Raw genomic sequence first — 57,671 nt, 5'->3', positions numbered from 1 at the left:
CGGTGGGGTTCCTCTGGTGCTGGAGGAGTCGGTTCGCCTCATGTGCGACCGTGCCGACCTCGTCTTCCGCGACGGACAGTGGGTCCGGCTGAAGCTGCGCAAGCTACAGGTGCCGCCAACGGTGCGCGACTCCACCCGGGAGCGGGTGGGCCGTCTGTCGCCGGCGGCGCAGCAGGTGCTGCGGGCCACGGCCACGCTGGCCGAGCGGTCATCGGTGGCCACGATCGCGATGACCGCCGGTCTGTCACCGGCTGCGTGCCGAGGCGCCATCGCGGAGGCGGCCGACGTCGGCCTCCTGGACGGAGACGACCGCGGCCAGTGGCGATTCCGGCACGTGCTGGCCGCCACGGCTGTCTACGAAGCGGTCCCGTTGACCGACCGCAGACACTTCCACCTGCTGGCCGGCCAGGCTTTGGAGGACATCCATCCGCCGCCTGTCGCACGCCTTGCCCACCACTTCCGTGAGGCGGGCGAGACACGGTCCTGGGCGCGGTACGCCGAGCAGGGTGCCGAGCTGGCCATGGCCTCAGGTGATCACACCAAGGCGGTCGACCTGCTGGTCGATCTGGTTTCGTGGTCCGAGCTGCCGCCGGCGGATCGGGCACGGGTCGCGCGCATCGCCGGAGTAGCCGCGCTGGGCCGTCGCGAACCGCTCGACGAGGTCTACCACCGCGTGATCCGTACCTTGCGCTCGGTGCTGGAGACCCCCGGTCTCTCCGCCCGCCAGCAGGCCGAGATCCGTAATCCCTTGGGCCGGCTCCTGATCATCGGGGGTGAGGCGCAGGCCGCGCTCAGCGAGCTCGAGCAAGCGGTGACCAACCTCGACCATGACCCGGTCGAGGCGGCCCGGGCCATGACCTATTTAGGATGGGCCTACGCGGGACCGTGGCCGGCGTCGACCCATCGGCGTTGGCTGGATCGCGCCGCTGAGCTCGCCGCCGAAGTCGATTCCCCCGCGGAGCGGCTGAACCTGGCCGGCAACCGAGCCGCCGCGTTGCTCATGCTCGGCGAGGAGGAGGCCTGGGACGTCGTCGCCGGCCTGCCCATCGACGGCGCGACCTCGGCGGAGCGTCTTGACGTGGCCCGCATCCACACGAATGTCGGGACCGGCGCACTGATCTGGGGCCGGTACGCCGACGCGGAAAAGCACCTCGCCGTGGCCATGCGCCTTGCCGAGGCCGAGCAGGCGTCCCGGCTGCAGCACAACGTCCGGCTCGAACAGGCCAACCTGGCGTGGTTCACCGGCCGGTGGGAGGGTCTGGCGGAGGCAAGCGCGGCGCTCGCCGATGCCGACCGGGACCGGCCGGCGCACTACCTCGGCAGCATTCGCCTCGCGGCCCGGCTGGCGGCCGCGGCCGGACGGCGGCGCGCCGCGGGGGAGCAGTTCCGGCTGGTCCTTGAGGAGTCCGCCCGTCTCGGTGCGGCCGACGACACGATGGAGGCCGCCGCTGCGCTGGCCAGACTGTGGCTGACGGACGGAAACAGCGGCCGGGCGCTGCAGATCACGAACGAGCCGATGGACACAGTCCAGAGAAAGGGCATCTGGGTCTGGGCGGCGGACCTCGTCCCCGCCCGGATCGAGGCGCTCCTCGTCGCGGGCGACCTGAAGGCCGCGACCCGCCTGGGCGACCAGTTCGCCAGAGGACTGCGTGGCCGTACGGCGCCTGCGCCTCGCGCCGCCCTCACCGTATGCCGTGCTCTGCTGGCCGCCGCAGCCGGAGACCACGCCCGCGCGGCGAGGGCGTACGACCGGGCGGCGCGCGCCTGGAACGCGTTGCCGCGCCCCTACGACGCCATGCTCGCCCGCGAGCGTCAAGCCGAGGCGCTCATGGCACTGGGCCGGATCGAACAGGGCCGGGAGCTGCTGGCCGCACAGTACGAGCAACTGTTCAGGCTCGGAGCCCGCGGCGATGCGGACCGTGTCGCACAGCGGCTTCGCGAACACGGCGCCGAGGTTCCGCGATTGTGGCGCGGCGGTCGACGGGGGTACGGCGACCGGCTCTCACCTCGTGAGCTCGACGTGGTCCGACTGGTCGTCGCCGGCAAGACGAACCGGGAGATCAGCCGGATCCTGGCCAAGTCGCCGGCCACGGTGGATCAACAGCTGCGCGCGGCGATGCGCAAGTTGAAGGTGAGTTCCCGAACCGCGCTCGCGGTCAAGGCGGTAGAGGCCGGAGTGTTCGCAGAAGAGGATTCCCTCGGCGACCTGTCGTGAAAATTGACGTATCCGCCGGATAGCGAAGGTCGCTCGTCAGCCCGAGCATGACTCCATGATCCATGGCCCTAGGGCAGTGCATGCCTGAGCGACCTACCGCACGTGACGACTCCCTCATCGAGCACCAGCAACCCCTTGAGCTGTGGCGCGAGCCAGGCGTCAACACCCCTGACGCCCCCGATGCCCCTGACACCCGGGATATCGGCGATGACGGCGATGACGAGAGCCACGACCCCTACCAACCCCTGTAGGCCGGAGGACCCCCCACGTGAGACTGAAAGCCTTCGTCGCTTCGCTGACCGTAGCGGTCGGCCTGAGCATGATCACGCCATTACCGGCGTCGGCCGCTGAGCCGGACCCCGGTGCGCCCGCCGACAAGATCGCGTCGGACCTGAAGGGCCGCTTCCGCACGGAGCCGGTCTCCGACTTCTGGATCACGTTCGACACCAAGGCCGACCTCGCGCCGGCGAAGAAGATCGCCGACTGGACCGCTCGCGGTCAGTTCGTCTACGACGCGCTGAAGGCCGCGGCCAAGGCCTCCGCGGCGTCCGTCTCCGCCGAACTCGACGCGGCGGGCGTGAAGTACACGTCCTACCCGCTCGTCAACGCCGTGCTCGTCAAGGGCGGCACGCAGAAGCTCGCGCTCGACGTCGCCTCGGTCGGGCAGGTCGCCGAGATCCATGCGTCGCCACAGGTCGCGCTGGTCGAGCCCGTGGACGAGAAGACGCCGGCCGACCAGGCCGTCCGTCCCAAGGCCACCGCCGAGGACGGCACCGTCTCGTGGGGTCTGGACGCCATTCACGCCCCCAAAGCCTGGGCCATGGGGGCCACCGGTGCGGGCATCACCGTGTCCAACCTCGACTCGGGCGTTCAGTTCGACCACCCCGCCCTGATGCGGCAGTATCGCGGCACGAAGCCCGACGGCACCGTCGACCACAACTACAACTGGATGGCCACCCGCGGTACGTGCGCCGGCGCACCGTGCGACGACGACGGACACGGCACGCACACCATGGGCACCATGGTCGGCGACGACGGCACCAACCACGTCGGCGTCGCCCCGGACGCGCAGTGGATCGCGACGAACGGCTGCTGCGACAGCACCGGCGTCGAGTCGTTGCTCAAGTCCGGCTGGTGGTTGCTCGCCCCGACCGACGTCCACGGGAACAACCCCGACCCGTCCAAGCGCCCCCACGTCATCAACAACTCGTGGGGCCAGACCGTCGAGCACAACTTCGACGACTTCTTCAAGGCCATCGACGAGGCATGGAGCGCCGCAGGCATTTTCAGCGTCTGGTCGTCGGGCAATACCACGCCGTACGCGGCGTGCGACACCGTCTCCTCGCCCGGCTCCGCCGAGAGTGCCTACTCGGTCGGCGCCTACGCCTCGGACGGCACGCTCGCGTTGTTCTCCCGCAAGGGCGAGGGTGAAGCCGGCCGGATCAAGCCCGAGATCTCCGCTCCGGGCGTCGCCGTCCGTTCGTCCTACCTGAACGGCAGTTACACCGAGATGTCCGGCACATCGATGGCGGCTCCCCACGTCGCCGGCGCCGTCGCCGACCTGTGGAGCTACGACCCCACCCTCATCGGGCAGGTCGAGGAGACCCGCCGCCTGCTGGCCGAGTCGGCCGTCGACGTCGACGACACCGAGTGCGGCGGCACCGCCGACTTCAACAACAAGTACGGCGAAGGCCGGCTCGACCTCGTCCGCCTGCTCGAGCTCGCCCCTCGGCAGGGCGGTACCCTCACCGGTGTCGTCACCGCCGACGGCGCCCCGGTTCCCGCCGTCGACGTGACGATCAGCGGACCGTTCAGCCGGTCCGTCGGGACCGACAAGGACGGCCGGTTCACGATCAATCTCCCGGTCGGCGACTACCAGATCAGCACCAAGGCCTTCGGGTACCTGACCGCGACCGCGAGCGCCACGGTCGCTCGCGGGCAGAACACCTCGGTCGAGGTTCCCCTCACCGCCGCCGCGCGCCACGACATCAGCGGCAGGGTCATCGACGACAAGAAGCAGCCCGTCCCGAACGCCGACGTCTCCGTCAAGGACACGCCGCTGGACGCCATGCGCACGGACGCCAACGGCGCGTTCACGATCGCCGGTGTGCCGGAGGGCCAGTACGGGCTCGCCGTCACGCCCAACGCCTGCTTCTCGCCGGCATCCGTCCCGCTGACCGTCGGCGCCGAGAACAAGCCGCTGGAGATCCCGATCGGGCTCGTCGTCGACAAGGGCGGCTACAGCTGCTCCCTCTCCGAGGGGGAGTACCTGCGCGGCACCGACCCGGTCGCGTTCAAGAGCGGCGTGTGGGCGACGGTGAGCCTGCCGTTCCCGATCGCGCTCTACAACGGCAGCCACGACACCCTCGGAATCAGCCTGCGCGGCGTGATCTCCCCGACCACCTCCACCGGACCCGGCACCGGCGGTGCGGGCGTCTTCCCGTTCTACGTCTCGTCCCCCGTCGAGTTCGCCCCCGGCGGGGGAGTCTTCACGACGGCCACCAAGGTCGATGGCGAGGACGCGTTCGTCATCGAGTTCCGCGACGCCAAGATCTGGGCCTACCCGATCCGGTCCGAGTACACGGAGCCGGTCAGCTTCTCGGCCACGCTCACCCGCTCGGGCAAGGTGATCTTCGGGTACGGCGACGGCATCGGCACCGACGACCCGGTGACCGGCGGCGCCCGCACCATCACCGGCATCCAGGGCTGGGCCGGTGTGGACGGCATCCGGTTCTCCGACAACGTCCCGGTGCTGCACGACGGGATGATCGTCACCTACGACCTTCCGGACTGGGGCTACCTCGACGCGACCGTCGTCGACAAGAACGACGGGCTGCCGGTGTCCGGGGCCAAGGTCTCGTTCACCGGCAAGAACGGCCTGGTCGAGAGCGTCACGACCGGCGGGACGGGCGTCGTGCGTCGCCAGCTGCCGGTCGCCGGCTACACGATGACCGTCGAGGCGCCGAACTACGTGACGGCGTCGTACGACTTCACGCTCGACAAGCTCTACGCGAAGGCGACGATCGACGCGCGCCTCGCCACGGGCGCCGCCGGCGTGAAGGCGAGCGGCCTCGACGCCGTGATGGGAACCGACCAGAATGGTGTGGGCTCGCTGACGCTGACCAACAACGGTTCCGCCCCGCTCACGTACGACCTGGGCGAGGCCGCGCGCCACCCCGAGCTCGACGCCGCCGGCACCACCACCCGCACCGGTACTGGTGCGGACAGCACGATCGACCTCACCGCGTGGCAGTCCGGTGCGAGCGGCATGAAGCCGTCGAACGTCGACGGCAAGGCTGCGACGGCGAGCGCCGCGGAAGCACGGGCGGCCGGCAAGGTCGGCACGACCTCCGGCGGCGACGTCATCACCCGCATCGACATCCCGGGCACGATCGCGGAGAAGGAGCCCTCCGGCATCGGGTACGACGGCGACGTCTGGGTCCACGACTACAATGCGCGGACCAACACCGCCTACACCGTGACGGGCAAGCCGACCGGCAAGGTCTTCGACGCCTCGTGGAACCCCAAGTACCGGGCGTTCGACATGGCGCTCGACACCAAGACCGGTGACATGTGCCAGATGGAGGACAGCCCGGCCAGCTACATCCACTGCTTCGACCGGGAGACCGGAAAGGAGACCCGGCAGATCAAGGGTGACTGGTCCACGCTGCAGCTGACCGGACTCGCCTACAACCCCGCCGAGGACGTGTTCTACGTCGGCGGCCGGGCGAACGGCATGATCGGAACCGTCGCCGGGACGTCGCACGACAACGCGGGTGCGCTGCTGTCCTTCTGCGCCCCGCCGCTGCCCGAGGTGATGGGCCTGGCCTACAACCAGGCCTCCGACACCATCTGGTACACCGACCTCACCTCGAACCGGCCCACCCGCCTGCTGCAGGTCGACCCCGACGACTGCTCGCTCGTCAACGCGTGGTGGTTCCCGGGCCAGAAGGCAGGCCAGGGGGGCGGCCTCGAGACCGACTCGACCGGGGCGCTGTGGGCGGCGGACCAGATCGCCGATGACGTCGTGCTGGTCGACGTCGAGGACGACCTGCTCACCGACCTGCCCTGGCTGTCGCTCTCCTCGACCGGCGGCACCCTCGCACCGGGCGAGTCGACGACGGTCAAGGTCTCGATCTCCTCGAAGGACGCCGCCCCGGGCATTCTCGGCGCGAACATCGTCGTGTGGTCCGACTCCGGACGGCAGCCCAAGACCTACGTCCCGGTGACGCTCACGACCACGAAGTACCAGGTCGGCGTCAACGCCGGCGGCTCCTCGTTGACCGACGCCTCCGGCTACACCTGGTCCGGCGACCAGGCGGCCGGTGACGAGGTGTGGGGCTACACCGGGAAGGGCAGGACGATCTCCGCGAGGGCCGCGATCAAGGGCACCGAGGACGACGCCCTGTTCCAGTCCCAGCGCACCACGCCGGGCAAGGACCTGATCTACACCTTCCCCGACGCGCCGAAGGGCACCTACGCCATCGACCTCGGGTTCGCCGAGATCGAGCAGGTGAAGCAGGGCAAGCGGGTGTTCGACGTCCTCGTCGACGGCGAGCTGACGCAGTACGCCTACGACCCCGTGAGAGCCGTCGGCCCGAATGCCGCCGACTGGCACACCGCCGTCGTGCGGCACGACGGCGGTCCGCTGACCGTGGAGCTGCGAGGCTCGAAGGGCCTGCGGGCTCCGAGCATCGCGGCGCTGCGCGTGACGCTCGATCCGCGCGCAGACAAGGCGGAGCCGGAGCCCCGGCCCGAGGAGCCGGAGCCGGGCCCCGTGCCGGTGGCCCCCGCCGGTCGCTCGTACTCGATGAAGGTGACCGACGGGCTCTACCGCCAGGGTACGGAGGAGTCCGGGTGGCACGGCGATGACGTCTGCGGCGTGCTGTGGTTCGAATCCGGCTTCCTGTTCCCGTTCTACGACACGGCCTGGGACGGCGTATGTGTGACGACGAACGGCGCGCTGGTCTTCGACCGGGCCAGCGCCCTGGGGAACAACACGGCGCTGCCGTCGCCATACGCGTTCGATGCGATCTTTCCGCTCTGGGATGACCTGGTCGTCGACGACCAGGCGGACATCTACTTCGGCACCACCGAGGTGGACGGCCTGGCCGCTGAGGTCATCGAGTGGCGCAACGCCGCCTTCGACAGCGACAGGGCGGCCCGGGTGAGCTTCTCGGTCACCCTGATCGCCGACGGCCGCATCCAGATCGGATACGGCGACGGCATCGGCGGCGACAACCCCGTCACCCGCGGATCGTCGGCGACGGTCGGCCTGGAGAGCCTGACGCGCAACCCCGCGAGCCAGTACTCCTTCAACCAGCCCATCCTGACAGCCGGTCTGGGGCTGGAGTACACCCTCCCGGCTGCGGGCACGATCGAGGGCACGGTCACCGACGCGAACGACGGCAAACCGATCGGGGGCGCGATCGTCACGCTCAAGGGGCCGAACGGTGAGCGGGTCATCACCGCCGACAAGAAGGGCCGGTGGAAGGCCCAGGCGCTGGTCGGCCAGAACACCGTGCAGGTCTGGGCGCCGAACTACGTCACGGCCGGCCACTCCGTGACCATCGCCAAGAAGGATCAGGCCGAGGTGGTCGACGCGGCCTTGACCACGGGCGTCACCACCATCACGGGAGGTGACCTCGACTGGCTCCTCGGCCCGGACCAGAAGGCGAGCGCCGACGTGACCGTGACCAACACCGGCTCCGCCCCGCTCGAGGTGCGGCTCAGCGAGCAGAAACGCACCAGCGACGGCGGGCACGAGGCCGCCGACCTTCCGTGGCTGACCCTCACGGGCCCGGCCGCGACCGGCACGGTCAAGCTCGCGGTCGGCGAGTCCACCACGGTCACGGCAACGGCCGACAACGCCGCCGTCGAGCCCGGCGTGCTCGTCGGGGACGTGCTCGTGGCGTCGAACGCCGGCAAGGGCGAAGCCCAGCTCAGGCCGGTCCGCCTGGCGACCTCGGCCTACTGGAAGGGCGTCGACGCGGGCGGGTCCGGGCACGTCGGTGCCGACGGCTTCGTCTGGTCGCCCGACCAGAAACTCGGCTCGCGGCCGTGGGGCTACGTCGGCGGCAGGGCACATGCCACCAAGGCCGACATCGGTGGCACGGAGGACGACGACCTGTTCCGCACCCAGCGGACCGGCGAGACGTTCGCCTACGTGTTCAAGAACGCGCCCGCCGGGACGTACCGGATCGGCCTCGACTTCGCGGAGCTCGAGAAGGTCAAGGCCGGCAAGCGTACCTTCGATGTCGTGGTCGCCGGCAAAGCCGTGCTGTACGACCACGACGTGCAGGCGAAGGTGGGCGCGCTGACCGCGGACGTGAACACGGTCACCGTCGAGCACGCCGGTGGCGATCTGAGGGTCGAGTTTCGCCGCGATATCGGCGAGCGCGACCCGATCCTCAACGCCCTGAAGGTCCAGCAGGACCCGCGCCTATGAGATAGCCAACCAGTCCGCCAGCAGTGGTCAGAGCCTCCCCGGAAAGGATCGCCGTGGGGGCTCTGACCATGCCTGCCGAGTTTGCGGCTTCCGGCCTGCGCTTGCCGAAACTCCATCCATGCGGTTCAAGTCGCATGTGAGTACTCGTGGCACTCGTCATGATCCATTCGCCATCCTCCCAGTCGGCCCGAGAGCGGCGGCCCCGCCTCGCCGCGAGCAGGCGGCGAACGCGGGGCCGGACGCTCTCTCCGAGCGTCAGCTTCTCAACGAGACGACTCTCCCCCTCTCGCCCTGCTCTTCCTTACCGAACAGCAGGGCCGCGGTCTTCTCAGCGGCGGCGGTGGGCCACCTGCGGGTAGACAGAGGTGTAGGTGTCAGCGGTGAACGCGCTGGAGGTGTGTCCCAGCGTTTCCCGCACCACCTTCATCTCCACCCCAGCCGCCAACATCAGCGACGCTGCCGCCATGCCGCAGGCCGTGCAGCCGGATGTCGGCAGGCCGGCCAGGTAGGCCAGCCACAGGAACTGGTCGGAGACGTGCTGGGGTGCAGGCGGTTACGGTCGCGATGCTGACCGGCCGCCGGAATCTGACGCTCTGGCGCACCTGTGGGTCGGGGCCGGTGCGGCGTTCAGCCACCGCTCGACAGTGATCTCCTGGGTCAGATGCCGCCCGGCCTTGATCGTCCGGCGGACCGTCAGCTCCTCCTGCGGCATCGCCATCACCAGCTGCCCGCTTGGTCGCGAACGGCGCATCCTGGCGCGCTCCGGCGTCTGTGCGGCGGGCCGGATCGCCGGCCCACCCTTCGGGGCAGGTACAACCGGCGGTTGACGATGGTGTGACCGGCTGCCGAGGCGTAGGTGAGCACCGGCATGACCTGACAGTTCTGGACCTGCCCGGTCAGCCCGCCGTACTGCGGTGAGACCTCCACCGATTCATCGCCCTTCTTGCGGGCCTGCGCATCGTCGGCGATAGGTCCCCCCAATCACTCGAATACAGGTGCTTGATTACGTACGTCCGGACCTCATCACGCAGCGCGTCAGTATCCCACTTGGCGCCGTTCGACAGCCATTCTGGCCGATAGGCCGTGCCATGCTCGACATGGTCGGCCAGCGGCCAGAAATTGTGCGCGGCACATCGGCCAAAAGACCGCGAACCAGGTCAGCGAACGTCGCCCGCGGCTCGGGCCGGGTGAACAACGGACCGGCGATCCGCTCGGTCAACGCAGATAACTGGGGATCCCAGGACGCGACCAGATTGTAGGTGAGGGCAAAGGCCACCCGAAGACTTTGCGCCGCTTTCCACGCCCGATCAGAAATTTTCTGGCAACATGTACGAATGTAGTAGATGGACGGTGTCGTGCGGCTCGCTTGCCGGCCGTTCTGGTCCGGGATGGACGTGCACGCTCTCCTTTGTTACATTCGGGATCATGAGTGTAAGCAGGGGAACCTCGGGGTGGATAATGCCCGATCGTGGCGCATCGCGGCAGACTCTCGCCGATCCTTATTGACGTACCACGCGGTGAGGTGCCTGCATCTGCCGCCTTCTGGTCGAAGTCCTCGGTGTGTCTGCACGTACGGTTCCCGATGAGCAGCAGCAACTTTCCTGAACGGCCCGCTGCCTGGGCCGGAATCAGGGAACCGCGATCCACGCCCCGGCACGAGATGCCATCCGGCCGGGACCTCACCCCAGCCCGCAAGTCCTGTAATACCCCACTGAACCGCATCCGGGCCGTCGTCGAGCGGGCCACTGCCCATCTGAAATCAAAAAGGGCTTCCGGCGTTGGCTGAAGAAATTCCGCAGCGCTACGCACCGTCACCAAACTCCTGGAAGTCTTCCGAGTGACGGCCCGTACTGAAACACAATCCAAACAGATTTCGGGAAGTTCGCCAACTGTCGGTGAACCATCGAGAGCGGAGAGACCTGTGTCGGAAACAGTGGTATCGTCCCCCATCAACGGAAATGCCTCCCTTAGTGTCGCGCTCCACATCGGAAGCGATGTCATCGCGCATGGTCTTGAGGCCGTGCTGCAGCAGATCGCGGGTGTCCGCTCCGTGCAGCGTGTGGATCTTCCCTCGCTGCCCGGCCTCATCGCGGACGACGAGGTAGATGTCCTGGTCGTCTCCTTCGATTTGTGGTCCGACCTCGAGGGCATCTGGGACCCGACCGCCCACCGCACCAAGATTCTTGTCACCGGCAGCGATCTGCACACCCAGGACATAGAGTCCTTCAGCTCTCTCCCCGTGGACGGATTCCTCGCTCTCGAGCACATCTCAGCAGAACGTCTCAACGACACGCTCAGCCGACTGGTGAACGGGGAAGTCCCCCTGCCCTCCGAATTGGCCTACAGGTTATTGAACGAGGCGTATCCGGTCGTGACCCGCCGGAGGCGCCCTCATGTGGAACTCACCGCCCGGGAGAAGCAGACGCTGGCGCTGCTCGTGAAAGGGATGAGCAATAAACAGATCGCCCGGGGTCTCGGCATTTCCACACACGGCGCGAAGCGGCTGGTCACTGCGATACTGCTAAAAATGGGTGTACCGAACAGGACCGCGGCCGCGGTGCAGGCGATCGACTCCGGCCTCGTCCCGGAGCGGGCGACCGGGGATTTGGGATAGCCGGCACCAATGAAGTGACGGTCCGGAGCCCGGTCCGTCACCGTGCCGCTCCTTTCGTCTCTTGAGGTGTGATGGCCATCCAGATATCCGTCCTTGAAACGTTCAGCACATTGTTCACCGGCGAGCCGCGCGAGGATACGGCGGCTCCCGCTGAAGCGGTCCCGCAATCGCGCGAAGACGAATACCTCAACGACCTGGCGGACGTGCACGGTCTCGATGAATCCGCTGTTCTCTCCACTGTGCCATCGCGCTCGTATGGAGAAATGGCGGCCAGGGCACTCGAAGGGTGTGGTGCGGGATCCGACCACGTCGATGTGATCATCCTCGCCTACGCGAACACCGAGTTCTTCGTCCCGAAAGGCGCAGGCTCGTTCCTGGCCACGGAATTTCCATCGGCGCAGATGGTCTACGCCGTCACGGAACAGGGAAAGCTGGCCCCGTTCACCGCGCTGAAACTCGCGCAGTGTCATCTGCAAGAGGAAGGGTGCGAAAGAGCGGCCGTCGTCGCGATCGAGCAGCGCGCCGTGCCTCTCGTCGGCGACCTCGACGCGGGCCGGCCTGACGTTGATGCTGCCGCGGCGATCCTTCTGTCGCGAGATATCTCTGCCACTTGTACCGGGATACCGAGCGTTGCGCTGCGAAAGGTCGGCGGGCCGGCGGAACTCGGTCCGCTAGTGAGAGAGATGCTGCGGATCGGGACCACGAAACTGGACGGCGACCCCCTCATCGTCATCGGCGAGCGCATACCGAGAGGCGAGGCCGCGTCCTTCTCGTCCCGTGTCCATCGGGCGGAAGCCGGCCGTGTCTGCACCGGAGTGTGGGAAACGCTCGACCGGAGTCTGCGCGGCGACGACGGCGACGGCGGGTATTCCGGGCCCGTCCTCGTCATGGAATACGACCCGATGCTGGATCAACTCGGTGTGGCGTCGATGACCGTGCCGTAGCGCCTTCACGCCGTTCACACGTGTCCCGCGACCAGGTAACTACGGGGCAGATCCGGCAGGTTGGCCGGGTTGGCGGCTGAGGACCAGCGGCCGTACTCGGCGCCCGGCCGGCCGGGCTCGGTCACGACGTCCACGATCCAGCCGTTGTCCGACAGGAAGCTCCCCGGGTCGTCCGTGCCGAACCGCCAAGGACTGCTCGCGTCTTCGAGCTTGCGCAGGAAGGGTTTCATGTACGGGAAGCGGTAGATACCGGTCCCGATCAGATCGACGCACAGGCGGCTGCCGGGCGCGGAGAGCTTCGCGGCGCGGCGCACCACGTCGCCGGCCAGTTTTTCCGGCAGGTAGAACAGCACCCCCTCGGTGAACCAGAGCGTCGGCACCTGGGGGTCGTGGCCCGCCGCCGCCAGAGCCGCGTCCCAGTCGTCGCCGAGGTCCACCGGAACCGTCCGCAGGTCGCACTGCGGTACGGCGTCAACCTTGTCGAGGACGGCTAGCTTGTAGGACAGGACAGTCGGCTGGTCCACCTCGTACACGGTGGTCCCGACCGGCCACGCGAGGCGGTAGGCGCGGGTGTCGAGACCCGCGCCGAGCCCGACCACCTGCACCAGGCCCGCGGCCAGACCTTCCCCGATGGTGTCGTCGAACCAGCGCGTGCGGATCGGCAGGAAGGGATTGCCTTCGTCGGAGGCTCGTGAGGTGTGGAAATGCCGAAGGAGTTCGGCGCCTTCCGGTCCGGCGAGCAACGAGGCGTAGGGATCGTCGAACAGCCGGTCGGGACGTGCACTCTCACGGGCTCTGGCAGCAGCCGTCCACCGCGCGGTCTCGCCGACCCCGTTCATCTTGTCTTCGCCCATGAGCAAGCAATGTAACGACCGACCGGCAGCGGCAGAATCTCCATACTCCGGCATACCTGATCCGGCAGGGCCTTTGGGACGCCCAATGGGGACTGGCCTGTCGCTACGCGCCCGACAGAAGCTGGCAACGCCAGCAGGATTCGAGAGAAGAGGACGCGTGATGCAGCCGCGAACGGTGGACGACGTACCAACGGTGATCGCTCAGGAGATGGGCCGCGTCCTGTCCGGCGAACCGCTCGACCTCCACCGGGACTTCTTCCTCGCCGGGGGCGACTCGGTGCGCGCCGTGGAGTTGATCACACGCCTTGGCGAGCGCTTCAGCGACGGTACGGAAGAGGCCAGCGCCCGCCTGTGTTCGGCACTCCTGCTCGCCGTGTTCGAGGACGCGACACCGGAGGCGCTGGCCGCGGTCGTGCGTGAGCACCTCTGAACGGGAGGGCGACCCCTATGACCGGTTCCGGTTGGTCGGTCCGGGAGATCGCCGACGCCGTGGCCGCCCGCCGGGTCTCCGCGACGGAGATTCTCGCGGAGGCCCTCACCCGTATTGACTGCCGCAACAAGGAGTTGCGCCTGGTCGTCACCATCGACGAACGGGCCGAGCGGTGGGCGCGCGAAGCCGACGAGGCCGTACTGCGCGGTGAGCCGCTCGGTCCGCTGCACGGCGTTCCGCTGACAGTGAAGGACAGCTTCTCCACGCAGGGTCTGCGCACCACCGCGGGATCACGCGCCCTCGCCGGCAACATCCCCAGGCGTGACGCGGACGCCGTGGCCGCGCTCAGAGCGGCCGGCGGCATCGTGTTCGCCAAGACCAACCTGGCGGAGAACTGCGGCGATCTTCAATCCGCGAACCCCCTGTTCGGGGCGGCTGCCAACCCCTGGGATCCGCGGTACACCACCGGCGGTTCCTCGGGCGGCTCCGCCGGAGCGGTCGCCGCCCGGTTCTGTGCCGCCGACCTGGGTTCCGACATCGCGGGATCGATCAGGATCCCGGCCGCCGCCTGCGGGGTCTACGGGCACCGGCCGAGCTACGGCATCGTGCCGATCCGCGGTCACCACCCCCCGTACCAGCCGATCGAACCGGATCTCGCGGTGGCGGGTCCGCTGGCGTCCACGCCCGGCGACCTCTCCGTGCTCCTCGACCTTTTGGCCGGCCCGAGCCAGGCGGACAGACCGGCCTGGCGGGTGGAGCTGCCGCCCGCCAGGACCGTACGGCGGGTGGCGATCTGGCCGGACGATCCGTACTGCCCGGTCGACGCCGAGATTCGCGGCGCACTGGGACACGTGGCCGGGGTGCTGGAAGCCGGCGGCGTGCCTGTCGAGCAGACCCGGCCGGCCGGCATCCGGCTGGACGAGAGCGACGAGGTGGCCCGCAGGCTACTCGCCTCCGTGGCGCTGCAGGACTACAGTGCCGCGGACATCGCCGCCATCAACTCTGGCGGCCGCGCGCCGGGTGACGGCCTCGGCGCGCAGTACGTCGCACAGAGCTACCGGGACTGGATGCAGGCGCACGCCCGGCGCGAGCGGCTGCGGACGCGGTGGCAGTCGTTCTTCACGCACTTCGACGCTCTGCTCCTCCCCGTCGTCCCCTCCTTGGTCGGCCCCCACGACGCCCGCCCGTTCGCCGAGCGAACCCTGACGGTCGACGGTGCCCCGCGCCCGTACTGGGACCAGATGGTGTGGGCCAATCTGACGGGACTGGCCGGCCTCCCGACCACGGTCGTCCCTGTGTGCCGCGACAGTCGCGGCCTGCCCATCGGCATCGCGGTCGTCGGCCCCTACCTGGAGGACCGTACGCCGCTGTCGCTCGCTCAGCGGCTGTACGAACTGCTCGAACCTCTCGGGCCCCCACGGGTCCGGCATGGCAATTCAGCCAGCTCTGTCGGGCGGGCACCTGGAGTTAGCCATGACCGCGTCACCACGCCAGATTGTTCCCGAGTCAATCCACTCCCCCGAATGTGAATGGCTGGATCGGAGGACCATCCATGCACGCTATCGTCATCGCTGGTGGGAAAGGCACCCGGCTAGGGCCCCTGACAGCCGAGACCCCTAAGGCGCTGATGAGGTTCGGCGAATTCACCCTGCTGGAGATAACGCTGCTCCGTCTGCGGGAGGCCGGTGCCGACCGGGTCACCCTCTGCGTCTCCCACCTCGGCGAGATGATAAGGCAGGTGATCGGTTCGGGCGAGGCACTGGAGATCGCCGTCGAGTACTGCTACGACCCGATTCCGCTGGGCACCGCGGGTCCGTTGCGGCAGGTACCGCACTGGGACGAGCCGGCACTGGTGATGAACTGCGACATCCTCACGGCTCTCGACTTCGGCCGCCTGTACAAGCTGCACGTCGACTCCGGGGCAAGGCTGACGGTCGCGACCCAACGCCGCCACGTGGTCGTCCCGTTCGGTGTGATCGAGTTCGCCGAGACCGGCCACGAGGTGCGGGCCATCAGGGAGAAGCCGTCGCTGCCCTTCGATGTCTCGGCGGGCGTCTACGTCGTCGACCCGAAGGCCAAAGACCTGATACCGATGCAGGAGCCGACGGACATGCCCGCCTTGATGCGTGCCCTCCTCGAAGAGGGACACTCCGTTCAGGCGAGTTCGTTCACCGATGTCTGGCACGACATCGGCACCCCTGCGGGCTACCAGGCCGCGCAGCGGGACTTCGCCGCCGACCCCACCGCCTACCTCGTGCCGAAGATCGCAACCCCGCAGCCAGAAGCGGATGATCTGCTCATTTCTTCTCCACTCAGCTGCGAGAACATGAAGGCGAGGACATAGTGGTCGTCGAACCTGATGAGGACTCCGCGTACGTGGCGGTGATCGGCCTGGGATACGTGGGCCTGCCGCTCGCCGCGTCGCTCGCCGCAGCCGGCATCCGGGTGGTCGGGATCGACACTGACCCCCGCGTACGCGACGCCGCCCGAGCCGGCCGGCCCCTCCTGCGGGAGCCGGGCATACCCCAACTGCTCGCCGGTTTGGACGAAAGACGACTCACCTTCCGCGAAAAGTTGCCGGACGAGCCGCCCCAAGCCGTCATCGTGTGTGTCGGCACCTCGCCGGACGTCGAGAGCGACCAGCCCAACCTGCGGCATGTGGAAGCAGCCATCGACATGATCGCGCCGTCCGTCACCGACGACTGCGTCGTGATCGTCCGCAGCACCGTGCCGGTCGGCACCTGCCGCAAGGTCGTGCTGCCCCGGCTGCGGGCGCGCACACCGAGGCCACTGCTCGCGTTCTGCCCCGAGCGCACCATCCAGGGGACCTCACTCGCGGAACTGCACTCGCTGCCGCAGATCGTCGGCGGCCTCGACGAGCGGTCCGTCAAAGCGGCGAGCGAGTTGCTCGCTCCCGTCATGCCGGACCGGGTCACCGTCTCCAGCCTGGAGGCCGCCGAGCTGGTGAAGCTGGTGTGCAACGCGCACACCGACCTCATCTACGGCTTCGGCAACGAGATCGCCCTGATCGCGGAGGGCCACGCGCTCGACGCCAACGAGGTGATCGACGCCGCCAACCTGCGCTATCCGCGCCCGGACATCTCCCGGCCCGGCTACGTCGGCGGAAGCTGCCTCGTCAAGGACCCGTACATGCTGATGCAGGCGGCCCGGCAGGCCGGCCACCACGCCCCGATGGTGGCCGCAGCCCGGGAGATCAACGAACTGGTGCCGCGGCACGTGGTCGCCAGGGCCGTCACCGAGCTCGAGCGCCGCGGGCGCTCCCTCGCCGATGCCACCGTCCTGGTGTGCGGCATCGCCTACAAAGGACGGCCCGAGACCGACGACGTACGCGGCTCCGCCGCTGCCGTCGTCCAGGCCCAGTTGGCGGGCCGGGTGGCGCGGCTGCTCGGCCACGACTTCGTCGTCGCGCCCGAGCGGATCGCCGCCATGGGGCTGCACCCCACCCCCCTGATGGACGGGCTGCGCAAGGCGGACGTGGTGCTGCTCCTGAGCGACCACCCGCGATACGTTCGCGACGACCTCGCGGCAGCGCTGGCCTCGGCCCCGGTGGTCTTCGACATGTGGGGGCTCTGGCAGGAGCCGCTCGCCGATGCGGCCGACATCGCGTACATGAGGCTGGGCCGTGGCTGAACACGTACTCATCACCGGCGGCGCCGGGTTCATCGGCGCTCATCTGGCGCGCAGGCTGCTCGACGAGGGTGCCGAGGTCACCCTGGTCGACGACTTCTCCCGAGGGCAGCGCGACGCCACCCTCGCCGATCTTGAACGCCGTGCCCGGCTCGTCCGCCACGACCTGACCCGGCCGATCCCGGCCGAGGCGTTCCCGACACGTGTGGACACCGTCTACCACCTGGCCGCCGTCGTCGGCGTCCAGCGTACCCAAGACGCCCCCGGGCGGGTCCTGCGCACCAATGTGCTGGCCGCGACCCACCTGTTCGATTGGTGCGACCTGACCCGTCCCGACACCGTGTTCCTCAGCTCCACCAGCGAATTCGCGGACGGCGCCGCACACCTGGGGGCGGCCACCTTCCCGACATCCGAGGAAGTGCCGTTCGTGCTGACCGAGCCGCATGCGCCGCGGTCCAGCTACGCGCTGAGCAAGGCTGTCGCCGAGAGCATGCTGCTGTACCGCGCCGACCGGCTGCGCGTACGTATCGGGCGCTACTTCAACGTCTACGGACCGCGCATGGGCCACTCCCACGTCATCCCGCAGTTCGTCGGCCGCGTCCTGGACGGCGAGGACCCATTCCGGGTCTACGGGGGCGAGCAGACCCGCGCCTTCTGCCATGTCGACGACGCGGTGGCGGCCACCGTCGCCCTGACCCGGCTGCCGGACCCCGGGCCGGTGATCGCCAACATCGGCGACGACACACAGGAGATCCGGATCGCGGAACTGGCCCGGCTGCTGTTGCAGGTCGCCGGGGTCTCTCCGCGTCTCGAGTTCCTCGCCGCCCCCGCCAACTCGCCGGCCCGCCGCCTGCCGGACCTGTCCAGGCTGCGCCGGCTACTGCCCGGGCGCACTCCCGTGCCCCTGGAGAGTGGCCTGCGACACATGCTCGACTGGTACAAGGGGGAGCGTCGCGGCCCGTCGGCCGAAGGAGCCCCGCATGGCAGTCAGTGAGACGCGGCGCGAGATCGTCTTCGCCGACAACACGATCGGCCGGCCCGAGATCGACGCCGTGACGGACGTCCTCACCTCCGGTTGGCTCTCCGCTGACCGGCGGACCCACGTCTTCGAGGAGGAGTTCGCGGCCGCCACCGGGGCGCAGGGCGCGGTCTTCGTCAGCAGCGGCACCGCGGCGCTGCACCTGACGGTGCTCGCGCTCGGCCTGCGGCCGGGGGACGAGGTCATCATGCCGTCGCTGACGTTCGTGGCGGGAGCGGCGTGCTGCGCCCTGCACGGAGTCGTACCGGTTCTGGCCGACATCCACGGCCCACGGGACCTCACCGTGGACCCCGCCGACATCGAGCGGCTGATCACCGAGCGCACCAGGGCCATCGTGGTCATGCACTACGGGGGATACCCGGCCTCCATCGCACAGGTCAGGGCCCTCGCCGACCGGCACGGGCTCCACCTCGTCGAGGATGCCGCGCACAGCCCGGTCGTCGCCACGCCCGACGGCGTACTCGGCACGATCGGCGACATCGGCTGCTTCAGCTTTTTCGCCACCAAGAATCTGACCACCGGCGAGGGCGGCATGATCCTCGCCCGGGACGCCGAACTGCTGGCCCGCGTACGGTCGTTGCGCTCGCACTGCATCGACGGCTCCTCCCGAAGCCGTACGGCGAGCGGTTCCGCCGGATACGACGTCACCGGTGTCGGCCTCAACTACCGGCCCACCGAGATGGCCGCCGCCCTCGGCTCGGTGCAGCTCGGCCGACTCGACGGCGACCGGTCCCGCCGCAGCGACCTGGTCTCCCTGTACCACGGCGGTCTGGCCGGGATCAGCGGGCTGGACGTGCCGTTCGCCGGGCACCAGGGCGCCTCGGCCCACCATCTGCTGCCCGTGCTCCTGCCCGAGGGCAGCGACCGGGAACGGATCAGGCGGCGGTTGCGCGCGGCGGGAGTATCCACGTCCGTGCACTATCCGCCGACGCATCTGATGACGTACTACCGGGACGACCCGGACGGCCTGCGGACCGACGCCATCCCGCGCGAACGGCTCGTACGTACCGAGTCGGTCGCACGCAGGCTGCTGTCGCTGCCGCTGCACGCCCGTCTCGGCGACGACGACGTGGCGTACGTCGTGGACCAGTTGGCCGACGTTCTGGCGGGGGAGTGAGCCAGGGTGGAGATCACCACGACCGACCGCCGCCTTCACCGCGCCGGGCTTTCCTTCGTGGCGCTCGGTGTGGACCATCACCCCTCGGCCGCCGGCTGCCGGTGGTGGGTGGACTGGGACGAGGACGCCCTTCGGGCCGACTTCGGGCGCATGGCCGAAGCGGGTCTGAATTCGGTGCGGCTCTTCCTGTTCTGGCGCGACTTCATGCCCACGGAACACGCGGTGGACTCCGAGATGCTCGCCCGTCTGGACATCGCCGTCCGCGCGGCCGGAGAGGCGGGTCTGTCTTGCGTTCTGTCGCTTCTCACCATATGGATGAACGGCCAGCGCCTCGACCTGCCCTGGCGGCGGGGGCGCAGTGTGTGGCGCGATCCGGACCTGCTCGCCGCCGAGGAGGCGTACGCGCGAGCCGTGGCCAAGACCGCGCACGCCCACGGCAATGTCCTCGCCTACGACCTCGGCGATGAGTTGTGGAACATCGACGAGGCCGAAGCGCTCTCCCTGACCAAGGAGGAGGTCGCCGGCTGGTACCGGCGGCTCGCCGACGCCCTTCGCGCGGAGGCGCCCGGCGCACTCGTCATGCAGGCCAACGACCCGTCGGCGGTGTTCGGCGGCGGCCCGTACGGCTGCGACAACCAGCGGGAGCTCGATCTGATCGCCCTGCACGGGTTCCCGCCGTGGGCCCCCGGCGGGATCGAGTCGACTCTGTCGTACAAGGCGACGAACCTGCCGTCGTTCCTGGCCGCCGTCGGCTCGGCCTACGGCCCGGTTCTCATCGACGAACTGGGCAGCTACGGCGTGCACACCGGCACCGCCGCGTCCTTCCTCTCGGCGGCCACCGCGTCGGTCCTCGCCAACGGCGTCGCCGGAGTCTTCGTCTGGTGCTGGCAGGACATCGCGTCGGCGGCGGAGCCGTACCGGGAACGCCCGGCCGAGCGATATGTCGGGCTGCACACCCTGGAGGGCACCCCGAAACCCACCATGGGCGCCTACCGGCAGGTCCTCGACCACGCCACCGTTCTCACGGCCGCGCGTGCGCCCGCCTCCGCCGCCCTCATGCTGCCGCACCGTCTGCGCGGCCAGGGCACGTCGTACCTGGACGGTGCGGGCGGCGCGGTCGCCGCCTTCCACTCCTATCTCCTGCTCAAGCGGGCCCACGTGGACGCCGACGTGGTCACCTCCGCGGGACTCGACCACCACCGGCACGACCTCGTCATGTGCCCGGCCGCGGACCGGCTCACCCTCGACGACCTCGACGCGCTGCGGGCCCACGCCGAGCGCGGCGCCACCGTCTACCTCTCTCTCGGCGACCATCTGCACGGGCTGCCCGGAGCCGACCTCGTCGGGGCCGAGATCGTCGACTTCCGGCTCGGGGACGACGGTAAGAGCGCGCTGTGCTGGGACGACGCGCGATGGCCGCTTCGATGGGATCCCGCGGTGATGAAACCCACCACCATGGTCGCCACCACCGGCCGGGTCCTCGCGAGTTACCCTGACGGGTCGCCCGCACTCGTCGAGCAGGCCGTCGGCCGGGGCCGCGTGCTGTTCACCAACGCACCGCTGGAGTGCCAGTTCGGCGCACCCGGACTGCTGACGTCGAGCGGATGGCACCTGTTCTACGCACGCATCGCCGAGATCGCCCACGTGCGGCCCGCGGTGCGCTGCGAGGAGCCCGACCTGGAGATCGTGAGCGGCCGCGACGGCGGGCTCGTCGTCGTCAACCACGGTGAGCACCCCATCTCGGCGCAGCTGTCGACCGCCGGCACACGCTACGCCGTCTCGCTGGGAGCCAAGGAATGGACGGTCCTGGGCCGACGGCTCCCGAACCACGGAAGGGAGTCCGCGTTGTGAAGGCAGTCGTCTACCACGGGCCCGGGAAGGTCGCAGTCGAAGAGCTGCCACAACCCCGGCTCGCCGGGCCCCGGGACGCGATCGTCAAAGTGCACCGCACGGCTGTGTGCGGCACCGACCTGCACCCCTACCGGGGCGAGACACCCTCGTTCGAGTCCGGCACGGTGCTCGGGCACGAGTTCGCCGGCACGGTCGCCGAGGCGGGCCCACTGGTACCGTTCGCGCCCGGACAGCGGGTGTTCGCCTCCGACATAGTCGCCTGCGGCTCGTGTGCGCCCTGCGTGCACGGCATGCACTACCAATGCGTGTCGGTCGGCCTGTTCGGTTCCTCCACCCTGGTGGGTCCCGCGATCGCGGGCGGCCAGGCCGAATACGTCCGCGTCCCGTTCGCGGACGTCGTTCTGTGCGCCACGCCTGACGGTGTGTCCGACGAGCAGGCACTGTTCGTCGGAGACGTTCTGAGCACGGCGTACGCGGCGGTGATGGGCGCGCGGGTGCGACCGGGCGACGTCGTGGCGGTGGTCGGGGCGGGACCGGTCGGCGTCCTCGCGGCGGCCTGCGCCCGGCTCGCCGGGGCCGCCGAAGTCGTCCTGGCCGACAGTGACGCCGGGCGGCGCGCAGGCTTCACCGGTCCCGGACGGATCGTCACCCCCACGCAACTCGCCCATATGACGGCTGAGTTGACCGGAGGCTGGGGAGCGCATGCCGTGATCGAGGCCGTGGGGACACCGGCTGCCCTGTCCACCGCCGTCGGAGCCGCGGCCCCCCGGGCCACCATCGCCGCGGTCGGCGTGCACCATGCCGACGCCTCTTTCCCCGCGGGCACCGCCTTCGCCCGGGAGCTGACGGTGCGCTTCGTCGTGGGCGACCCCATCGACGTCCGCGAGCCGGTGCTCGCGCTGCTGCGCCACAAGCGCCTGGACCCGTCCGAGCTGATCAGTCACCGGCTGCCGCTGTCGGCGGCCGCCGACGCCTACGACCTGTTCGACCGCCGCGAAGCCTTCAAGGTCGTCCTCGCTCCGTTCGGAGTATGACCCTGGAGAGCTTCAACCTCGGGTCAAGCGGCAGCCGCCCGTGCGCTTCCCTCGGCTGACAGTTTCCGAATGTGCCGTAGGGCGACGACCGGCACGCTCACACCGATCAGGTTGCAGTAGGCCACCGAGGCGTAGAAGCTGTCCACCGTGCCGGTGGCGTGGGTCGCGGCGGTGCTGACCGCGACGATCAGGCCGAAGTAGATGGCGTTGAGCACGATCGCCCGGAGGCCGCCGCCGGTTTCCTCCATGACGGTCAGCGACATGAGTACCGGGCCCTGGACGGCGTAGGTGAGCGCCACGGCGCCCAGGTAGCTGCCGGCGGCCACGGCCACCCCGGCGTCACCGCTGATCAGCCGTGCCAGTTGCTCGTGCACCGACCACACCAGCAACGCGATCACCACGTAGGCCATGACGGTGACCTCGATGCCGCCGCGCATCGACGCACGTATGCGCGGCCAGTCGCCCGACCCGCGCTGCTGGTTGATGGTGATCGCGGTGGCCGTGCCGAGGACCATTCCCGGCAGCAGCACGAGGTTCTGCATGGTGGACACGACCGTGAAACCGGCCACGGCGTCCGGCCCGTAGTGTCCGAGGACGCCGATGACCGCGAGGTTGTACGCGGAGATCACGAAGAACGACATCGCGATGGGCACGCCGATGCGGCGCAGGTCGGTGAGGACTTCGCGCCGCCAGACCAGGGCGGCCGACGGATGCCACAGTTCGGTGCGGCGCAGCAGGACCAACCCCATGGCCAGGCCGGCCACACCCGCCGTCGCCTCGGCTATCGGGACCGCCGCGATCCCGACGTCGGTGCCGAGCCCGAGACCGGCCACGAGGCCGATCCGTACGCTCGCCGTGAAGACGACCAGCACAGTGGCGTGCCGCACATACCCGTAGCCGCGCAGGCTCGACGCGCAGAGTTCCGGCCCGATGGTCAGCAGCCCGGCGGCGCTGGTCCAGCGCAGGAAGGAGACGAACGCGTCCCGCTGCTCGGCGTCCACCTGGAAGAACCCGGCCAGCAGGGGAGCAGCGATCATGAGAACCAGGAACAGGGCAGCGCCGAGCCCGAGCCAGACCCTGGCCAGGCTGGCGGCGTTCGCCATGACGTCCCGCGGACGCCCGGCCCCCTTGCCGATCGCGGCGGCCACCTGGTTGGCGACCGCAAAGCCCACGGTCACGGCGAGGATGACGAGGCTGACCGGCTGATACAGGGAGCGAATATAGATGACGTCGCCCCCCATACGCCCCAGGATGGCCACGATGCCGAGCTGGACGGCGAAATTGAGAGACTCGGCCACGAAGAGCGGGACTGCGAGGCCCGAGATGGTGCGCCACACGCCCCTTCTCTCCTGCGTGGTCAGGGACGACATACGGGCCTCCGGGGAGCGCGACGGCTGGGGTGTTAAGAGGACTCACGGGACGCTAGCAAGATTCACCGAGGAATCACCATGGGAAGCGCCTGATTGAGGCCGCTGCCGTGTCGAGCCGGCACAGGCTCAGGTATCCGAGGTGAGGGTCGTAGTCGGCCAGGACGATCTTTCGGTCCGACGTCTCCGGGAGGTGGGCGCAGTGCTCCGAGAGCGTGACCCACAGCCCGGTGCACGGCAGTCCGTCAGGGACGGGCAGAACGTCGGCGCTGACACCGGCCTTCGCCCAGTACGGGGCGAAGGCCGGTCGGCAGATCGCGGTGAACGCCCCGGCTTCCTCCACCTCAGCCCGCAGCAGGGCGACGATGTCGGAGGTCGGCACCCCGGCGTGCTGACGGACCCTGGGGGCGCCGAGTGCGCCGTCGCGGTCGAGGACGAGCGCCACGGCCATGTCGCGGGTGGGACGGATGTCCTCGGGGATCGGCGGCCCCTGCCATACGGTCGCCTGGTCCATGACGAGGACGAGCGCACGTCCGTGGGAACCCGCGGGCAGGGTGGTCGCGGTGAGCCGGAGCGCGGTGAACGCGCCCGCGGCGCCTTGGTCGGAGATCGCGAAGACCGTGTCGATGCCGTCGAGCGCGTGCTCCAGGAACGGCATGGGGAAGCCGGGCTCCGCGTCAGGAGTGGAGCTGGCGAGCACCGCCGCGTCGAACCCTTCGGCAAGCGGTCCGAGCCGGCCGAGCATCGGCCCGGTCATGTCGTGGAAGGTGGTCCGGCGACCCGCGAGGTACGCGTCCTCCCACGGGAGCCCGAACAACTCCCACAGATGGCCGAAATAGGTGCGGTCCAGATCGTTGAAGGCGCTCAGCCCGTCGAAGGCGCAGTGGTCGATGTGGGCAAGGCGCAGGTCCGCTCCGATACCGTCCGGCTTCGGTCCGATGTACACCGCGTGGCCTTCCTTCCGGTTCAGTGCTCGAAGACCATGGCCGAGAAAGTGGCGCCCAGGCCGACCGCGGTCATCAGGTAGCGGTCGCCGGGCGTGAGCCTGCCGTCCGCGCGGGCCGAGCAGTAGTTGATGAAGGTGTCGGCGCCGAAGCAGTGCCCGACCTTGGAGAGGTTGTCCAGGTAGAGGCGGTCCAGGTTCTTGAGTCCCAGGCCCTTGATCACCTTGCGCCAGGACAGCTGATTGACGTGGTGCGGCAGAATGAGGCGGATGTCGTCGATCGTCAGGCCCGCGTGGTCGAGGGCGGCGGTGATGACGTCGACGAGCACGTCGGGGTAACGCACGGCCCATCTCTCGTGATCCTCCTCCGTCATCCGGGAGCCGCGGTAGAACTCGCCGCAGACGCGGGAGGCGTAACCGAGCATCCGGTCCCTGCCGATGTCGCCCGCCCGGACCAGGAGCGCCACCACGCCCTCGCCCATCACGGCCGTCGCCCCGAGGACGCGCGCGTCGTCGGTGAAGGTCTTCTCTCCGGCGAAGACCAGGGCGAGAGCGTCCGGATCACCGTCCTGCGCGAGCATCCGCCCCGCCAGTTCGACGCAGACCAGCACGGTGGCGCAGGCCTGCTGGCTGACGGAGAACGCCGGCGCGTGCGTCAGGCCGAGAGCCGCGCGGGCCTCGTGCAGCGGGTTGACCGGGTACGGTGCGGACACCGGCATGGTCTTCGCCTGGAGCACGTAGCGCACCCGGTGCTCCTGGCCGCGCAGCTCCGTCAACCCCCGCCCAGCGGCGATGAGTTGCTCCGCCATGCTCCGGTCGTGATCCACCCGGATCTCGGAGAACCCGTAGTACAGACGGTATGCCGTGATTTCCTGGTCGCTGTGCCCGAACGCACGCAGGCGTCCGGCGACCGGTTCGCTGTGCCGGGGCAGATGGACCGCGACGGCTTCGAGGGATGTCACCGTCCGCCTCGCTGTGCCCGGCCGTCGCGGGCCTCGGGAAACGCGTTCTCGACCACGGCTGCCACGTGCGGCCAGTTCATTCCGTCCCGTATCCGGGTCAGTCCGGCCGCACCGAGGTTCGTACGCAAGTCCTCGCTCTGCAGCAACCGCAGGACCGCGGCCGCGACATCGCCGGCTGTCAGGTCGCACACCAGCCCGTCGACGTCGGCTCGCACCACGTCCTCCACCCCGGCGAAGCGCCCGGACACCACCGGCTTGCCGCAGGACCATGCCTCCGCGAACACCAGCGGGAAGACATCCGCGCAGGAGGGCAGGCAGAGCAGGTCGCAGGCGGCCAGCGCGTCGTGTTTGCCGCTCTCGTCGAGCAGGCCGAGGTCGAGGATCCGCTCGTCCCGGTGGCGGGCGAAGACGCTTTGGTCCGCCCTCCCGCCCGACGGCCCACCGAACGCGAGAACCGTCTCCGGACGTACTCCCCAGATCAATGGGGCTGCTTCGAGCAGGAGGTGATACCCCTTTGACGGAACCCGGCGCCCCAGGAACAGCACCAGCGGCCCGGTCACCGAATGCCGGTCCCGGAACGCCGCGCCGTCACCGGCCCCGATCAGATCCGGTGCCTGCGGGATGTGGCGGATACGCGAGGCGGGCACGCTGAAGTCGGCCAGGAGCGCCGCCTCCGACGGGGTCAGAGTGAACACGGCACCGGCCGCACCGCACAATCGGCGCCCCAGCCGGTGATCCGGCCAGGTAACGGGGGCGGAGGCGGGTGTCAGCAAGAACTCCGCCCCGCTCTCGCGGGCCAGCTCGTACCCGAGGCCGGCGTATTCCGCCGACGCGAGGTCGTACACGTGCACCACATCGGGACGCCGCCAGTCCGGGTTCGCGCCGAGCTGCTCTCGGGTCCGGAACCGGACCGGCAGATCGTCGGACGGTCCGGGCGGGCGCGCGGAATCGGTGAGAACCGCCACCTCGTGCCCGCGCTGGATGAGCGCGGCGGCGGTGCGCCACGCCATCCGCAGGCCACCGGTGGTCTCACTGTTCGCGTAGCCGCCGAAGACGGTGAGGACCCGGCTCATGCTTCGTCCTCCTTCACACCGACGGCGGCCCGAAGAGCGGAGATGTCGACCTTTCCCAGCGCGGAGCGGGGGAGAGCCCGCAGGAGATGAACGTGGTGGGGCACCTCGTGGGCGGCAAGCCGCTCGCGGCACAGTGCGATCACCTCGCCGGCCAGTCCGGCACCGCCCCGGGGCCCGGCCACGACGGCGGCGTGGACCGTCTGCTCGCCACGCTCCTCGACACCGAAGACGTGCACGTCGGCCACGTCGGGGTGGTCGCGGACAAGGCGCGCGACCCGCTGCGGGTTGACCTTCTTGCCGCCCACGTTGATGAACGTTTGCTTGCGGCCCAGCAGGAATACCTCGGACGTGTCCGAGATACGCACCAGGTCGCCGGTTTCGTAGAGACCGGGGCCGGGTCCCGGGCCCCCGTCGGAGTATCCGGTGAACATCGTCGAGGTTCGGACCGCGAGCCGATGACCGGATCCGCCGGACTCCTCCCCGGGCGGGTCCGGCAGCAACTCCCATTGCACGCCCGGCGCGAACACCCCCACCGATCCCGGCTGCCAGGTCTCTCTGCTGCCGTCCTGGCAGGCGACGAGCCCGGTCTCGGTGCTTCCGTAGACCTGGTACACCGGCACTCCGCACAGCCGCCGCACGGCATCTGCCGTCTCTTGCGGCAGTGGGCCGCCCGACGACAGCAGGAGCCGCAGCCCCGGGGCGTGCGCCTCGGTTCCCCAGGCGCGGACCAGCATCGAGTACAGCAGAGGCGTGCCGAGCACCACGGACGCACCCTCGGCCAGAGCTCGCACGAGCCGGCCGATCGAGAACTTCGGCATGGTCAGGACCTGAGCGCCGGCTCTCAGCCCGGCGAACAGACCCCCGATGAGCCCGAACGAGTGCGCTACAGGGATGGGCAGCAGGATCCGGTCCGCCGGGCCGTACGCATGGATGCTGCGGTACAGCTCGCCTCCCCTGACCGCGGCTCGCATCGGCTGCCGCGCGAGCCGCGGCTCCGACGTCGAACCGGAGGTCAGCAGCAGGAGGTCGGGGCTCGCCGAGCCGGATCCAGCGGGCGGGGTCCGCGACGTCGGGGGGCCTGGTGCGAGCAGGTCGTCATAGGTCAGCTCCGTCGGACCCGTCGGCGCGGGCACCGCCGACGACTCCGGTCTGATCAGGGTCCGGGCACCGGCGGACCAGATCACTGACCGCTCGTCGCGCAAATGCGAATTGCCCGCCTCGACCACGACGACGTCGACCGCCGCCGCGAGGAGGCCGAGCAGTACGGCGATGCTGCTGCGGCTGCCGTCCAGTACGGCGATCACGGCCGGCCGCAGGCGCTCCGCGTGACGCGCCACCCGCATGACCTCGGCCCGCAGCTCGGCGCCCGACGTCGTCACTGTCCCGTCCGCGGTCAGCTCACCGAACACAGGGCGCTCCGCGGCCCGTGCCTCCTCCGGGCCCAGCAGCGCGGCGACCTCCCGCATGGCCTGGTCCGTCACCGTTCACCCAGCTCCGGCGTCGTCGCCGGAACGTGTCCGGCGGCCGTCGCCCGCTCGACGTGGTCGGCCAGGCCCGCCAGCGACAGGTGGTCGGACAGGACGGCGTCCACGGCCTCGTCGAGGTCGATCTCGTACGTGTCCAGCAGGTCGCCGACGAGCTGGACCAGGGAGATCGAGTCGAAGCCGAGCGTGACCAGGTCCATGTCCACATCGATCTCCCACTCCGGGACCCGGAGGAAGCGGGTGGCGAGGCCGCGCAGCTCACGCTCGATCGCGAGCCGTGACGGGGCCGGTTCCTCCGTCGGAGCGCGGTCGGACGGAGCGGCGCCCGACGCCACCGTCACGGACGGCGACGGTAGCGGGTCCGGGTCCTGCGCGAACGGGAGCCAGTACCGCTTCTTGTCGAAGGGATAGCGCGGCAGCGTCACCGGGAAAGGTCGCGGGCCTGGCCACAAGGGGCTCCAGTCGACGACCGAGCCCTGTGTCCACAGCCGCGCCAAGTGCGCCAGCTCCCGGTACTCGCGGGTCTGGGCGACGACCGGCTCGGAGTTCCCACCGTCGGCATGGTGCGGCACGGCTGTGCCGTGGCAGACCCGGGGCACGTCGTCGCCGCGCACGAAGGAACGCAGCCCGGCCAGCACCTCCTCGGTGCTCCTCGCCAGCACCGCCAGGCGCACCGGCATCTCCTTGCGGCGCAGCGCGGCCATGTACGTGAGCGCGCGTAGTCCGGGCGCGTCGGCGCTGGCCAGCAGCTCCGCGGTGCGCTCGGCGATGATGCGCAGTTGCGGGAGGGTCCGGGCCGAGAGCAGAAACACGTCCTCCTCGCCGTCGGCGTCCGCGGTCGCTCCGGAGCGGGGGCGTTCGTCCAGGTACTCCTCGACGATGACGTGGGCGCCGGCTCCGCCGGACCCGAACGAACTGACACCCCCGCGCCGGGGCGTGCCCGGCTCGCTGCTCCACTCGGTCAGCTCGGTGGGGAAGTAGAAACGACCCGATTCGGTGTCGATCATCGGGTTGACCTTGTCGAGATGGACGCAGGGGGCGATCTGACGGTGCCGGAGCTGAAGCAGGAGTTTGGTGAGGCCGGCGATTCCCGCGGCGCCTTCGAGGTGCCCGATGTTCGCCTTCACCGAGCCGACGGCGCATCGTGGGCGTCCTGCGGTGCCGTTCTCCGTGCCGTCGGCGCGAGGAGTGAGCGCGGCGTTGAGCCCTGCCGTTTCGAGGGGGTCACCCAGCTTGGTGCCCGTGCCGTGCGCTTCGATGTAGCCGATGGACTGCGGCGCCATCCCCGCCCGGCGTATCGCCTCGGTGATGAGATCGGCCTGTGCCGTGGGGTTCGGGACGGTGAAACCGGAGCGGCGGCCCGCGGAGTTGACGAAACTCGCCTTGATCACGCCCCATATCTCGTCGTTGTCGGCCTCGGCGTCCGCGAGTGGCTTCAGGAGAACGGCGCCCACTCCTTCGCCGGGCACGAAGCCGTTGGCCCCCGCGTCGAACGCCCGGCACCGCCCCTCGGGTGAGAGCATGCTCCTGGAGGCCAGTCCGGCCAGGTGAGCGGGGTGCAGGATCAGGTTGGCCCCGCCCGCGATGGCCATCCGGCATTCACCGTTGCGGATGCTCTGACAGGCCAGGTGCACGGCGGTGAGCGAGGAGGAGCAGGCGGAGCCGACCGCGTAACTCGGCCCCTGGAAGTCGCCATGGTACGAGACCATGTTGGCCAGTCGCCACGCTGTTGAATCGGCGCTGGTCAACTGCCCTGTGTTCCAGCCCGTGGCAGCGATCCGGCCGTACGTCTCGTACATGACGCCGACGAACACCCCGGTCGATCTCTCGTGGGAGGCCGTCCCCAGGTAGCCGGTCTCCTCGAGCAGACTCCAGACGACCTCGAGGAAGAGGCGTTCCTGCGGGTCCATGATCTCGGCATCGCTCGGCAGGACGTCGAAGAACGCGGCGTCGAACCCCGCGACATCGTCCAGGAAAGCACCCCACTTGCCATAGCTTTTCTGGTCACGCCCGCGGCGCTCGTCATGGTGGGTGCGCCAGTCCCATCGTTCCTCGGGTATCTCCACCACGCGATCGGCGCCCGTGCGCAGCGTCTCCCACAGGCCGGCCATGTCGGTCGAGCCGGGGTAGTAGCCGCCGACACCGACCACAGCGATGTCCAAGGGGCTTTCGACACGTTCCGACTCTGGACCCGGCGTCATGCGTACCCCTCTGAACGATGCTGCCTGCGGAAGTACTTGACGGTTGGATCCGCCGAACCGCCGGAGTCCAGATACTTCGCGAACCGGCCGGCGTTCACCGCGTGTACGAAATTCCAGGTCACGGAGACGCTGGCGGATAGGGCGACAGCCGCGTGGTACCAGCCGGCGGGGATGAAGATGGCGTCGCCCGGCTGGAGTGTCACCTCCAGCGCGGGTTCGACAGAGTTCCACAGCGGAAACCGGGCGGTGTCGGGCCGGTCGAGGTCAACGACGCCCGCGCCGTCGCTCAGCGCCTTCCCCGCTGCCGGGGGGTAGAGCACGAAACGCTTCTCGCCGGTGATCTGGCAGAGGCAGGCGTCGCTGGCCCATGGGTCCACGTGCAGGCGAGTCCGCCCACCGGCCGCGCAGATGAAGAGCCCCTTGGCCGGGAAGCTGTCCTTCGTCGGATCGGCGTTCTCCTTGATGGCCGGGAACACATAGTCGTCCGACGGCAGCCAGGAAGGTGCCGCCCAGTCGCCCTTCAGCTCCGCGAACGCGTCGTCCGCGCAGATCATCTGGAAGTTGCGCTGCCTCGCGTACCAACGCATGTACGGCACCGGCTCGCCGCCGGCCACGCCGTCCGCCATCGCGGAGACGTACTCCTCGAAGCGCACGACCCGCTGCATCTCAAACAGGGAGTCGAAGACCGGAACGCGGCAGTCCCCGAAGCGCCGGGCCAGCTCGCCCAGGTCCCACGGCGGGGGCTGCGGCCACCACTGCCGGCACCAGCCCCTGCTGACGAGAGGCTGATTCTCGGCGAGATGGCCCGCGATGAATTCCGCGCTGCTCATACCGGCGGGCGACGTGTTACCGGCCATCCGATGGCCCTCCGTTCATTTCCGCGTTTCGGCGGCCGCGAAGGCCACCACGAGATCCGCCTGATGGGTGAGGGTCACCACCACCTCGTCCAGCTCCAGCGCATCGGCGATCGTCCGGGCGCCTCGGTGCAACGTGACGACGGGTCTTCCCCAGGGGTCACCGAGCACTTCGATGTCCCGCCAGTGAATGCCCTGCCCGAACCCCCGGCCGAGGACCTTGCACGTCGCCTCCTTGGCGCAGAAACGCCCTGCGAGGCGCTCCACCCGGCGCTCCGGCCGAAGCCCCACGGTCTGGGCAAGCTCGCCCTCGGTGAAGAGCAGGGAGCAGTAGCGGGCGCGCCGCACTATTGGCGCGAATCGATGGATGGCCAGCAGATCGACACCTGTCCGCACACCAGATCCCTTCTAGGTGCCTTCAGGACACCGCACCCAGAGCCCCGGCTCTCATGAAGTCGGCCAGGGTGGCGACGGTGCTGAAGACCTCGGGTTCCAGTTCGTCCAGGTCGACTTCCAGGCCGATGCTGTCCTCCAGGGCCATCATCAGCTCGACGACGTTGGTGGAATCCAGACCGAGGTCCTCCACGAGGCGGGCGTCCGCGTCGAGTTGGGGGATCTCCCGGTCGAGTACGGCGGAGAGTGCGACGCGGATGTGCTCGACGGTCTGCTCGCGGTTCATCAGCCCTCATCTCTCGTGCTCGTCGGTGCCGGGGTCCGGGCGTACAGGTGCTGCTGGCGCAACAGGTCATCCGGCAGATCGCGGCTGCGCACGAGATGGGCCACGCCGTCCCGGACGAGTACCTCAGCGGGGAAGCCGTGGCTCAGGAACCGGCCAGGCGAGGCCGAAGGGCCGTAGGCGCCGGATCGGGTGACGCCCAGCAGGTCACCTTCCCGGAGCGGCGGCAGGACGGCACCCTTGAGCAGGGTGTCGTTAGGCGTGCACAGCGGACCGGTGATGGTCCAGGGCCGAAGCGCGCTGTCGTCGTGCGGACGGTTGAGCAGGACCACCGGGAAGTTCCGCTTGGTGTACGAGCCGATGCCCACCGCGGCCATGTGGTGGTTGCTGCCGCCGTCCGCGACGGCGAACCATTTGCCCATGGACTCCTTCACATAACGCACCGACACCACGTAGACACCGGCGCGCGCAGTCAGGAAGCGCCCCGATTCCATCAGCAGGCGCGTACCGGGGTGGGTGCGCGCGAACTCCTCGATCAGGGGGTTGATGCAGTCGGCCACCCGCTTTTCGTCGAGGTCCTCCTCGCCGTCGAAGTAGGCGACGCCCAGTCCGCCGCCGATGTCCACGGCCTCCAGCGGGATCCCTGTGGCGGCTGCCACCCGGTCCGCCAGATCCAGGATGTAGCGGGTGTTCCTCCCGATGATGTCGGGATCGAGGATCCGGGTGCCCATGTACACGTGGATGCCCGCCGGTTCGGCGTTCCGCCAGCGAGACGACAGGTCTCCGGCCGCGAGCACCAGCGCTTCGTCGATCCCGAACTGCAGCGGCCGCCCGCCCATGGTCAGGCGCGATCCGCGGACCGTGAAGGCCGGATTGATCCGCAGCAGGACGCGCTGACGGACTCCGCGCTCGTCGGCGAGCCGGTCGATCCGGTCCACTTCGTCGAAGGACTCGGCGACGATGGCGTAGACGCCCGCCTCCAGGCAGGCGGCCAGCTCGTCGTCGCTCTTGCCGGGGCCGAGGAAGATGATGTCTCGCGCTTCGGCGCCGGCCAGTAGCGCGGTGCGCAGTTCGACCAGCGACGACACCTCGGCCCGCGCGCCGCCCTCGAGGAGGGTGGCGAACACGCTGATGTTCGGGTTCGATTTAAGCGAGAAGAAGGCTTCTAGGGCGGGGTGCAGCGCCCCGGACAGGGCGGAAAGGGTGCGCAGCAGGACATCGCCGTCGTAGACGTAGAGCGGCGTGCCGAAGCGTTCGACCAGCTCCGTGTATTCGATTCCCTGGATGTTCATAGGCTCTCAGGTCGGTGGACTCGTGCCGCCCGGCGGAGGCCCGGACTACGGTCATGCTCGGTCCGCTCCGCCTCGGGGACAAGGCTTGGGCGGGCGGTCCACGGACCTGCCCAAAGGTCCAGGGGTGAATGCCAGATTCCCAACAGCGCCCAGGCGGCTGAAAAATCGGGCCCGGTAGCCCGGCACGCCGGCGGCAGGAGCGGAGGGACAACTGGTGACGACCGATGCGGATCCCGAGCATGCCTCGGCCACCGCGAGGGGGTCGTCCTGACCGCCATCGTCGAGGTGTCGAGACATGTTCCCCGGCAGCGGATCGGAATCGAGGAGCTGGGGGCCCGACTGGGCCTGACGCCGTCGCGCGTACGCCTCTACGAACGCCTGTTCGGGCTCAGGTGGTTTCCCTACGAAACCGGCTCCACCGCGATGGACCTCATGCTGGCGTCGGCGTCGGGCCTGACCCAGCTCCGCGAGCGGGAGAAGGACGTTCGCTATGTCGTCCTGGGGCGTGCGATCGAGTTCGCCTCCCCGTACCCGTTGATGCATGTGCAGGAGGTCGTGCGGTCGCTGTCCCTGGAACACGCGACGGCATTCACGGTGACGCAGCATTCCTGCGCGACCGGCCTGCTCGCGGTGTCACTCGCTGGACGGCTGCTGGCCGCCGACCCGGATCCCCGGGCGCTCGCGCTGGTCCTCACGGGCGAGAAGGCGTTCTCGCCGACAGTTCAGCTCCTGTCGGACATCACCATCAACAGCGAGGGCACGGCGGCGGCACTGATCGCGTCCTCCGCCGACCACGACAGGCTGATCGGGTCCGCCACCAAGATCTACGGACGACGCGGCGACTACGTTCCCGCACTGGCGCAGATCATTCTGGATGCGGTCGATTCGGCGAAACTGACATTGGACGACATCGCCCTTATATTGCCGCACAATGTCAACCGGTTCACCTGGAAAAAGGTCTGCACGCTCCTCGGCATACCGCTCGACCGAGTCTTCCTCGACAACGTGCCGACCATGGGACACAGCTTCTGCGCGGACGCCTTCTTGAATTATCTGGACGCTCGTGACGGTGGACGCCTGAATCACGGCGATCGGTACGTCATGGCCGCCGCCGGCCTCGGCGGCACCTATTCGGCCATGGTGTTCGCACACTGACGGAGGTGAGCCGCCATGCATCGGCGGGCGACAGGAAGGGAAAACATGATGCCAGACGAAGCACACCTTACGTCCGCCCGTCCGGCGCCGGACACGCTGGCGATCGCGGGGGGTTCCCCCGTCCGTCCACCGAACCGACCGTGGCCCAGATGGCCGCAGCCCGCCGAGAACGCCCCAGATCTGCTGGCCTCCGTGCTCGCCGGCGGCCGCTGGGGGATCAGCGGACCGGCCACGGGCAGCGAACCCTACGAGCGTGCTTTCGGCCGGAGGTTCGCCGAGTACGTGGGCACGCGCCACTGCGTGCCGGTGGACCATGGCTCCAGCGCCCTGGTCACCGCACTGGAAGCTCTCCGGCTGCCCTACGGGTCCACGGTCCTCGTACCGGCGCTCACCTGGGTGGCGAGCGCCAGCGCGGTCTTCCGCGCCGGCCTCGTGCCGATACTGGTCGACGTCGACCCCGAGACGGGCTGTGTCGGCCCGGACAACGTCGCACCGGAAGCGGATACGGGCGCCCTGATCGCCGTTCACTGGGCCTGCGCCATGGCGGACATCCCAGGGATTCGCGAGATCACCGATCCCCTGGGCATCACCGTCATCGAGGATGCGGCCCAGGCGCACGGCGCCCAGTGGCTCGGGAAGCAGGCCGGATCGCTGGGCCGGATCGGCTGCTTCAGCATGCAGCACTCCAAAGTGCTCACCGCGGGCGAGGGTGGTGCCGTGGTCACCGATGACGACGCGCTGGCCGCGCTCCTCGAGGAATTGCGCGCCGACTCCCGGCGGTACGCCGGCGGTCAGTCGACGGCCATGGGCCTCGACCTCGTGGAGAGTGCGACCCTGATGGGAGCCAACTTCTGTCTCAGCGAGTTCGGCGCGGCGGTCCTGTGCGCCCAGCTCGGCATTCTCGACGAGCAGCACGCGATACGCAACGCCAATTACCTCCTGCTCGGGAAGCTGCTCGCGGACGTGCCCGGTGTGCGGCTGCTGAACCACCGCGAGGAACAGACCCGGCTCTCCCTCTACGAGGTACCGCTGATCTTCGATCCGCTGCCGGATGGGGTGACGGCGCAGCAGATCGCCGACGCGCTCACCGCCGAGCTGCACACGCGTTTCTATCCTCCGCGGGCGCCCCTCAACCGCAGCACGCTGCTGCGGCCGTGGACGAAGCCGAGCCTCGCGCACCTCGCCGAGCGCTTCGTCGCCGAGCACCGTGCCCGAACGTATCCGCACGCCGAACACCTGGTCGCACACACCGTGCTCGCCCATCACGGCAGCTTCCTGGGGGACGAGCGCGACATGGCCGACATCGCCGACGCGGTGGCGAAGGTCCTGATCGCGTACCAGTGATCCGGCGGGCCGTGCGCATCGTCCGGTGCGAGGCCGGTGTCGTGCTGGATCAGTTCTGGTGGAGCTGTATGCGGCCGACGGGCAGGTCCGGGCGCTCCACGATGTGTCCCACGGTCTGGCGATAGTCCCGGGCGAGACCCGCAGCCACGTCCGCCTCGAAGAAGCAGGGGTTGTAGGTGACCGTACCGCCGGTCCGTGCGCGGTTCACCGAGATGGAGGGCGCCCCACGCTTCATCCACAGCTCCAGGTCGCCGGCCGGGGGCATGAGAGGACCGTTCGCAGCGGCGCCAGTGGGGCAGAACATGTCCGGACGGCTGATGAAGAGAACGCCGACCCGGTCGTCCTCCTGGAACCTCGGCGGGTCCGCCTGGAACCAGGAGTCGAAGAGGTGGAGGAACGGCCAGGGCCGCTCCTTCTCGAAATCCGGGTGGACGGCGCGCGCGATGCGTTTGAAGGACCACCCTCTGGTCGTCTCGCGCTTGAGGCGCGCATGGGTTTCCGTCACGACGTCACGCAGGGGAACGTCCGCCCGCGCTGCGGACAGGAGGTACACATTGGTGGTGAACTGCCCCATGGACCGGGCGGCCCCGTCCATCTTTCCCCGGGCCAGGGTGACGGTGCCGATGCGCAGGCCGTCGAGGCCCGTGCGCAGTCGCAGACAAACTTGATAGGCGGCGAGAAGCACGACGAACGGGGTGGTTCTCAACTGCCAGGCCAGGCGCCGTACTCCGGTGGAGATGCCGTCCTCGAAGGAAAAGGCATACGAGGTCTCCGCGACCATGTCGGCGCCGGAACGTTCGCCGCGTTGTGCCCTGGTGGGAAACAGGTTTCCGGGGCGAGCCAGACCGAGGTCCGCCGTCCGGCGGTCTCCTGTGGTGGAATCCTGCGCGATGCGTTGAAGCTCCGCCAATTCGCGGAACGTGACTGCCGTGGAGACTTCTGGAGTGGCCGGGCCTGTCCGGGCCGCCTGGGAAAGGTCGCCTCGCCGGATGCCGTAACTCCTCATCAGGTCGCTGAAGAAGACGCTGAGGGACCGTCCGTCGCAGACGAGGTGAGAGAAGCCGGCCACGACAAGGTGCCGTTCCGGCGCGAGGCGCACGAGGCGGACGGACCACAGTGGCGCCTCGCGGAAATCGAAGACCTGCGCGGATGATTCCTGTATCAACCGCGCGACCGGTGCCAGCTGCTTCTCCTCCGAGAGATCCGAGAGGTCGACGAACGACACCACCGGCCGCACATCGTGCCGGATCCGCAGTAGCGGGTCCGGGCCCAGTTCGGCGAACTCGATCCGGAGAGCATCGTGTCGCCCCGCGACATCGTCGATGGCGTCGTACAACGACTCCAGCTGGACCGGTCCCTCCAGCAACCTGAAGTCGCAGACGTTGAACCGCTCGGCACCTGGATCGTCGGGCGAGAAGTAGTGGATGAATTCCCAGATCGCTTCCTGGCTCGGAGCGAGCGGAAGCAACTCCGCGTCGGAGCGCACAGATTCTTCCTGCATCGTGTTTCCTCCGGTCGGATCCCGAAAGGATCAGGCTGCGGCCACCGTGCTCAGGGCTGTCATCACGGTGTCCAGGGGAACAGCCACCAGGGGATGACCGCTGGCGGCCAGGACCGGTTCGGCGACGCCTTTCAGCAGCACCATCGGCACCTCGTCGGGAGCGCACTGAACATATCCCCGCTTGTTGTCCGCCGCGAGCACCTGGCGCATTCGCGCGAAGTCCAAGCCGCCCAGCCGCGAGCGGGGGTCCGGCAGCCCCAGGTGGGACACGATCTCGCGGTGATGGGCCACCTCGGCCTCGTCCATGTATCCGAGCGATCTGCTGACCTCCGCCGCGACGAGCATCCCCCAGGCCACCGCTTCGCCGTGGCGGATGACTCCCTTGGAGACGAACTCGACGGTGTGGCCCGCTGTATGCCCGTACTCGAAAATGAGCGCTTCCTTACGTTCCTTCGGATCGGCACGCAGCAGCGGCTCCTTGGTGTCGATCCCGATGCGCATGAGGCTCAACAGCGCGTCCGGCGCGGCTTCTTCGCCGAGCCGGCCGAGGGAGCGCAGCAGCAAGGTCTCGTGCTCAGGGGTGGCGATCAGCACGTTCTTCACCATTTCCGCCAGCCCGTTGACCAAGCCGCTACGTGGTCCCGTCGTCAGCCATTCGAGATCGCATGCGATGGCGGTCGGGCGCGCATAGCAACCACAGAGGTTCTTTCCCCGGGGCAGGTTGACCGCTTGCTTGAGCGACAGCACCGAGTCGAAGGCGGCCACGGATGTCGTGGGCAGGTGGGCGAAGCGGACTCCCCGGTAGATGAGGGAGGCGGCGAGGCCGGCGATGTTCCCGGTCAGTCCACCGCCCATCGCGAGGAAGAAGGATTCCCGCGTGAGTCGCCGGTCGATCGCGAAATCGATCACGGACTGCACGGCACCGAGTGTCTTGTTACGCTCCTCGGCGTCGAGGAAGTACACGTGCATGGTCATGTACTCGCAAAGGCGGCCGACGATGTCCTCGGCGAACTTCGCCACCGCCCGGTCGGCTACCAGCAGGCCCGCGTCAGCGTTCTTGAACTCGGCGGCGAGTGCGTTGACGAGATCATCCGCACAGCCGAAACCGTAATAATAGGGAATGGGTTCGTCACCCACAACGACACTACGCTCGAACACGGGCCGTCCCGATTCCTTCCGTGATCACGTATTCCGACTTGTCCGCTGAGGAGCCGCTGACCCAGAGGCCGGGCGGCGGTTCCGGTGCCGCGACGGCGGCTCCGAGGCCGAATGACATCTCGACCGCACAACAGACTGTTCTTCCGGGAGTCCGGGATCGCCGGAGGGTGGGCGGCACACTACGGCCTGGCGATATTGCGGACCTTGATGCGGGCGTATTCGAGGAGCCCCCAGTAGCCGTACTCCGTGCCCATGCCGGAGGACCGGTAACCGCCGAACGGCGCCTCGGCCCGCAGCACTCCATGGGTGTTGATCCAGACCGTCCCGCAGTCGAGCCCTGTGGCCACCGACACGGCGTGCTCCTCGTCGCCCCAGACGGAGCCGCCGAGGCCGAACTCGGTGCCGTTGGCCCGGCCCACGGCCTCCTCCACCGTGTCGTAGGCGAACACCGGCAGCACGGGGGCGAACTGCTCCTCCGCTTCCAGCCGGGTGCCGCGGGGCAGACCGGTCACCACCGTCGGCGTAAGGAAGTGGCCCGGCAGGTCCGGTGTCCGGGAGCCTGGGATGACCCGCGCGCCGGCGGCACGGGCCTCCGCGACCAGGGCCGTCGCCCGATCGAGCTGGGCCCGGCTGACCAGCGGGCCGTACTCGGTGCCTGTTAACAGCCCGTCGCCCAGCCGGGCGGTGGCCGCCAGATCGGCCAGGGCCGAGGTGAGCTGATCGGCATCGGACGCGTGGACGTAGATCCGTTTGATCGCGGCGCAGAACTGGCCGTTGTTCACCATGGCGGCGGCGAAGATGCGGGGCGCGAGCGCGGTGACGTCGGCGCCCGGCAGGATGAGGCAGGCGTCATTGCCGCCGAGCTCAAGGACGACACGCTTGAAGTTGTCCGCGGCGGAGCGTGCGATCGCCCGGCCGGCCGGCACCGACCCGGTGAACGAGACCAGGCCGATCTGCGGATGCTCGGTCAGCGCCGCCCCGGTGGCAGGACCGCCGCAGACCGAATTGCAGACCCCGGCGGGGAGCACCTCGCCGAGCAGCTCCGTCATCCGCAGGCTGGCCAGCGGCGTGACCTCGGAGGACTTCAGGACGACGGTGTTGCCGGCCAGCAGAGCCGGAGCGACCTTGGTGACCGCCAGGATCAGCGGAAAATTCGACGGCGCCACCGCCGCGACCGCCCCGTAAGGGACGTGCTCCATGGATATCAGGGCTCCGGGCTCGTTGACCAGGTCCTCGCCGGGCAGCGCGAGGGCGGCGGTGTGCCCGAACCAGTCGGCGGCCAGAGCGGCCTCGCCGCGCGCGTCGGCGAGCGGCTTGCCCTGTTCGAGCGTCAGCAGCCGGGCGAGCTCGTCGACGTGCCGGTGCAGCAGCGTGCGGCAGTCCCGCAGCAGCCGGGCCCGCTCGGCGAACGACAGGGCCGACCAGCCGGGGAAGGCGGCGACGGCTGCGTCCACCGCACGATCGACGTCCTGCGTCGAGGCGGCCGGCGCGCGCGCGAACTCCTTCGCCCAGGCCGGGTTCTCGACAGGCAGCGTCGCCGCCCCGCGGGTGACCCGACCACCGATGGTCATGCCGACGTCCACGTCTACCTCCCTGCTTCGCCTCGGTACCGGTGGTGCCTAGACCGGTGCACAGCCGGGAGACCGGTGCGCAGCCGGGGAGACCGGTGCGCAGCCGGGAGACCGGTACACAGCCGGGCGGCCGGTTTCGAGTCTTGGTCAGGTCCGGTCCGGCGGGCAGCCCCACTTTGCGGTATGGCCGTTGGTACAGCCTCCTGGGCGCCCATCCGCGCCTTGGCGGGCCAGGGCGCCCAGCGGCATCGTTGCCCATGCTCCGCGCGCGCCGCTGGCCAGGACCGAAAGAGGGACAGGATGGATTTCGCGGGACGGCTCAAGCGAGACCTGGTCGGCCGCGCCGAAGCGCGTTTCGTCTATCTGAACAACTTCGAGGTGGAGCGCAGTTGGTCCGTCGGTGAGCCCAAGCTGCCAGGGGCCGGCATCGCTTTCGCCGGTGTCACGGTCAACCGGATGGAGGAGATGGGGGTCCTGCTCGCAGAGGCGGAGGACACGGTCGTCCTCAAGGCACCCATGGACCAGGAGTACGCCGCCTATCTGTCCAGGGTCGGCGCGGCCGTCGGGCAGGTGGTGTGGGCGGAGAGCAGCGAGCCTACGCGTACCGTCACCGAGGACGCGCTGGCGTCCCCGCAGCTGATCGAGACGCTCCGGGGTCTCGCGGACGGGAACACCTATCTGATGCCGCTTGGGGCCTCGCCCGCCGAGGAGCGCCTGGCGGCGCGCACCGGACTGCCCTTGGCCGGCCCGGGCGCGGAGGTCTGCAAGGCGGTCAACGGCAAGGTCTACAGCCGCCGGCTGGCCGATGCCGCCGGACTGACCGTCGTGCCGGGCGAGGTCTGCGAGACCGTCGGCGAGCTGTCCGGCGCCCTCGCGCGGCAACTCGCCCGTGCCGGCCGGGCGGTGGTGAAGGAATCGTACGGGGTATCCGGTCGCGGCATGGTCCTGGTACCGGACGAGCGGACGGCGGCACGACTGGTGCGCCGGCTCGGCCGACGCGGCGAGCAGAGCCGGGCCGACCTCGTGGTCGAGTCCTGGATCGAGCGCGCGGAGGACCTCAACTACCAGTTCATCGTGAGTAGATCGGGTGACGTCCGGTTCGAGACGGTGAAGGCCGCGGTGCTGCGGAACGGGGTGCACCAGGGCCACCGCTTCCCGGTGGACCTGCCCGCGGCGACGACGGCCGAACTCCACCGAGCCGCGGGGCTGATCGGCCGGCAGCTGCACGCCGACGGGTATGCCGGACTGGTCGGTGTGGACGCCCTGCTCGGCCCAGACGGCACGCTGTACCCCTGTCTGGAGATCAACGCCCGTTTCAACATGTCGACCTACCAGAACCGTATCGCCGAGCGGTTCATCCCCGAGGGGCGGCATGGGATCGCGGCAACGATCGAGCTGAGACCGTCCCGGGTCCACGGCTTCGGCGAGGTCGCCGACGCCCTCGGAGATGTGCTCTTCGACGGTAGCGGGACCTCGGGTGTGCTGGTCAACAACTTCGCCACGCTCAACGCGGCGGCCGTCGCCGGAGGGCCTTTCCGCGGCCGGATATACGTGGTCTGCGTGGCCGAAAGCCCGGACGAGGCGCTGTCCCTGCGGGCCGAGTCCGAGCTGAGACTGAGGAAGCTGGCGGAGTCCTGAGAGGGCATGGCGGTTCAGGTGTCTCGCCAGGTTGGGTGGTTCGTCGGGTGAGGTGGTCGCTCAACGCGATGCGGATCATGGCGGCGGAGATTCCGATGGGCGAAACGCCGCGTTGAGCCTCAGGGCTGCGACGAATGCGACACGCAAGAAGGAGATGCAATGGGTCGACCGACATCAGGCTTCACGCATGCCGAGTACACCAGGCTTGTCGACGAGGAGAAATACCCGGATACCCCTTTGGTTCCGCTCGACGAACCCTTCGTCAATTCTTCGGGACGGATCCTGAACGTCCTTCTTAAAAGGTTCACCTCGGCGGCCTGGATCGAGAGCAACGCCGGTTCCCTACGGGCTAACCATTACCACAAGACCGACTGGCATTATTCGTTCGTCGTCTCCGGCACCGTGGTGTACGGGTGGCGGCCGTCCGGCAGCACCGCGCTGCCAGAGGTGTCCGAATTCCACGCCGGACAGTTGTTCTTCACGCCGCCGATGGTCGAGCATGTCATGTACTTCCCGGTACCGACGACTTTCATGACTTTCGCGCGCAACCTGCGGGACCACGTGTCCCACGAGAGTGATGTGGTGCGGGTCGACCCGCTCTTCTCGGTGGTGTGGTCGGAAACAGCAGGTGCGTTCACCTACAAGATCAACGATCCCGATCGGCGGTCCTCGCCCCCCGGGGGCCCGCTTTCATGAGTGTGATTGCCCATCGCCGGGTCTGCGCCCTGTGTGGGAGCGACACCGCCGACAACATCGTCTTGTCCCTGCCGCCGACACCCTGTGCCAACGAATTCCTCGAGCGGCCCGCCCGGCAGGACGTCTTCCCGCTCGACCTGCAACTCTGTGCCGCCGCCGACTGCGGGCACCTGCAACTCGAGGCGGTCGTCGACCCGACGCGCCTGTTCGACGACTACGTCTACGTCTCCGGGACCTCGCCTGTCTTCGTCGCCCACTTCGCCGAATACGCCCGCCAGGCGGCAGAGACGGCAGGACTGGGCCCGGACTCACTCGTCGTCGACATCGGCTCCAACGACGGCACGCTTCTGGCCCGATTTCTCGAGAATGGCATGACCCGGGTCCATGGCGTGGAGCCGGCCGGCAAGATCGCCGCCGCCGCGGTCGCCCGCGGCATTCCCACGACCAACGCTTACTTCGACCGGCGGGTTGCTCAGGCGCTGCGTGCCGAGCTCGGTCCGGCTCAACTCGTGACGGCGAACAACGTCTTCGCCCATATCGCGGATCTGGAGCACACGGCTCTGAGCGTCGGTGACCTGCTCGCACCGCACGGCGTCTTCGTTTTCGAGGTGTCCTACCTTCTCGACGTCGTGGAGCAGGGATTGTTCGACACCATCTACCACGAGCACCTCTCCTACCATGCTGTTCGTCCTCTCATCGGATTCTTCGCCCGCTTGGGCATGACCCTGTTCGATGTACGGCGGGTTCGCGCTCACGGCGGATCGATCAGGGTGTACGTTTCAGCCGAGCCACGACCGGTGAGTGCCCGGGTCGCGGAACTGGTGGAGTTGGAAATCTCGGCGGGACTCTTCCTGCCCGAGACCTACTCCGTCCTCCGGAAACGCATCGCCGCGCGCGCCTCCGAGCTCCGTGCGCACCTGGCCGCCCTGCGTAGCGAAGGAGCTCGTTTCTGCGGGTACGGAGCTCCAGCGAAACTCACCACGATGATGTACGCCCTCGAACTGGACCGCGACGACCTCGAGTTCGTCGTCGATGACAGTCCTCTCAAGCGCGGGTTGTACACCCCCGGCACCCACCTTCCCGTCGTCGGTTCCGACCGCCTGGCGGCGGTGTCCGGCAAGGGATTCTGGTGCGTCGTGTTCGCGTGGAACTTCTACGACTCGATCGTGGCCCGCCACAGCGACTGGGCGGGCGATTGGATCAACCCCCAGGTCCGTGCACTCACCGGCTGACGAGCACTGGAGTGGCAACCGATGGCATACCTACTTGAGGACGACATCCGGGAACTCGTTTCGGCACTGGGTGACCATGTGCATCTGTTCACCGGACGTCGGGTGCTGATCACCGGGGCGAACGGTTTCCTGGGCCGCTACCTCGTCGCGGTCTTCCGCCACCTGAACACCACGATCCTCGCGGAACCCTGCCAGGTGACGGCTCTGGACAACTGCCTGACCTCCGGCGAGCCGGACGGGATGCAGGATGACCCGTACATCACCTTCGTCGAGCATGATGTGTCTGAACCCTTCGAGTTGTCCGGCGGCGTCGACTACATCGTCCACGCAGCCGGCATCGCGAGCCCCCACTACTACCGCAAGTTCCCGTTGGAGACCATGGACGTCTCCAGCCGAGGGCTCCGTAGGATGTTGGAGCTGGCGCAGGTGCACGGGGCGAAACTGCTTTTCATGTCGTCCTCCGAAATCTACGGCGACCCGGACGCGCAGCACGTCCCGACCGGCGAGGACTACAACGGCAACGTCTCCTGCCTCGGCCCGCGAAGCTGCTACGACGAATCCAAGCGTTTCGGGGAAACGCTGCTGCGAGTCTTCCACGAGAACTACGGCGTGGAGGCCGTCATCGTGCGGCCGTTCAACATCTACGGACCGGGTTTGCAGCGCACCGACTATCGGGTCATGCCGAACATCGCCGAATGCTTGGTGGCCGGTCGGGTGGTCAACATCTACGGCTCCGGCCGCCAGACACGCACCTTTTGTTACGTCACCGACGCCATCAGAGGCGTGCTTTTGGCGCTGCTGCACGGCCGCTCGGGCGAGGCGTACAACGTCGGCTCGGCGACGCCGGAAATTTCGATGATCGATCTGGTCGCCGCGGTGCGCGAGCAGATCCCGATGTCCGGCCTGCGGTACCAGATCGTCGACTACCCCCACTCTTACCCGGCCAGCGAGCCGATGCGGCGCTGCCCCGACCTGACCAAGGCCTATCAGCATCTGGGATATGAGCCATACGTCGAATTCACCGACGGACTGCGCAGATTCTTCGGCTGGGCGCAGGACGCCTACCGGTGAACGCTGCCGAGCAGCTTCGGATCGGCTTGATCGGCACGGGACGGTGGGGATCGCGGTACCTCGCCACTATCGGCCGACTGTGGCCGGAATCGGAAGTGGTGATCTCTGACACGGCGGGCCGCGGCGGACCAGGACCACCCGGCCCGGTGCGGTGGCCGACGCCGGCGGCACTGGTGGCATCGGCTCGAGTGGACGGCGTCATCGTGGCCTCGCCGGCATCGACCCATGAGCCCGTTGTGACCGCCATCCTGAACCGGGGAATCCCGGTCCTGGTGGAGAAGCCATTGACGGCCGACCTGCTCGGCACGGTACGTCTGTGCTCCCACGCCCGGCGCAGCGGCACACCCATGCTCGTCGGTCATCAGCACCTGCGTGCCCCGGCATATCAGGAGCTTCGCCGGCTCATCCGCGGTCGTGCCATCAAAGAGATCCGTTGTGTTGCCGGCGGGAACGGCCCGATCCGGGCCGACTGCAACGCGCTGTGGGACTACGGCCCCCACGACCTCGCCATGGTGCTCGATCTCGTGCGTGCCGCCCCGATGACGGTCCAGCACGCACAATGCCGGGTTCGCGGGCCGGGCAGTGAGGAATGGACCGCTGACCTTCGTGCGGGCGCCACCGCGGTGCGCCTCGAACTGTCCAACACGGTAGAGGAGAAGACACACCGGCTGTCGGTCACCACCGCCGACGGAGATTCTCTCGTGTATGACGACTTCGCCGGCCATCGGCTGCGAGTCAACGGCGTACCGGTCGAGGTGTCCGATGAGTTGCCGCTGGACCGCCAGGTCCGGCAGTTCATCGCCCTGGCCCGGGGAGCTCCGGGCGGCAAGGACCTGGACGAGCTTGACCTCGCCGTGGCGATCGCCCAGGCACTGCAGGACATCAGTGACGCGGCAGTGCTCAGTTCGCGGTCCCGACGGTGACGCCGACCGCGCCGTTATCCGAATCAAGAGGGAAGAGCCATGGCAGCAGGCACACACCCGTCCGCCGCGACGGGTAACGCGTGGAACCTCCGTGCCGCCGCGGCGTCCGTGGTGGAGCGTCCGGCTCAACGCCCCGTTCGGGTTGCGGGTCTGGCCGGATACGTCGATCCGCTTGGCGTGCGACCGGGACAGGTCTTGCGTATCCATCTGAACGCACCGGCGGCATACAAGATCGCTGTGGGTGAGCTCGGCCACAAGGCACTGGTGCAGCCGGAGCCGGACGACGACGGCGACCGCGCGGACGTGCGGTGGCTGGCGTCGCTCGCCTCGGCCGGCGCCGCCCGGCACGACGTCCATCCAGGGTCGTACGCGTGGATGGACGACCCCGGCATCGACCGACCGGCCACGATCTCCGCGTGGGTCCGGCTCGGCGCTCTGCCCGCCACGACGGAGACATCCAGCTGGGCCGCGATCATCAGCCAGATGGACTACCCAGACCGGTGCAGCTGGGCCTTGGGGGTCGACGCCGACGGCAGGCCCCGCTGTTACGCGGGTAACGGGGCTCGTCATGACCGCGTCTTCTGGTGTTTCGCCGAGGTGAGTTTGCGGCGACGGTTGGACGAGTGGGTCCACCTCACCGCGACGATCGACGACGACCGGGTGCGCCTGTGGGTGGACGGTACGGTCGCCGGCGAAGGCCGCGCCGCCCGTCCGGCACGGCAGGGCGGAGCCACCGGTCAACCCCTCCGGATCGGCGCCGCGGGCGAGAGCGGCGTAGCGGATCACCTCCTCGATGGTGACGTGAGCGATGTGGCGCTGTTCTCCCGGCCTCTGAACGCTGACGAAGTCTTGGCGCTGACGAAGAATCGAGCGACGGCTCCCCTCGTCGAAGTGGGGCGGGAGTCGCTGGTCGCCCATTGGCCGCTCCGCGAAAGGAGGGGCACGCACATCCAGGACGTCAGCGGGAACGGCCTCACCGGCGTCCTGGTCAACGCACCCGTCCTCAATCTCCCCGGCCCGCCTTCCTCCCCCGCCGCAGGCCGGGCCGGCTACGACCCGGACGCCGATCCCCGGCGTGGCGGCTGTATCCGGTTCTCCTCCGACGACTTGGTCGACTGCGAGTGGCCCGCGGCAGCCGAACTCGTCGTCCCGGACGATGCGGACAGCGGTACCTACTACGTCCGGGTGACCTTGGCCGGCGCCGACGATCCGGTGGAGCTGCCGTTCGTCGTGGTGCGGCTGACGCCGCGACGCCCCCGGTCGGTAGCCCTGCTCTTCGCGACGTTCACGTGGACCGCCTACGCCCGCCGAGCCACCGACGGCGTACACGTCCCGGGGCTCATGTCCTCGGCATACACCCGGAACGCAGGCGGACGGTTGTTCTTCAACCTTGGTATGCGAATGCCGCTTCCGCGCGTCCAGCCGTTCCGGCACCGGACGCACTTGCGCGACGCGACGCTCCACCAGCACCTGGTGCGGCCGGAGCGCCAGACCGAGGCGTGGCTCGCCGAGGAGGGATACGCCTACGAATGCATCACCGACGCTGAACTCGACGCCGAGCCGGCCCTGCTCGACCGGTTCGCGGCTCTGATGATCGTCGGCCATAACGAATACTGGACCGACCGCATGCGCGACGGTGTCGAAACCTACTTGCGCGGCGGCGGAAAGGTGCTCTGCCTCAGCGGCAACACGGCCTTCTGGCGGGTCACTTATGACCCGCGGACGAGGGTCCTCGAGACCCGCAAGACCTCCCTGGGCGATGGCCTGGACGATGCCTGGCTGCCACCCGAACGGTGGGCAGAACGCTGGCATACCGACGGTCACCCCGGCGGCCAGTGGTCCCACCTGGGCCGACCGCCGAGCGAACTGCTCGGGCTGGAGTCGCTCGGGTGGATCGACAGCGGCGACGAGACGGCCTACGCACCCTTCACCATCTGTGCGCCCGACCACTTCCTCATGCAGGAACCGGAAAAGGTTCCGCTGGAGGATGGTGCGTTCATCGGCACCCGGTCGCACGACGGGCCGGCGGTCAGTGGCTACGAAATGGACGGGCTGCCGCAGGCACTGGGCAAACCGGCCCTCGATCCCGAAGGGCTCACCATTCTTGGGCACGCCGACCATGGCCCACGCTTCGTCACCCATTGGGGCGTGCAGGCCGGTTACGGAGCCGACCTGATCCTGTGGGAACGCCCGGCCGGCGGAATCGTCTTCAACGCCGGAGCCACCAACTACCCCGGAGCGCTCGCGGCCGATCCCGGCATCCAGACATTGACCCGCAACGTCCTGCACTACATGGGGGTCGGGCATCGCGGCCCACGCCAGCCGTCGGAGAAACGTCGACTTCAGGAGGATGTGTGTCCACAGTAGAGTATGAACGCGGGATCTCGGTCGTCGTCCCCGTCAAGGGCCGGGTACCGCAGATGCGTGCGCAGCTGGCCTCGCTGCGCGCGGCCATGGATCGCAGCCCCGAGCCCGCGGAGGTGCTCGTCGTCGACGACTCCGAACCGGCCGATGCTGCGAGTCACCAGCTCAACTGCCGGGAGTTCGGCGCGAGGTACGTGACCGGTCCCCGCCACGTCGGCGCGAAACGCAACCTGGGCGTGGCGCAGGCCCGATACGACCTCATTCTGTTCACGGACTCCGACTGCAGGGTTCCCCCGGAGATTCTCGAACGCCACGTGAAGACGCTGCGCGGCGCGGACCCCTCCGTAGGTGGTGTCGCGGGTCCGACCTTCGTGGAGCACAGTGAGGCGCCGACGTACCGGTTCATGCGCTGGTCCAAGTTGCTCAACGACGACCTGGAACGTCCTCGGCGGCGGGCGACGGTCACCTGGGCGACGACGACCAACCTGGCGGTGCGCCGGAAGGCTTTCGAAGAGGTCGGTGGCTTTCCCTCGGAAAGTCTCACGATCGTCGGTGGCGAGGACGTCGACCTCGGCATCAAGATGTCCGATGCCGGCTACACAACCGTGTGCGACCCGGAGACGGTGGTCATCCACGACCACGCCAGCACGGACTCCCTCGCCACGGCCTGCCGACGACTCTTCACCTACGGGCGCTCCGAACAATGGCTGTGCACGATCCACCCGAGCCACAGGCGCCCCGTCTTGAACGCCTTCACTCTGGCGACGGCGGCCGCAGCGGTGGGAATCGCGCTCGTTCCGCGCTACGGCGGTCGCAGCCTACTCGCGGTGCCGATGGCCCTGGGTCTCGTGGCCGGAGCGCGTGCCCGGCGGCTGCGCGGTACGGATCGGTCGGCTCGAGCCGCCGCGGAGACGTTCGCGTGCGCTTCGGTAGACCTGCTGTTCGACCTTGGTGGCTTCGTCGCCGCGTTCGAACTTCGCCGCCCCGGCATGTTGTTCACCGGTCTGCGGCCGGCCGACGCCGACTGAGGTCTTGGCGAGTGCGGCGACCGGCAGCCACTGACGGCGCAACCCGGGCATCGCCATCCCGACGGCGACGACCCGCCCACCGGCCCGTCCCGGCGAGCCCGCACGACCAACTCCCGCCACACCGCGTCACGAACCTGCGTGCCGGTGGAGATTGACCAGGCGGCGGAGGTTGAGGGCGGCGGCGCGGTGGTGGAGCCAGCGGCCGTTGGCGGCGGTGCCGCGGTAGCGCAGGCGGCGGTTGCCGCGGGCGGCCAGCCAGGCCACGGCCCGTTCGGCCATGGGCCGCCAGCGCCGGTAGTCATCCTGCCAGGCGGGATCGGTGGCGGCCTGCCGACGGGCGGCGGTCTGCAGGTCGTGGTGCGGGCGGATGGTGAGCACGCGGCCGGTCTTGGCGGTGGTGCACCGATCACGCAGCGGGCAGGTGGCGCACAGCCCGGTCAAGGTGGCGCGGCGCTGCTGGCCACGGCCCCCGGTCGCGGCCAGCGGGACGGTATGCCCGGCAGGGCAGGTGACCGTGCGGCGGTGGTGTCGATGACGAAGTCGTCCAGCATGAACCCGCCGATCACGGCTGGTTTGAGCGCGGGCGGCTTGATCAGCAGCCGGTGCCCGGCCGCGGTGAGGACGGCGCGCAGCTCGGCGGCGGCATAAGCGGCATCGGCCAGGATCTGCAGCGGTCCGCGCTCGGCGGTGAGCAGACCGGATGATGAGCGGAGGTTGCAGAGCGGGAGCAAGCGGGTGTCCGTAGGAATAGAACCGGCCCGTGGAGTGTCTCTATCTCCGCGTCCAGGAGCGCTTCACCTGGTTCCCCAGCTTCGTGCCGAAAGGCCGGGAAGGGAAAGTTGTGCCCCGGCAGACCCAGTACCACAAGAACCCGGAAGCTGTTTCGCGGCTCGACCCGGAGCAGTACCGCGTGACCCAGCAGGACGGCACCGAGCGCCCGTTCGCCAACGCCTACTGGGACAACCACGAGCCCGGCATCTACGTCGACGTCGTGTCCGGCGAGCCGCTGTTCGCGTCGGTCGACAAGTACGACAGCCACTCCGGCTGGCCGAGCTTCACCAAGCCGATCACCGGGCCGATCACCGGGCCGATCAGCGGGCCGATCGCCGAGCCGATCACCACGCCGAACGTCGTCGAGCGTAAGGACTTCAGCCACGGGATGGTCCGGGTGGAGGTCCGCTCGTTGCACGGGGACAGCCACCTCGGGCACGTCTTCGACGACGGTCCTGCCGACAGGGGCGGGCTGCGCTACTGCATCAACTCCGCGTCGTTGCGGTTCATCCACCTCGATGACCTGGAGCAGGAGGGGTACGGGGAATACCGCACCCTGTTCGCGAGCGACACCGACAAGTAAGGGGACGACGTGACCACCGAAAAGGCGATTCTCGCCGGCGGCTGCTTCTGGGGCATGGAGGAGTTGTTCCGCCACCAGCCCGGCGTCGTGTCCACGCGCGTCGGCTACAGCGGCGGCGACGTCCCGAACGCCACCTACCGCAACCACGGCACCCACGCGGAGTCCATCGAGGTCGTCTACGACCCCGACAAGACCAGTTTCCGCGCGCTGCTCGAGTTCTTCTTCCAGGTGCACGACCCCTCGACGAAGAACCGCCAGGGCAACGACATCGGCACCAGCTACCGCTCGGCGATCTTCTACACCAGCGACGAGCAGAAGCGGGTGGCCGAGGAGACCATCGCCGACGTCGACGCTTCGGGCCTGTGGCCCGGCAAGGTCGTCACCGAGGTCACCCCGGCGGGCGACTTCTGGGAGGCCGAGCCCGAGCATCAGGACTACTTGCAGAAGTACCCCAACGGGTACACCTGCCATTTCCCCCGCCCCGGGTGGAAGCTCCCGAAGCGGGAAACGGCCTGATATTTCCGGCGCGCGGACTCCGAGTCCGCGCGCCGGCGCGTATCCGAAACGTGGCCGGCAGAGCTTCCCGGGAAACGTGACGGCCAAAGCTCTCCGGGAACGTGGCCGGCAGAGCTCCGGTTCGTGACCACCCGCGGGCGACTGCTGGAACGGGCGCGTCGCCCTCGTCCCGCGGCGCCCGCCACGATTCGCGCCGACCCCGATCCCCTCTACGGTGCCGTGGTGCCGTGGCGAGCTCGTCGCTGTTCGGCCGCCGCATGCCGGTGGCGATGCTCCCTGAGGACGCCGCTTCCCCGTGGACCGCCAGGCCGGCGACGACTCTGGCCTCCGAGACCGCTGCCCAGTACCGCTCCGCCGATCATTCAAGCCAGCTCCCCGCCTCGCCAACATGTAGATGGTACGGTCTAGATTTAGATGAGAAATCTAAAGGACCGGGGAGCCCTCATGGACGACGCGGACGAGCACCTCATCCAGGAGGCCGAGAAGATCGCCGTCGCCCTGGGCCGGATGTTCCCCGGCCTGTGCGAGGTGGTCCTGCACGACCTGCGCAACCCCCGGCACGCCATCCGCGTGATCGAGAACAACCTGTCGGGCCGCCAGGTCGGCGACTCGGTGACCGAGCTGGGGCTGGCCCGCATCGCCGACCCCGGCTACCCCAGCGTGATCCAGAACTATCCGAACCGGTTCCCCGACGGGCGGCCCGCGAAGAGCACGTCCATCGGGATCAAGAACGCCGCCGGCGACTACGTGGCGGCCCTGTGCCTGAATCTCGACGTGTCCCTGTTGTCGCCCGTCACGCTCGCCCTGGCGAACCTGGTTGCCACGGAGCCCGACCATCGCGACGAGCCCTTGGAGACGTTGCGCGACCGCAACGCCCGCGAGCTGCGCCGCGTGGTCGATGCCATGGCCGCCGAGCGTGCCGCCGCTCCACGGTCGCTGAGCAAGGAGGACAAGCGGGCGCTCGTACGGCGGCTGCACCAGGACGGCTGGTTCGACTTCCGCGACGCCGCGCAGACCATCGCGGACCTGCTCGGCGTGTCCAGGGCGACCGTCTACAACTACACCAAGAAGGACCGGACCGGCCCATGAGCCGTTCGCCGTCCAGGTCGAGCAGGTGCCGCCAAACTGGAGCGGTCGAGGCGCACGCCGTCGCCGCCCCCGGCTGAGACCACCCCCGCCGTTTCTTCCGACGTGAGGAGCCCCATGGTCACCGTCTCGTTCGACGACGTGCAAGCCGCCGCCGCGCGGCTCGACGGCGTCGCCCGCCGCACGCCCGTCCTGACCTCCCGCACCCTGAACGCGCTCGTCGGCGCCGAGGTGTTCATCAAGTGCGAGAACTTCCAGCGTGTCGGCGCCTTCAAGTTCCGCGGCGCCTACAACGCCGCCGCGCAGCTCTCCCCGGAGCAGCTGGCCAGGGGCATCGCCGCGTACTCCTCCGGCAATCACGCCCAGGCGACCGCCCTGGCCGCGCGCGAGCTGGGCTCGCGTGCCGTCATCCTGATGCCCGAGGACGCGCCCCGCTCCAAGGCGGAGGCCACCATCGGGTACGGCGCGGAGGTCGTCACCTACGACCGCTACACGCAGGACCGCACCGCGCTCGGCCGGGCCCTGGCCGAGGAGCGCGGCCTGGCTCTCATCCCGCCCTACGACCACCCGCACGTCATCGCCGGGCAGGGCACCGCCGCCCTGGAGCTGCTCAAGGAGACCGGCGCGCTCGACGCGCTGATCGTGCCCGTCGGTGGCGGCGGCCTCATCGCCGGCAGCGCCGTCGCGGCCAAGGCGCTGCACCCCGCGATCCAGGTCGTCGGCGTGGAGCCGGCGGAGGGCGACGACACCAAGCGCTCGCTGGAGAGCGGGGAACGCGTCTCCATCCCCGTGCCGCGGACGATCGCCGACGGCCAGGCCCTGCCCACCCCGGGCGAGCTCACCTTCCCCGTCAACCGGCGCCTGGTCGACGCCATCGCCCTGGTCAGCGACGAGGAGATCGTGGAGGCCATGCGGTTGGCGTTCGAACGCCTGAAGATCGTCCTGGAGCCCAGCGGCGCCAGCGCCCTGGCCGCCCTCCTGGCCGGGCACGTCCCGGGCCCGCCGCGGCGCGTCGGCGTGATCGCCTCCGGCGGCAACATCGACACCCGCAGGTTCACCGAGCTCACCGGCCGCTGACGCCGAACCACGCGGGGACGGCGCCCGCCCGGCGGGCTAACGCGTGCCGGGGCCGAGCCACGTGGTCAGCGCGGTCCGGAGCGCGTCCAGGTCCGGCCGCTGCCCGGCGCGGGTGACCCAGGCGACATGCCCGTCCGGGCGGATGAGCACGGCGTCCAGCTCGGAGCCGCCGGCAGGACGGGCGCGGACGAGGTCGACCCGGCCCGCCCAGCCGGTCACGGCGCCGTCGAGCGCCGGCAGATCGCCGAGATCCAGCAGGACGGCACGGGCGTGGTGCAGGAGATCGTGGACGCGGCCCCGGTCGAGGTCGAGGTCCGGCATGCGGCGGCCGAGGAGGTCGCCGGTCCCGTCCATCGGGTACCGGAGGTCGGTCGCGGTGATCATGCCGGCCAGGCGGAGCCGTACCTCGTCGATGCCGATGAGATCGTCCAGCACCTCGCGCAGCGCGGAGGTGTGCTCGTCCACCCGCCAGAGCGCGGTCTGGGCGCGGGTGTTGTGCAGGACGCGGGCCGCGACCGGGTGCCGTTCGGCGTGGTAGGTGTCGAGCAGCGAGTCGGGGGCGTGGCCGTGGGCGACGGCGGCGAGCTTCCAGCCGAGGTTGACCGCGTCCTGCACGCCGGTGTTCAGGCCCTGGCCGCCCGCCGGGAAGTGGACGTGCGCGGCGTCGCCGGCCAGCAGCACCCGGCCCTCGCGGTAGCGGTCGGCCTGGCGGGCCGCGTCGCCGTGGCGGGAGCGCCAGTGCGGCGAGTGCATGCCGAAGTCCGTGCCGGCGATGGTGAGCATGGCCTTGCGGAGGGTTTCCAGGGTCATCGGCTCGTCCCGGTCGGCGACGTGGCCGAACTCCTCGCACGCCGGCATCAGCTCCGTCGGCCCCGCCCCGGCGATCACCACCTGGGTGTCGGTCATCGTTCCACTCCTTGATCAAGTTGAAAAGGGCCGCTACCGGCTGATGCGGCGCGGAGCCGTCAGCGCGAGGAGCTTGTCCGGGTTGCGGACGACGTAGAAGTGGGTGATCTTCCCGTCGCCGATCTCGAGCAGGCAGACGCCGGCCAGGCGATCGCCGTCGTAGGCGGCCAGCGCGGGCGCGTGGTTGCAGGTGATCATTTCGACGCGCGAGCCTGGCACCCGTCCCGCGCGGAACAGCTCCATGACGAGCGCGGCCACGTTCCGCGCGCCCACCACCGGCCGGCGCGCCGCGGTGACCTTGCCGCCGCCGTCGGCGGTCCAGGTGGCGTCCGGCGCGAGCAGCGCGAGCAGCCCCGCCATGTCGCCGGTCGCCGCCGCGGCCATGAACTGCTCCGTGACGCGCGTGGTCGTGCCGGCGTCGACGGGGCCGAAGCGTCTGCGCCGCGCCTGCACGTGCCCGCGGGCGCGGTGCGCCATCTGGCGCACCGTCACCACGGACCTGCCGACCGCCGACGCGATCTCGTCGTAGTCGAACCCGAACACCTCGCGCAGCACGAACACCGCGCGCTCGTCGGGGGTGAGCGTTTCGAGCAGGACGAGCATCGCCATCGACACCGACTCGGCGAGCACCACGTCGGCGGACGCGTCGTCCTCCGCCAGCAGCAGCGGCTCGGGCAGCCACGAGCCGACGTAGTCCTCGCGGCGGCGGGTGCTCGCCCGCAAGGCGTTGAGCGCCTGCCGGGTCACCAGCCGCGCCAGGTACGACCGGGTGTCGCGCACCGTCGCGAGATCCACCGCGGCCCACCGCAGGTAGCTGTCCTGCAGCACGTCGTCGGACTCGGTCGCGGAGCCGAGGATCTCGTACACGATGGTGAACAGCAGCGGCCGCAGCACGGTGAAGCGCTCGGCGTGCTCGTCGGTGCCGCTCATGCCGAGATGGCCGGGGCGGAGGCGGGTGTCTCGGGGCGCGGGCCGCCCTTGGGCCAGCTCATGGAGCCGGGCTTGCGCGCCTCGCCGCGGATCCGCTTGGACACCACGAACCTGCACGTCACCTCCTTGATGAGGGCACCCGCGCGGCCGGGGATGTAGACGTTCACCGCCTTGTCGTCCTTGCCGGCGATCTGCCGGATGCCGGCGTGCCGGCCGAGGCTGACGCACGCGCCGGTGAAGGCCAGGTCGATCGCCGCCGGCTCGGTGCCCGCGATGCGGCTCAGCACGGTGTCGGCGGCCTGCGCGCCGAGCGGCCCCGCGGCGTAGCCGCTCATCCGCAGCGGCCGGCCCGACGGTGCGGCGGCGTCGCCCGCCGCGACGACGCGCTCGTCGTCCACGCTGGTCAGCGTCTCGTCGGTGAGCAGCCGGCCGAGCGCGTCGGTACGCAGCCCGCTCGCCGCCGCCAGCTCCGGCAGCCCGAAACCGACCGTCCAGATGGTCAGCGCGCTCGGGCGCACCCCGCCATCGTCCAGCACGATCGCCTCCGGCCGCACCTCGGTCACCGTGACGCCCTCCAGCACGGTGACACCGTGGCGGGCCAGCCACTTGGCGACGTACCGGCGTCCCCCTGAGCTCAGGTAGGGCGCCAGGGTCCGGCCGCACACCAGCGTGACCTGGCGCCCCCGCTCCGCCAGCTCGGCGGCCGTCTCGACGCCGGTCAGCCCGCCGCCGACCACGGTGACGGCAGCGCCGGGCGGCAGCTCGTCCAGCCGGGCGCGCAGCCGCCGCGCGGACTCCAGGTCCGCGAGGGGCCAGGCGTGCTCGGCCGCGCCCGGCACCGAGGGGACCGCGCCGGTGCTGCCGACCGCGTAGATGACGTAGTCGTAGTCCAGCGCGCCGCCCGACGCCAGCAGCACCCGGCGGGCGGCGGTGTCGATGCGGGTCGCGCTGTCCACGACCAGCTCGACGCCCTCGCCGAGCAGCGTGCCGTAGTCGATCGTGGCCTGTCCGGTACGGGCCACGAACTGGTGCAGCCGGATGCGTTCGACGAACTCCGGCCGCGGATTGACCAGCGTGACGGCGACGTCGTCGCGCACGCGCAGCCGGTTGGCCGCCAGCGTCCCGGCATAGCCGCCACCGATGACCACGACCTTGTGGGAGGTGTTGTGTCCTGTCATGCCCCCAAGACACCGGTCATCGCGGTCGCGTGACAGGACGCGCGGTGACGTCCGTCACAGGCGGGCGGTCGCGACCAGGGTGACGGCGGTCAGGGCGGAGAGCAGGATCCACGCGGGCGCGAAGCCGCCGGTCAGGTCCGTGAGCAGGCCCAGCACGAGGGGCGCCAGGACGATCGCCACCTGGTTGACCGCCATGGCCAGGCCGAGGGCGAACCCGGTGTGGTCCGGCGGCGCCGACTCGGCCGCGTAGGTGATCCAGGGGCCGTACCAGCCGATCCCGAAGAAGCCGAGCCAGACGAAGAGCAGGCAGGCCGCGACGGGGGAGCGGCCGAGCGGGGTCGTCAGCGCCAGCATCCCGATGATCACGGCGATCAGGCAGGTCAGGACGCAGGCGTAGCGGCCCGCGGCGTGGCGGTCGCTCCAGGCGGCCAGGCAGACGCGGCCCAGCGCGCCCGCGCACTGGACGCCGACGTACACCAGGGCCGCCACGGCGGCGCTCAGTGACGTCACCTCGTGCAGGTGCAGGACGGTGAGGACGCCCAGGCCGCTGTGCACCGACACCATGCTCGTCCCGGACAGGACGATCTTCTTCATGTACGGCTCGCGCAGCAGCTCCAGCCGCACGCGGGACGCCGCCGGCACGGGACGCCGGTCCGGCGGGCGGCGGTAGAGGGTCATGAAGGCGACCGCGCCCGCCAGGGCGATGACCGCGCCGGCCAGCACCGTCGACCGCCAGCCGTAGGCCGCCGCCATCGCGGGCAGCACGAAGGCGGCCAGGGCGCCGCCGAGCGGGAGCCCCGCCTGTCGGATGCCCATGGCCAGCCCGCGCTGCGAGGCGCCGAACCACGACGCCACCGACTTGCTGCCGCCCGGCTGGATCGTGCTGTACCCGGCGCCGACGATCAGCAGGACGGCCAGCAGCGACAGGTATCCCGGGGCCACCCCGGCCAGGGCGAGCGCGGCGGCGACCACGAGAGCGCCGATCCCGACGACCCAGCGTTCGTCGTGGCGGTCCAGCAGCCGGCCCGCCACGAGCAGCCCGGCCAGGGGGAGGAGCTGGGAGGCTGACAGCAGCAGGCCCAGCTGGGTCGTGTTCAGCTCCAGGTCGCGTTGGAGGTGAACGCTCATCGCGCCGATGCCCTGCACGAAGAACCCGGTCGCGGCCTGGGTGAAGGTGGCGACACCCAGGATGACCCAGCGATATCGCGCGGTTCGCGTCATGCCGTCCAGGCTGTTGTAATGAGCTTGTGCACCTCAACCCTTACGGCGCGGATGTGGTGAACTTCGCCGCCGAGCTGGCGAACCACCCGCCACAGAGCGCCGACGAGCTCGCCGGCCGCTGCCGCGCGGCCGGTCTCGTGCTGGAACGCCCCGTCGAGCCGGACGACCTCGGCCGGACCCTCGCCGTCATCGACGCCTGGACGCGGGTCGTCGACGCCACGGGCGAGCACGAACGGGCCAAGCTGGTCAACGAGATGCTGGCCCGGTCGGCCGCCTATCCCCGGATGACCGACCACGCCCACGGCTGGCACCTGCACTATCGCGACGACGACCAGCCGCTCGGCGCGGTGCTGTTCGCGCTGATCTCCGTGGGCACGGCGCTGCACCTCGTCAGCCGCGGCATGGACCGGCTCGGCCGCTGTGCCGCCGCCGACTGCGAGACCATCTTCGCCGACACCTCGCGCACGGCGCGGCAGCGTTACTGCTCCCACCCGTGCGCCAACCGCGACGCGGTCCGCCGCCACCGCGCCCGCCGTTCCCCACCCTGAGGGGCGGGGAACGACGGACGGGCCGTCGTCCTAGCCCTGGGGCTCCTCCGCCGGGCAGCGGTTGCCCGTGACGGGGGTGGCCGGCGAGATGAGGTCCGGCGCGCTCGAAGATGCGGCCCTTGGCGGCG

The 57,671-nt window shown here is 69.5% G+C and carries 48 protein-coding genes and 1 pseudogene (1 of these 49 running past the window's edge); 28 read left to right on the top strand and 21 right to left on the bottom strand.

The window, feature by feature from the left end:
* From HCN51_RS37310 to HCN51_RS61690, 4 genes are all read left to right on the top strand, one after another.
* Positions 1-2,215 carry the 3' portion of an ATP-binding protein gene (locus HCN51_RS37310; RefSeq protein WP_168016401.1) on the top strand. Its footprint begins 740 nt before the window's first position, so the window shows 2,215 of its 2,955 coding nt (coding positions 741-2,955); its start codon lies beyond the left edge, outside the window; its stop codon occupies positions 2,213-2,215.
* Between the two features lie 80 nt (positions 2,216-2,295).
* The gene (locus tag HCN51_RS37305) at positions 2,296-2,466 is read left to right on the top strand and encodes a hypothetical protein (protein ID WP_168016399.1); all 171 of its coding nucleotides are present in this window, start codon (positions 2,296-2,298) and stop codon (positions 2,464-2,466) included.
* A 17-nt stretch (positions 2,467-2,483) separates the two neighbouring features.
* Entirely contained in the window at positions 2,484-8,663 is a 6,180-nt protein-coding gene (locus HCN51_RS37300; RefSeq protein ID WP_168016397.1) for a S8 family serine peptidase, read from the top strand.
* 380 nt (positions 8,664-9,043) lie between these two features.
* Positions 9,044-9,172, top strand: coding sequence for a hypothetical protein (locus tag HCN51_RS61690; protein ID WP_277350188.1), 129 nt, complete (start codon positions 9,044-9,046; stop codon positions 9,170-9,172).
* Positions 9,173-9,394: 222 nt separating this feature from the next.
* Here the strand turns inward: HCN51_RS61690 and HCN51_RS63125 are convergent.
* A pseudogene (locus HCN51_RS63125) lies at positions 9,395-9,939 on the bottom strand (IS701 family transposase); the annotation flags it as partial.
* A gap of 744 nt (positions 9,940-10,683) precedes the next feature.
* Here HCN51_RS63125 and HCN51_RS37290 point away from each other — a divergent pair.
* Together HCN51_RS37290 and HCN51_RS37285 are read left to right on the top strand one after the other, a co-directional pair.
* Entirely contained in the window at positions 10,684-11,277 is a 594-nt protein-coding gene (locus HCN51_RS37290; protein WP_168016393.1) for a LuxR C-terminal-related transcriptional regulator, read from the top strand.
* Positions 11,278-11,348: 71 nt separating this feature from the next.
* Entirely contained in the window at positions 11,349-12,221 is an 873-nt protein-coding gene (locus tag HCN51_RS37285) for a beta-ketoacyl-[acyl-carrier-protein] synthase family protein (protein WP_168016391.1), read from the top strand.
* Positions 12,222-12,235: 14 nt separating this feature from the next.
* Here HCN51_RS37285 and HCN51_RS37280 read toward each other — a convergent pair whose 3' ends face one another.
* Positions 12,236-13,075, bottom strand: coding sequence for a class I SAM-dependent methyltransferase (locus HCN51_RS37280; protein WP_168016389.1), 840 nt, complete (start codon positions 13,073-13,075; stop codon positions 12,236-12,238).
* A gap of 160 nt (positions 13,076-13,235) precedes the next feature.
* On the opposite strand from HCN51_RS37280, the gene HCN51_RS37275 reads away from it, so the two are divergent.
* Genes HCN51_RS37275 through HCN51_RS37240 form a run of 8 tightly spaced genes read left to right on the top strand, consistent with a single transcriptional unit; the run spans position 13,236 to position 22,194 of the window.
* Complete coding sequence (locus HCN51_RS37275) at positions 13,236-13,505, top strand: acyl carrier protein (protein WP_168016530.1); 270 nt, start codon at positions 13,236-13,238, stop codon at positions 13,503-13,505.
* A gap of 59 nt (positions 13,506-13,564) precedes the next feature.
* Complete coding sequence (locus tag HCN51_RS37270) at positions 13,565-15,034, top strand: amidase family protein (RefSeq protein WP_168016387.1); 1,470 nt, start codon at positions 13,565-13,567, stop codon at positions 15,032-15,034.
* 23 nt (positions 15,035-15,057) lie between these two features.
* Positions 15,058-15,849: a nucleotidyltransferase family protein gene (locus tag HCN51_RS37265; RefSeq protein WP_168016385.1), complete on the top strand. Its 792-nt coding sequence runs from the start codon at positions 15,058-15,060 to the stop codon at positions 15,847-15,849.
* Complete coding sequence (locus HCN51_RS37260) at positions 15,849-17,156, top strand: nucleotide sugar dehydrogenase (RefSeq protein ID WP_206068332.1); 1,308 nt, start codon at positions 15,849-15,851, stop codon at positions 17,154-17,156. The genes HCN51_RS37265 and HCN51_RS37260 overlap by 1 nt, the downstream gene beginning before the upstream one ends.
* The gene (locus tag HCN51_RS37255; RefSeq protein ID WP_168016383.1) at positions 17,149-18,147 is read left to right on the top strand and encodes an NAD-dependent epimerase/dehydratase family protein; all 999 of its coding nucleotides are present in this window, start codon (positions 17,149-17,151) and stop codon (positions 18,145-18,147) included. The genes HCN51_RS37260 and HCN51_RS37255 overlap by 8 nt, the downstream gene beginning before the upstream one ends.
* Positions 18,134-19,309, top strand: a complete 1,176-nt coding sequence (locus HCN51_RS37250) for a DegT/DnrJ/EryC1/StrS family aminotransferase (RefSeq protein WP_168016381.1) — start codon at positions 18,134-18,136, stop codon at positions 19,307-19,309. The genes HCN51_RS37255 and HCN51_RS37250 overlap by 14 nt, the downstream gene beginning before the upstream one ends.
* A 6-nt stretch (positions 19,310-19,315) precedes the next feature.
* Positions 19,316-21,160 (top strand): cellulase family glycosylhydrolase, encoded by a 1,845-nt coding sequence (locus tag HCN51_RS37245; protein ID WP_168016379.1) that lies wholly within the window; start codon positions 19,316-19,318, stop codon positions 21,158-21,160.
* Positions 21,157-22,194, top strand: coding sequence for an alcohol dehydrogenase catalytic domain-containing protein (locus tag HCN51_RS37240; protein ID WP_168016377.1), 1,038 nt, complete (start codon positions 21,157-21,159; stop codon positions 22,192-22,194). The genes HCN51_RS37245 and HCN51_RS37240 overlap by 4 nt, the downstream gene beginning before the upstream one ends.
* 23 nt (positions 22,195-22,217) lie before the next feature.
* On the opposite strand, the gene HCN51_RS37235 is transcribed toward HCN51_RS37240, so the two are convergent.
* The 10 genes from HCN51_RS37235 to HCN51_RS37190 all read right to left on the bottom strand — a co-directional run bounded on the left by HCN51_RS37235 (position 22,218) and on the right by HCN51_RS37190 (position 33,046).
* Entirely contained in the window at positions 22,218-23,564 is a 1,347-nt protein-coding gene (locus HCN51_RS37235) for an MATE family efflux transporter (RefSeq protein ID WP_168016375.1), read from the bottom strand.
* A gap of 73 nt (positions 23,565-23,637) precedes the next feature.
* Positions 23,638-24,507 (bottom strand): hypothetical protein, encoded by an 870-nt coding sequence (locus tag HCN51_RS37230; protein WP_168016373.1) that lies wholly within the window; start codon positions 24,505-24,507, stop codon positions 23,638-23,640.
* Between the two features lie 20 nt (positions 24,508-24,527).
* The gene (locus HCN51_RS62575; protein ID WP_168016371.1) at positions 24,528-25,466 is read right to left on the bottom strand and encodes a 3-oxoacyl-[acyl-carrier-protein] synthase III C-terminal domain-containing protein; all 939 of its coding nucleotides are present in this window, start codon (positions 25,464-25,466) and stop codon (positions 24,528-24,530) included.
* Positions 25,463-26,539: a glycosyltransferase family 4 protein gene (locus HCN51_RS37220; protein ID WP_168016369.1), complete on the bottom strand. Its 1,077-nt coding sequence runs from the start codon at positions 26,537-26,539 to the stop codon at positions 25,463-25,465. The genes HCN51_RS62575 and HCN51_RS37220 overlap by 4 nt, the downstream gene beginning before the upstream one ends.
* Positions 26,536-28,005 (bottom strand): class I adenylate-forming enzyme family protein, encoded by a 1,470-nt coding sequence (locus HCN51_RS37215; RefSeq protein ID WP_168016367.1) that lies wholly within the window; start codon positions 28,003-28,005, stop codon positions 26,536-26,538. The genes HCN51_RS37220 and HCN51_RS37215 overlap by 4 nt, the downstream gene beginning before the upstream one ends.
* 11 nt (positions 28,006-28,016) lie before the next feature.
* Positions 28,017-30,185, bottom strand: a complete 2,169-nt coding sequence (locus HCN51_RS37210; protein ID WP_168016365.1) for a beta-ketoacyl synthase N-terminal-like domain-containing protein — start codon at positions 30,183-30,185, stop codon at positions 28,017-28,019.
* 35 nt (positions 30,186-30,220) lie between these two features.
* Positions 30,221-31,081, bottom strand: a complete 861-nt coding sequence (locus tag HCN51_RS37205) for a cupin-like domain-containing protein (protein WP_168016363.1) — start codon at positions 31,079-31,081, stop codon at positions 30,221-30,223.
* Positions 31,082-31,096: 15 nt separating this feature from the next.
* A complete protein-coding gene (acpS, locus tag HCN51_RS37200) occupies positions 31,097-31,474 on the bottom strand; it encodes a holo-ACP synthase (RefSeq protein WP_168016361.1) in 378 nt (125 codons plus the stop codon).
* A gap of 22 nt (positions 31,475-31,496) precedes the next feature.
* Positions 31,497-31,757 carry an acyl carrier protein gene (locus HCN51_RS37195; protein ID WP_168016359.1) on the bottom strand — a complete coding sequence of 87 codons (261 nt, stop codon included), beginning with the start codon at positions 31,755-31,757 and terminating at the stop codon, positions 31,497-31,499.
* Entirely contained in the window at positions 31,757-33,046 is a 1,290-nt protein-coding gene (locus tag HCN51_RS37190) for a type III PLP-dependent enzyme (RefSeq protein WP_168016357.1), read from the bottom strand. Before HCN51_RS37190 ends, HCN51_RS37195 begins: the two co-directional genes overlap by 1 nt.
* Positions 33,047-33,331: 285 nt before the next feature.
* On the opposite strand from HCN51_RS37190, the gene HCN51_RS37185 reads away from it, so the two are divergent.
* Together HCN51_RS37185 and HCN51_RS37180 are read left to right on the top strand one after the other, a co-directional pair.
* Positions 33,332-34,201, top strand: coding sequence for a 3-oxoacyl-[acyl-carrier-protein] synthase III C-terminal domain-containing protein (locus HCN51_RS37185; RefSeq protein ID WP_206068331.1), 870 nt, complete (start codon positions 33,332-33,334; stop codon positions 34,199-34,201).
* 192 nt (positions 34,202-34,393) lie between these two features.
* Positions 34,394-35,545, top strand: coding sequence for a DegT/DnrJ/EryC1/StrS family aminotransferase (locus tag HCN51_RS37180; protein ID WP_206068330.1), 1,152 nt, complete (start codon positions 34,394-34,396; stop codon positions 35,543-35,545).
* A 49-nt stretch (positions 35,546-35,594) separates the two neighbouring features.
* Here HCN51_RS37180 and HCN51_RS37175 read toward each other — a convergent pair whose 3' ends face one another.
* The 3 genes from HCN51_RS37175 to HCN51_RS37165 form a co-directional block, all read right to left on the bottom strand.
* Complete coding sequence (locus tag HCN51_RS37175) at positions 35,595-37,031, bottom strand: condensation domain-containing protein (RefSeq protein ID WP_168016353.1); 1,437 nt, start codon at positions 37,029-37,031, stop codon at positions 35,595-35,597.
* Positions 37,032-37,076: 45 nt separating this feature from the next.
* Positions 37,077-38,204, bottom strand: a complete 1,128-nt coding sequence (locus HCN51_RS37170; RefSeq protein ID WP_168016351.1) for a 3-dehydroquinate synthase family protein — start codon at positions 38,202-38,204, stop codon at positions 37,077-37,079.
* 179 nt (positions 38,205-38,383) lie between these two features.
* Positions 38,384-39,787, bottom strand: a complete 1,404-nt coding sequence (locus HCN51_RS37165; RefSeq protein ID WP_206068329.1) for an aldehyde dehydrogenase family protein — start codon at positions 39,785-39,787, stop codon at positions 38,384-38,386.
* A gap of 288 nt (positions 39,788-40,075) precedes the next feature.
* Here HCN51_RS37165 and HCN51_RS37160 point away from each other — a divergent pair, with 288 nt between their 5' ends.
* From HCN51_RS37160 to HCN51_RS37130, 7 genes are all read left to right on the top strand, one after another.
* Positions 40,076-41,413: a preATP grasp domain-containing protein gene (locus HCN51_RS37160; RefSeq protein ID WP_168016349.1), complete on the top strand. Its 1,338-nt coding sequence runs from the start codon at positions 40,076-40,078 to the stop codon at positions 41,411-41,413.
* Positions 41,414-41,572: 159 nt separating this feature from the next.
* Positions 41,573-42,109, top strand: a complete 537-nt coding sequence (locus HCN51_RS37155) for a cupin domain-containing protein (protein ID WP_168016347.1) — start codon at positions 41,573-41,575, stop codon at positions 42,107-42,109.
* Positions 42,106-43,341 carry a class I SAM-dependent methyltransferase gene (locus HCN51_RS37150; RefSeq protein ID WP_168016345.1) on the top strand — a complete coding sequence of 412 codons (1,236 nt, stop codon included), beginning with the start codon at positions 42,106-42,108 and terminating at the stop codon, positions 43,339-43,341. The genes HCN51_RS37155 and HCN51_RS37150 overlap by 4 nt, the downstream gene beginning before the upstream one ends.
* A gap of 21 nt (positions 43,342-43,362) precedes the next feature.
* The gene (locus HCN51_RS37145; RefSeq protein WP_168016343.1) at positions 43,363-44,412 is read left to right on the top strand and encodes an NAD-dependent epimerase/dehydratase family protein; all 1,050 of its coding nucleotides are present in this window, start codon (positions 43,363-43,365) and stop codon (positions 44,410-44,412) included.
* Positions 44,409-45,335: a Gfo/Idh/MocA family oxidoreductase gene (locus HCN51_RS37140; protein WP_168016341.1), complete on the top strand. Its 927-nt coding sequence runs from the start codon at positions 44,409-44,411 to the stop codon at positions 45,333-45,335. Before HCN51_RS37145 ends, HCN51_RS37140 begins: the two co-directional genes overlap by 4 nt.
* 39 nt (positions 45,336-45,374) lie before the next feature.
* Positions 45,375-47,702: a LamG domain-containing protein gene (locus HCN51_RS37135; RefSeq protein WP_168016339.1), complete on the top strand. Its 2,328-nt coding sequence runs from the start codon at positions 45,375-45,377 to the stop codon at positions 47,700-47,702.
* Positions 47,690-48,727 (top strand): glycosyltransferase, encoded by a 1,038-nt coding sequence (locus tag HCN51_RS37130; protein WP_168016337.1) that lies wholly within the window; start codon positions 47,690-47,692, stop codon positions 48,725-48,727. Before HCN51_RS37135 ends, HCN51_RS37130 begins: the two co-directional genes overlap by 13 nt.
* Before the next feature lie 126 nt (positions 48,728-48,853).
* On the opposite strand, the gene HCN51_RS60215 is transcribed toward HCN51_RS37130, so the two are convergent.
* Both HCN51_RS60215 and HCN51_RS60210 read right to left on the bottom strand, forming a co-directional pair.
* Entirely contained in the window at positions 48,854-49,210 is a 357-nt protein-coding gene (locus HCN51_RS60215; RefSeq protein ID WP_240973659.1) for a transposase, read from the bottom strand.
* Positions 49,165-49,458, bottom strand: a complete 294-nt coding sequence (locus tag HCN51_RS60210) for a hypothetical protein (protein ID WP_240973655.1) — start codon at positions 49,456-49,458, stop codon at positions 49,165-49,167. The genes HCN51_RS60215 and HCN51_RS60210 overlap by 46 nt, the downstream gene beginning before the upstream one ends.
* A gap of 29 nt (positions 49,459-49,487) precedes the next feature.
* Here HCN51_RS60210 and msrB point away from each other — a divergent pair, with 29 nt between their 5' ends.
* The 4 genes from msrB to HCN51_RS37105 all read left to right on the top strand — a co-directional run bounded on the left by msrB (position 49,488) and on the right by HCN51_RS37105 (position 52,760).
* Positions 49,488-50,081, top strand: coding sequence for a peptide-methionine (R)-S-oxide reductase (msrB, locus tag HCN51_RS37120; RefSeq protein WP_428981564.1), 594 nt, complete (start codon positions 49,488-49,490; stop codon positions 50,079-50,081).
* Between the two features lie 9 nt (positions 50,082-50,090).
* Positions 50,091-50,597: a peptide-methionine (S)-S-oxide reductase MsrA gene (gene msrA / locus HCN51_RS37115; protein WP_168016335.1), complete on the top strand. Its 507-nt coding sequence runs from the start codon at positions 50,091-50,093 to the stop codon at positions 50,595-50,597.
* Between the two features lie 444 nt (positions 50,598-51,041).
* On the top strand, positions 51,042-51,686 hold the full coding sequence (locus HCN51_RS37110) for a helix-turn-helix transcriptional regulator (protein ID WP_206068328.1): 645 nt from the start codon (positions 51,042-51,044) through the stop codon (positions 51,684-51,686).
* Positions 51,687-51,800: 114 nt separating this feature from the next.
* Positions 51,801-52,760 (top strand): threo-3-hydroxy-L-aspartate ammonia-lyase, encoded by a 960-nt coding sequence (locus tag HCN51_RS37105; RefSeq protein ID WP_168016331.1) that lies wholly within the window; start codon positions 51,801-51,803, stop codon positions 52,758-52,760.
* A 36-nt stretch (positions 52,761-52,796) separates the two neighbouring features.
* Here HCN51_RS37105 and HCN51_RS37100 read toward each other — a convergent pair whose 3' ends face one another.
* From HCN51_RS37100 to HCN51_RS37085, 4 genes are read right to left on the bottom strand one after another with little or no spacing between them, the layout of a single operon-like run.
* A complete protein-coding gene (locus HCN51_RS37100) occupies positions 52,797-53,666 on the bottom strand; it encodes an FAD-dependent monooxygenase (RefSeq protein ID WP_168016329.1) in 870 nt (289 codons plus the stop codon).
* A 33-nt stretch (positions 53,667-53,699) separates the two neighbouring features.
* Positions 53,700-54,596: an RNA polymerase sigma factor SigJ gene (gene sigJ, locus HCN51_RS37095; protein ID WP_168016327.1), complete on the bottom strand. Its 897-nt coding sequence runs from the start codon at positions 54,594-54,596 to the stop codon at positions 53,700-53,702.
* Complete coding sequence (locus HCN51_RS37090; protein WP_168016325.1) at positions 54,593-55,774, bottom strand: NAD(P)/FAD-dependent oxidoreductase; 1,182 nt, start codon at positions 55,772-55,774, stop codon at positions 54,593-54,595. Before HCN51_RS37090 ends, sigJ begins: the two co-directional genes overlap by 4 nt.
* Positions 55,775-55,828: 54 nt before the next feature.
* Complete coding sequence (locus tag HCN51_RS37085; protein WP_168016323.1) at positions 55,829-56,995, bottom strand: MFS transporter; 1,167 nt, start codon at positions 56,993-56,995, stop codon at positions 55,829-55,831.
* 26 nt (positions 56,996-57,021) lie between these two features.
* On the opposite strand from HCN51_RS37085, the gene HCN51_RS37080 reads away from it, so the two are divergent.
* The gene (locus tag HCN51_RS37080) at positions 57,022-57,543 is read left to right on the top strand and encodes a CGNR zinc finger domain-containing protein (protein ID WP_168016321.1); all 522 of its coding nucleotides are present in this window, start codon (positions 57,022-57,024) and stop codon (positions 57,541-57,543) included.
* Positions 57,544-57,671: the final 128 nt, after the last annotated feature.

This window comes from Nonomuraea composti, from assembly GCF_012034275.1.
Classification (GTDB): Bacteria; Actinomycetota; Actinomycetes; order Streptosporangiales; family Streptosporangiaceae; genus Nonomuraea; species Nonomuraea composti.
The sequence above is the reverse complement of the archived record's forward strand: the minus strand, read 5'-3'. Positions and strand labels throughout refer to the sequence as shown.

Excerpts from the sequence above, each read along its gene's own strand:
- HCN51_RS37250 (WP_168016381.1), top strand. The coding sequence starts at position 18,134 with ATGGCAGTCAGTGAGACGCGGCGCGAGATCGTCTTCGCCGACAACACG.
- HCN51_RS37160 (WP_168016349.1), top strand. The coding sequence starts at position 40,076 with ATGGATTTCGCGGGACGGCTCAAGCGAGACCTGGTCGGCCGCGCCGAA.
- HCN51_RS37135 (WP_168016339.1), top strand. The coding sequence starts at position 45,375 with ATGGCAGCAGGCACACACCCGTCCGCCGCGACGGGTAACGCGTGGAAC.
- HCN51_RS37280 (WP_168016389.1), bottom strand. The coding sequence starts at position 13,075 with ATGGGCGAAGACAAGATGAACGGGGTCGGCGAGACCGCGCGGTGGACG.
- HCN51_RS37275 (WP_168016530.1), top strand. The coding sequence starts at position 13,236 with ATGCAGCCGCGAACGGTGGACGACGTACCAACGGTGATCGCTCAGGAG.
- HCN51_RS37150 (WP_168016345.1), top strand. The coding sequence starts at position 42,106 with ATGAGTGTGATTGCCCATCGCCGGGTCTGCGCCCTGTGTGGGAGCGAC.
- HCN51_RS37285 (WP_168016391.1), top strand. The coding sequence starts at position 11,349 with ATGGCCATCCAGATATCCGTCCTTGAAACGTTCAGCACATTGTTCACC.
- HCN51_RS37215 (WP_168016367.1), bottom strand. The coding sequence starts at position 28,005 with ATGCGGGAGGTCGCCGCGCTGCTGGGCCCGGAGGAGGCACGGGCCGCG.
- HCN51_RS37105 (WP_168016331.1), top strand. The coding sequence starts at position 51,801 with ATGGTCACCGTCTCGTTCGACGACGTGCAAGCCGCCGCCGCGCGGCTC.
- HCN51_RS37090 (WP_168016325.1), bottom strand. The coding sequence starts at position 55,774 with ATGACAGGACACAACACCTCCCACAAGGTCGTGGTCATCGGTGGCGGC.
- HCN51_RS37205 (WP_168016363.1), bottom strand. The coding sequence starts at position 31,081 with ATGGCCGGTAACACGTCGCCCGCCGGTATGAGCAGCGCGGAATTCATC.
- HCN51_RS37155 (WP_168016347.1), top strand. The coding sequence starts at position 41,573 with ATGGGTCGACCGACATCAGGCTTCACGCATGCCGAGTACACCAGGCTT.
- sigJ (WP_168016327.1), bottom strand. The coding sequence starts at position 54,596 with ATGAGCGGCACCGACGAGCACGCCGAGCGCTTCACCGTGCTGCGGCCG.
- HCN51_RS37190 (WP_168016357.1), bottom strand. The coding sequence starts at position 33,046 with ATGAACATCCAGGGAATCGAATACACGGAGCTGGTCGAACGCTTCGGC.
- HCN51_RS37220 (WP_168016369.1), bottom strand. The coding sequence starts at position 26,539 with ATGAGCCGGGTCCTCACCGTCTTCGGCGGCTACGCGAACAGTGAGACC.
- HCN51_RS37195 (WP_168016359.1), bottom strand. The coding sequence starts at position 31,757 with ATGAACCGCGAGCAGACCGTCGAGCACATCCGCGTCGCACTCTCCGCC.
- HCN51_RS37110 (WP_206068328.1), top strand. The coding sequence starts at position 51,042 with ATGGACGACGCGGACGAGCACCTCATCCAGGAGGCCGAGAAGATCGCC.
- HCN51_RS37265 (WP_168016385.1), top strand. The coding sequence starts at position 15,058 with ATGCACGCTATCGTCATCGCTGGTGGGAAAGGCACCCGGCTAGGGCCC.
- HCN51_RS37145 (WP_168016343.1), top strand. The coding sequence starts at position 43,363 with ATGGCATACCTACTTGAGGACGACATCCGGGAACTCGTTTCGGCACTG.
- HCN51_RS37085 (WP_168016323.1), bottom strand. The coding sequence starts at position 56,995 with ATGACGCGAACCGCGCGATATCGCTGGGTCATCCTGGGTGTCGCCACC.
- HCN51_RS37235 (WP_168016375.1), bottom strand. The coding sequence starts at position 23,564 with ATGTCGTCCCTGACCACGCAGGAGAGAAGGGGCGTGTGGCGCACCATC.
- HCN51_RS37100 (WP_168016329.1), bottom strand. The coding sequence starts at position 53,666 with ATGACCGACACCCAGGTGGTGATCGCCGGGGCGGGGCCGACGGAGCTG.
- HCN51_RS37305 (WP_168016399.1), top strand. The coding sequence starts at position 2,296 with ATGCCTGAGCGACCTACCGCACGTGACGACTCCCTCATCGAGCACCAG.